This window comes from Rhodothermales bacterium (genome assembly GCA_041391505.1).
GTDB lineage: Bacteria > Bacteroidota > Rhodothermia > Rhodothermales > JAHQVL01 > JAWKNW01.
This window is the reverse complement of record JAWKNW010000032.1, coordinates 1-56,566: the sequence shown is the minus strand read 5'-3', so window position 1 is coordinate 56,566 and position 56,566 is coordinate 1. Positions and strand designations below refer to the sequence as shown.

The window sequence follows — 56,566 nt, the reverse complement described above, 5'->3', positions numbered from 1 at the left end:
TCGACCCCGCGTCGTGGACGAAACATCCGGAGCCGGTTTTTGCCTCCGCGCCCGGGGCGCACGCCGCCGGCCATAACTCGTTCTTCACGTCGCCCGACGGCTCGGAGGACTGGATTCTCTACCACGCCAACCCCGAACCCGGTCAGGGCTGCGGCGGCCGAAGGTCGCCGCGGATGCAGCGGTTTGACTGGGACGCCGACGGCATGCCGCGCCTGGGCGCCGCGCTGACGCCCGGAGACACACTCGCCGGTCCGGCTGGCGAATGACCCGGTCAGTCCGGCACGTGCACCAGCTTGCGCGTGTACTGCCGGCCAGCCGCGCGGAGGTGCAGGACGTACACGCCCCCCGCCAGCCCCGAGGCATCGACGCGCAGCTCGTAGATACGCCCCGGCGCGGCGCGCTCCTCGAAGAGTCGCATCACCGATTGCCCTAGCATGTTGTACAGCGTCAGCGCGACGGGTCCTTCGGCGTCGACCGCAAAACGAACCGTCGTTTCGTTTGCGAACGGGTTGGGGAAGGGCGCTTCGAGCCCGGCCTCGGGGACCGGGGCTTCCTCGCTGACGGTTACACCGGTGGCGGGGTAGAGCCGGTCCGACGGGATGGGAGCTTCCGATCCGCCGGGCGGCGTCCAGAGCAGCCGCGCGACGGCCTCGCCGCCGTGTTCGTAGTACTCCATCTTCAGGTTGTACCGGCGGCCGGCCTCGAGGTCGATCGCCGCATCGAAGCGCGTGGGTTCCTGGTCGAGCCAGTTGTCGATCAGCAGCACATCGTCCACCCAGAGGCGGACGCCGTCGTCCGTGAGCGTGGAAAAGGTGTAGGTGCCGCTGACGTCCGCGGCGACCTGGCCGGTCCAGCGGACGCTGAAGTTGTCCGGACGCATGCCGTCCACCGGCGGCCCGTCGCCCCAGTCGAAGTCGATGGTCGGGTCGATGCGCGTGATGCTGAATCCGGTAAAATCCGGACCGTTGTAGTAGACGCCCTGCACACCGGACAGCGTTCCGCCGACCAGGATAAACCCGGTCTTTTCGGCGATGGCGACGCCCCGTTCGCCCGTCACGCGGAGGCGGACGGTATAGAGCCCTTCGCTGGAGAAGGTGTGGGTTGGATGCTGGACGCCGCTTTCGCCGCCGTCCCCGAAGTCCCACTGCCACGCGGACGCGCCCGGCACGGTCGAGGCCTCCGTGAACCGAACGGTGAGGGGGGCATCGCCCGAGGTGACGTCGGCGCTGAAGTCGGCGTCGCCGGCGTACTGGAGGCGGAGGATGTTCGCGCCGCTCGCGGTCGGGTCGGCGCTGAAGTCCTTGTACAGGTCCGAGAAATAGAGCCCGTCCCGCCCGGCGGTGAGGGCGGCGGCGGAGGCCTTGCCGCTGCCGGTGTACTCGGCGATCGTCTGGGGGCCGCCGAAGAGGGCGCCGGCGGCGTCGAGGTCGAATCGCACGATGCGCTTGCCGTTGTCCTGCGGCCCGGAGGCCCAGGTGGCGCCGGACTCGGTGACGAAGGCATCCCCGAAATAGGCTTCCGGGAAGCCGCTGCCGGCGTAGGTCTCGGGTTCGATGAACGCGATGTTGACGGGGGCGTGGGGCGGCGTCCAGTTGTAGAGCGCGCCGGTGGTCAGGGTCTGGTCGTTCCCGTTCCATCCGTACGACTGGCCGGCTTCGATGCGCGCGAACCGGTCGTTGGCGTCCCCGCCGTTTTCGACCGTGTACAACGCCCCGTCCGACGTGCGCCAGCGGCCCCCGAAGGGGTTGCGGAGGCCGTAGGCGTAGATGTAGTCGGTGGCGGTGATGCCGTCCGAGGCGTCGTAGAACGGGTTGTCCGCCGGCGCGCTGCCGTCGAGATTGACGCGCAGGATCTTGCCGCGGAAGCTGGTGAGATCGAGCGCCGTCTCGGCCCGGAAGCCGTCGCCCATGTTGACGTACAGCTTGCCGTCCGGGCCGATGGTGAGGGTCGAGATGAAATGCGACTGGCCCTGCCGCTCGTCCGGCATGTCGAGTACCGTGGTGATGGTCGACGCGGTGCGGCCTCCGTCGGCGCTGGCGAGGCGGATGACTTTCGGAAACTGGGTGCCGCTGCGCGGATTCGGGTCGTAGAGTACGCCGGCGAGGAGGTCGCCGTTGGCGGGGTCGATGACGATGCCGGCCAGGCCCTGCTCGCCCGAGCCCGGAAAGAGCCCCGACGGCGTGTAGTTGAGCAGATCGGTCGCGAAGTCGCTCACCGTGCCGTCCCGCGAGACGACCTTGATCGAGCCGTACAGTTCGGAGACGTAGAAATACGGCGCATCCGGCGCCGTTCCGGGGTTGGGCACGAACGCCACGTTCACCGGCAGCCGGAAGCCCGTCGCCACCGGCACGATGTTGAAACCGGGCACCATCACGCTCCAGGCGATGGGCGCGCCCCGGGCGAGGTCGGAGAAGTCCGGCGTCTCCTCGCCGGGGTCCGCGAGGTAGGTGCTGCCGCTGGCGGCGACCCAGAACGCGGCAGACTGTCCCGGCGCGAGGCTGATGTCGGGGAGATAAAGCGTGCGGTCGGCGCCGTCGTGTTCGGTGACGGTGAGGCGAGACGCCGGCAGCGTCAGGTTTTCGGAGCCGCTCGTCGCCACGACGCGCACGGCGGCATGCTGGGGCAGCTCGGGGGCGATTTCGACCTCGTTGCCGCTCGCGCCGCCTCGGATCGCCAGCAACAGCGCGCCGCTGGCCTGTTCGAGCCGGAGGGCGGGAGGTGTCGCGCCGGCGGGCAGGGCGATGGGCGCTCCAAAATCATCCGACCAGAAAGGCGGCGGATTCTCCGCGAAGCCGTCGGCCTCGATCGGAAAGATCAGCGCCGGCGAACCGGTCTGGAAAAAGCGCTCGCTGTAGTCGCTCCACAGGCCACTACTATCCCGGAAGCGGACGCGCAGCCGGTAGGCGGTGTCGTAGCGCAACTCCGTCTCGCCGAACAGCGCGCCCTCGAACGACCCGTCGCCAAAATGCGTATGCACGCGTTCCAGGCCGCCGATGCACGAGGTAAACCAGACGCGTTCGTCGGGCGTTTGAGACCAGATCTCCCAGTCGGTGCAGTCGTGCTCGTCGCCGTCCGCATCCACCATGTTCTGCGTTTCCATGTGCACGTCGAACGGGTTGACGACGTGACCGTCGCTGCTCGGTTCGGTGATGACGGGCGGTTCGGGCGGTGTTTGCGCGAGAGCCGGCGCATGAATGAGCAGGATGCCGGCCAGGCTGACGCCGAGGCGAAAGAAAGAACGGGAAGGTCTCATGGCTTCACCGGATGGGTTCCGAGAAGAAGGAGGATCGTGGCGAAGACATGACCTCTTTTCCCGTGTTATTCGCGGCGAGACGGGAAAGGATTTCGTAGTCTTCGGGCTCTTCGTCGCGAACTTGATGCCATGACACCCATCAGGCTCTGAGTCCGAGCGTTTTTTTACTGCGCGTATGATCAGTACTCGTCCCATTCGATCGTTATCCCTGTATTTCGGGCTTTTTTGCGTCCTGGTGTCCGCCTGTGACACCTCGCCGCCGCCGCCGTCGGGCGGTGAGGCGCTGGCGCGCACCTATTGCGGATCCTGCCATGTTTATCCCGAACCCGCCCTGCTGAGCGTGTGGAACTGGGGCAACGTGCTGCCGGACATGGGGAGCCGGCTGGGGGTTTATCCGGTGATCCCGCGCGACACGCTGGTGCGGCTGATCGACTGGGCCGGCGTCGATCCGGCGTCCATCTACCCCGAAGAAGCGCGGCTCACCCGCGCGCAGTGGGATTCGCTCGAAGCCTTTTACCTCGAGCACGCGCCCGACACCCTGCTCACGCCGGCACGCGGCACGCCCGTCGCCGTCGAGATGCCGGCGCCGTTCGTGCTGCGCGCGCCCGATTACCGGTTCGACAAGCCGTTCACGATCCTGACGCGCATCCAGGCCAGCCCGCCGCTGTTTTACGTGGGCAACTACGGCCGGCCGAACAGCACGCTGATGGTCATCAACGGAAAGGGACAGGTGCTGTTCGACTGGAAGATCGACGGCGCGCCGGTCGACGTGCACTGGGACGGGCAGCGCCTCTACGTCCTGCTGGTCGGGCTCGGACCCGAGCCGACGGAAGCCGCGCTGGGGTCGATCTACGTCCTCACCGGGCCGTCCAGGCCGCCGGTCGCCTTCATCGAGGGGCTCAAACGCCCCGTCGACATGGCCGTGGCGGACCTGTCGGGCGACGGGCTCGACGACTTCGTGATCGGCGAGTTCGGCCACCAGGTCGGGTCGCTCGTGTGGTACGAATCGAACCGGGAAGGCGCGATGACGCGGCACGTGCTCAGCGAGATGCCGGGCGCGGCGCACGTCGAGATCGCCGACATGGACGGGGATGGGCGGCAGGATATCGTGGCGCTGATGGCGCAGGGCGACGAAGGGATCGACATCTACCACAACGCCGGCGGCGGCCGGTACGAGGCGAAGCGGGTGCTCCGGTTTCCGCCGGTCTATGGATCCAACAGCTTCCAGCTGGCCGACGTCAACGGCGACGGCCGGACCGATATCCTCTACGTCAACGGCGACAACGCGGACGCGACGCACGTTCCGAAACCCTACCACGGGCTGCGCCTCTTTCTCGCGAACGCGGCCGGCGGCTACGACGAGCGCTGGTTTTTCCCGATGCACGGCGCCATCGCCGCCCGCATCGGCGACTTCGACGCCGACGGCGACCTCGACATCGCCGCCATCTCGGCGTTTCCCGACTATCTGAACGCTCCGGGAGAGAGCTTCATCTACCTCCGCAACCGCGGCGACCTCACGTTCGAGGCAAGCACCTTCCCCGATGCGCAGCGCGGCCGATGGCTCACCATGGACGCCGGCGACTACGATGCCGACGGCGACATCGATCTGATCCTGGGTTCCAACATCGGGTTTGCGCCCGAAGGCGATACGACGGGGTTGTTCGACCGGTGGCAGGAAGAAGCGCCGTCCTTTCTGATGTTGCATAACAGCCTCGATCCGCCCGCTCCCGGGAATAAGTAGCGATGCGGGCGGTCCAACGGATGTGCGGGGCCACTGGCCGGGTGCGTGGTAACCGGCACGGGTTTATACAGGAGGAATACCGATGCGAACACAGCGATCGATACGGCTCGCGCTGGCCGGCGCGGCCCTGCTCGTTGCCGGCTGCAGCGCCTTGTCGCCCGGCGAGACCCAGCCGCTCGCCATCCATCTCCAGGGCGGGTACGAGGCGGACGACGTCGAAGTCTGGGTAGACGACGACGTCGTGTTCCGAAGCCGGATCACCACCAACAACGTGCTCGGGCTCGCGCAGGAAGTCGAGATCGAGCGGAAAGAAGGGCGCCATATCGTCACGGTGCGCGTCAACGGCGAGACGACGGGCACCCGGTCCATCCTCCTCCGAGCGCCATTGTTCGTGGGGATCAGCTACAACGAGGCGGAGGACCGCATCCTGTTTGTCGTGAGCGAAGAAGGGTTCGTGTATTTCTGATGAGGTAGGGTGCGAACCGTTCGGGGTGGCTATCTTTGCGGCGTGTTTCCTATCGCCTGTGCTATGAAATCGTTCGTCTCGGCCGCCGCCTTCGTTCTGCTCGTCATGCTCGAACCCTGTACGCCTCCGGATGCCGCCACGCAGGTCGACGCCCTGTTCGAGGCCTACGCCGGCGCCGACACGCCGGGGCTCTCCGTGCTGGTCATCAAGAACGGCGAGGTGCGGTATCGCAAGGCGTTCGGGATGGCGAATCTGGAAGAGGCTGAGTCGGCCACGCCGGCGACGAACTACCGCCTGGCTTCCGTGACCAAACAGTTCACGGCGATGGCCACGCTGATGCTGGTGGAAGAGGGACGCCTGTCGCTGGATACCCGCCTCACGGAGCTTTTCCCCGACTTCCCGCCGTACGGGCACGCCGTCGCCGTCCGCCATCTCCTGAGCCACACCTCCGGCCTGCTCGATTACGAAGACCTGATCCCGGATTCGGCCACGGTCCAGGTACGCGACCGCGACGTGCTGGCGTCCATGACGCGTCAGGATTCCACCTATTTCGAGCCCGGCTCCCGGTTTCGGTACAGCAACACCGGGTACGCGCTGCTGGCGATGATCGTCGAGACCGTATCCGGGCAGCGATTTGCCGATTTCCTGCACGATCGCCTGTTCGTTCCCCTCGGCATGACGGGCACGGTAGCGTTCGAGGAGGGCGTGTCCACGGTTTCGCACCGGGCGTACGGGTATACGCAGGCCGGCGCCTCCTTCGTGCGCAACGATCAGAGCCTCACGAGCGCCGTCCTGGGCGATGGCGGCATCTATTCGTCGGTGGACGATCTGTACGCCTGGCACCGGGCGCTGGACGGCGGCAAGCTCGTCCGCCCCGGGTTGATGGAGCAGGTGTTCATGCCGGCTGAAAACACGCAGCACGACGGGGCCGGCTACGGCTACGGCTGGTTCGTCGGCCGGTACGACGGCCGCGCGTCGGTGTGGCACACCGGCAGCACGGTCGGCTTTCGCAACGCCGTCGAGCGCTTCCCTCGGGAGCGGCTCACCGTGATCGTCCTGTCCAACCGCGACACCGAGGTGCACGATCTGTTGCGCCGGGTGGCGGACGTGTTCCTGGCGGAGCCGTCCTGAGCGCCGGTGTTAAAAAAACGAGCGAGGGTACGCCATGACATTGTCATACCCCCTCCCGAACTTGCGACCCTTCACCACATCTATCCCGAGCATTCCCCTTAACCCATGAAAAATCCCGTAGAAGCCCTGCTCGAGTGGTACGACCACATTCAACAGGATCATCGCGCCGAGATCGCGTCGCTCATCTTTTCCCGCCTGCCGAACCTCGAGTACGAGGTGAAGGAGGAGGTGGTCGAAAGCGACTTCCGGATCTGGCTGACGGAAGAGACCAAGACGGAGCGGATCATCGGTCAGCTGCTCACCGTGCGCGGCCTGATCGGCTATCTGATGGAGGTGCGCGGCAATCCGCTGTCGTGGAATTATTCGATGGACGCGTTCCTGGGCGTGCTCAACGACGACGACGAAAACGAGCGGTCGAAAGGCTATGCGCGCGACCGGTTGCTGGAGCTGCCGAAGCAGAAAGGCGAGTGGCTCGAGACGGCCGCCACGTGGCGCAAGCTCAACCGGCAGGTGTTGTCCGACAAGGCGTTGCACGACTGGGAGCGGCTGAATATCATGCAGGAATCGATCTGAGGCGACCGGCGCGTGTGGCGCGCGGGCCATCCGGGAACGGAACATGAAATGACCGTTTGCATTCGCTTGAAATGCCGTGTACCTGTCATTTCAACATGAGTAGGATGTTACGTTATTTGACGCTGCTGGCGCTCGTCTTCGCCGCCTGTGGGCCGTCGGGCGATGCCGATACCCGGGCCGCCGATCAGTCCGCCATGGAACTGTTTCTGCTTGCCGGCCAATCGAACATGGCCGGCCGGGGCGATGTCGAGACGCAGGACCGGCTGCCCGATCCCCGGGTGCTGATGTTCACGCAGGAGGGGGAGTGGAAGCCGGCGGTGGATCCGGTCCACTTTGACAAGCCGATCGCCGGCGTGGGCCCGGGGCGTTCCTTCGGCCTGGCCGTCGCGGAGAAAACGCCCGGCGTCGTCGTCGGCCTCATCCCGACCGCCGTCGGTGGATCGCCGATCTCGACCTGGCGTCCCGGCGCGCGGGACGACGCCACGAACACCCACCCCTACGACGACGCGATGCGTCGGCTCGCACAGGCCAGGCAACGGGGCGAACTCAAGGCCGTGCTCTGGCACCAGGGGGAAAGCGACAGCCAGGAAGCCCTCGCGCCCCTGTACAAGGAGCGTCTCGCGGAGCTGATCGCGCGGTTCCGGGACCAGACCGGCAACCCGAACCTTCCGTTCCTGATCGGTCAGATGGGGCGGTTTCCGGAGAAGCCCTGGACCGAGGCCTGGACCGAGGTGGATCGCGCCCAGCGCGAACTGGCCGCCGAAATCCCCGGCGTCGCGTTCGTGCCGTCGGACGGCCTCACGCACAAGGGAGATACGCTGCATTTCGACACCGCCTCGGCGCGTGAGATGGGGCGTCGATACGCCGAGGCCTATTTCAAGCTGATCGAGCGACCCTAGCCCGAAAGACCCCATGATGCAGGACGTCCGCTTCGCTTCGGTCGAGGCGTTTCTCGCCTACCTGCCGGCGGACGAGCGCGCCATCGTCGATCGGCTTCGCGCCGTGGTGCGCGAGACGGTCCAGGAGGCCGAGGAGCGGCTGTCGTACAATGTGCCGTATTACCGCCGGCACAAGGACATCTGCTTCATCTGGCCCGGTTCGGTGGCCTGGGCCGGTAAGACGAAGCAGGGCGTCATCCTCGGCTTCACGCAAGGCATACGGATGAACGATCCGCACGGGTATCTGGATCTGAGCGGCCGCAAACAGGTGGGCATGCACGTCTATCACGACGTCTCCGAAATCGATGCTCCCCTGGTGGCGGACTATCTCGCCGAGGCCGTGCGCGTCGACGAACAAGGGGCCGCTGCGCGGGCGCAGGGCCGAAAAGGGGCCGCGTAATTTGCGCAAATTCGTACGGATGTAACAATGCGTGCTTTTGAGATCGACGCGCGCGGAGTACCTTCGGCGTGTCGGTACGTCACTCAAGCTCAACAAGAGAACCGTATGAAAATCGTGCAGCGTTACAGTGTTCTGCTCCTCGCTTCCCTGTCGCTCGTCGGCTGCTACCATGCCCGCATCGATACCGGGCTGGCGCCGTCCGCGCAGGTGGTCGACATCCCGTTCGCAACCAGCTGGATCTACGGCCTCGTGCCGCCGGCGGCGGTCGACGGCGCCAAGGAATGCCCGAACGGGGTGGCGATCGTCGAAACCGAACTCAGCTTCGTCAACTCGCTGGTCGGCGCCATCACGTTCGGCATTTTCACGCCGATGCACATCAAAGTCACCTGCGCCAGCGGCTCGATGGGCATGCTGGAAAGCGACTCGGATGAAGTGCTGGTCAGCCATGCCGGCAGTGCGTCCGACGTGCGCGAAGCCGTGGGCCAGGCGGCCGAAACGGCGGTGCGCGAGGGCAAGCCGGTGTATCTGCACTTCGAATAATCGGGCTATCCGGCACGGATCGGTCGCCGCGGCGACGGTCCTCGTTTCAGACGGCCAGGCGAGCGATCTCCTGGCCGTCTCTTTTTACCCGGCTCGCACCCTTACATCCTATTGTTGCGGCATTTATGTTAGCTTGAGAAACTGTTGAGAAATAAAAAAGAGTTGTCTTCCTGAGCCCCCGACGCTTGCGACGGGGTTGTCGAAAGCCCGCCCCCGCGAACGCGGGAGGACCTCCCGAATCACTCGCGCATGGCTCCCATGAGCGTCTCACGGTGGTTCGAGAGGTCCTTCATCACGCCCACCGCAAGCGGAGGGCGGTTCAGGATGACACACCGAGAAGGATTTTTGAAAATCCCAACCGTTTCTCATGCTCTCAAGTTCTTATGCCCATCGTGTTGTGCTATGCAGCGAAGGCCGGCGCAGCCCTCATCACATCCCAAGAAACGCACCGCCGACCGACTGCGCAACCGTCCACGCCTTCGTCTGCATCAGCGATGGGTCAGGACACATGACCCGGCGAGGCGTACTCGTGTACGCTCGAAATGACAGGCCACACCACGTTAGCTAGCGCGCGAGCCATACGAATGCGGCGAGTACCAGAAGCAGAACCGCCGGCGCGCACACGAAGGCGGGGATGAAATAGAGGGCCCAGATCGTGTCGATGCGAACGACAGCGGGATTCCCGGGGTCGTAGACGACCGGAAGGGTTCCGTCGCTGCCGACGAGCGATGCGGCCAGCGAGCCGCCAAACGCATCGGCCAGCTGGACTTTCCGAAGGCCGCCTCCGTCAAGGCGAAGTTCGACCGTGAAGCGATCCACGCCTGCGGATGAAGTGGCCGTGTCATGGCTGTCGACGCTCGCATCGGATAGAACAACGACCTTAGCCCGGACATGGCGTGCCCGGCGCACAAAGCGCGCGGTCCGTATCGCCAATGCCGCTCCAAGCACGAAGAGCGACAAGACAGTCATTACGAATATGGATGCGCCGGACATGGGCGGCTGTATGGGCTAAGGGGAAGCTACAGGGCGCGACGAAGGCGCGTCCCAATGACTGGAGAGCGCGGCGTTTAGGCGCGCAATCGACTATCGCAACGATTCCATCTACACGCCTTCCTCCAGCGCTTTTTTGTGGGCATAGGGCGCAGGGCGATCACTTGTGGAAGTCTCCGGTACAACCGGGGCAGTTCAGTCCGCCGGTATCCCCGGTGGTGACGATGATCGAGTCGCAGCCGGCGTGGTAAATCCTCGTGCCGCGGGAATGTCGGTGCCTCTTTGCGGGCGCTGTGCTTTACAGCGGGGCGTATACATTGAGAAGCACAGGCCCTCGGTAATCGCCCGACCGAACGCCTGGTTATGTATTTATTGCTCGATTATTTCTGAGTAGCCCGAAGACCTGTCACCGGACAACCATTGCCACGCTTCTTTGAACCTGATCTTGCCGTCACCCGTGAACTCAGGTGTTGACAGACATGTGCCCATCATGAGTTCACCGCGTTGATTCACGTGGTGATACCGCATGTCGAGCTGGCCCGACGCCAGTACGTTGGCCACAAGATGGCCTTTGACAATGTCGCCACCTTCATACTCAGCCCAGACAACGCGTGCTTTCTGATGGTAGTAAAACACGGTATCAGCACCTACTTCGCCATTTTCTGTATTTGTGACAGACCGAAATATCTTTCCTTCGAGGTTAAATTCCATACTGCTTTGTATGATGCGTAACGTGCACTTCCGCGGCGAGCGCACAAATGGGTGCGGTTGCATGCCTCGACAGACCCCTGGCGGTGACGGTGTCGCAGCCGGCGAGGTAGACGCCGCAGCGGGTAAAGTGAACGTGGCTAGACAACCAGCGCTTTCATCTCGGGGTAGTGGTATACAGCGCTCTCGGAAGGCGTGTCCAGCGCACACGCGACCATGGCCCGGGCGATCTCGGTTGTTCGGATGGGACGAAATCGCGCCGGCGTGAGCGGTGCAAGGAGCGACGCGGCCATGGAGACCAGGCGAGGCGTGTGCTGGGAACCCAGGATGGTAGATGGCCGGAAGATGCTCACAACGGCGGGACCTTGCTTCAACACGGCGGCTTCCGCCTCTCCCTTGACCCGGGCGTAGCGGCTCATGCCGGCAGCGCCCGAGCCGGTCGTACGCGCGTTGATGTCGGCCCCTACCGCGGACATGAAGGCAAGATGGCGGACCTTCCCGGACTCCTTCAGTCCCCGGGCAAAGGCGGCGTTGAGATCGACGTCGATGGCCCGGTGCTGCTCCAGGGTGAGTTTGGCGGTGCCGGCTCCGACGCCCAGGACACTGAATCCGACGGCATCCATCGGAAGCGGATGTAGCGCGTCGACCACGGACTGAACCAGCGTATCCGGCGCCATGTCGGGGACGATCAACTCTTCGACTTCCGTGTCATCTGGAAGCCCAAGGGGCCGGCGGACGACGACGATCACGGGGCTGAACCGACCGGAGCGCTCCACTTCATCCAGCAGCGCGCTACCTACCGAACCCGAAGCTCCCAGGATGATGGCGGCTTCATGAGGCATTTCGAATGTGGGGCTTGATGGCACGGGTATGACCCGCTGAAAACGGGGCCTGGGCATTCATATCGCAAGCGATGGCCGGCTCAGGATGGCGTAAGATACGCTACGGCCAACTCATCCTGGGGCACGCCCATACTCTATCGACCATCGAGCGATTCCACCCCCTTCCTCCAGCGCCGTTTCGTCTGCGCGTCCTACCGCTCGTATGCCCCGGCCCATCCCGCGAACCCCGGAGCGATCTCGTCGAGCGCATCGATGAGTTCAGCGGCGGTCTCGGGGGTCCAGTCGGCGTCAGCCAGCCGCTCTCTGGCCGCACGGACGAAGTCAAGCCCGTGGAGGTCGTAGAGGACGTGGACCCGGTCCTGGAAGATGTTCTGGTACCAGATGTAGTTCTCGAACCCGACGCCGGCGTAGAGGCGGTTGAGGTCGTCGAGCGAGGTGTGCGTCGGCTCGTAGCCTTCCCGTCCGGCCTCCAACACCACGTCCCACACGACGGCCATCTCGGGCTCGTGTACGCGCATGAAGGCGTAGCCGAGGTACGTCGCCATCAGCTCGCTGAACCAGGGCTGCCTGGTGTTCAGTCCGTAGGCGTTCGCCTGCACATGCCCGAGCTCGTGCAGCGCGATGGCGTCGAACATGATCGGCAGGGCCTCGGCGTAACTGAGACCAACCGAGCCAAGCCGCGCTGAGAGACTGGGCGACGCGGTCGACTCGTACGGCGCATACGCATCGCGGACGAGCCCCACGCTGAGGTCTGCAGGTTGAACGACGACGCGGTCGTTCACGAACGGGAGCCCGTAGGGGATGCCGCCGGGGAAAGCGGCGCGCTGGTAATCGGCCGGATCGAGGAGCGCGATATACAGCTGCGCGACATCGACGCCGAGGCTGTCCCGGTAGAAGGTATTCGACGCAGCAGCGAGGTGCCCCATCGCGGCCGCACGCTCGGCGTAGCCGGCGGAGTAGAACACGCGGTAGCCCGAATCAAGGCTGTCGAGGCCGAGGGCGCGGGTGCGGTCGAGGTTGGTGAGCGCGCGGTCCTGCGCCTCGGCACGGGTACCGATCCCGATCACGAGGGCCAGAGCAAGCAGACGAGCGCAAACGCTGGAGAGGCTCATTCGAAGCGTGGTGTGAGCAACGGAGTGCAGTACCAGAAAGGACGTATAACGGCCCGCGGTTCAAGTGCGAAAAGGTGCATGGTCATACGTTCAAACGAGCGACCAACCACACGCGGAGCAACTTGCTCTGGGAATGTCGGAACGCGTTTCGTCACTAGCAACTGCTGATTAGCTTGCATAGCACGGCCTACAGCAATGACACCGACCCACAACATCTGTCAGGCGACTTTATCGACACGCGGCGGGTTGCCAAACTTGCGGGAAAATTCGCGGCTGAACTGCGTGGGGCTCTCATAGCCAACCTTGAACGCGGCGCTGGCAACGGTATGCCCGGTGTCCATCAAGAGTCGGCGCGCTTCGAGAAGCCTGAGTTCTTTCTGATACTGCAGCGGCGTCGTTGCTGTGAGCGCCTTGAAATGCTCGTAAAAGGACGATGGACTCATCCCCGCAATACTGGCCATCCTTTTCACGGTGAGGGGGGTGGCATAGTTCTGCTTGATGTGGGCAATCGCCTTCGCGATGCGGTTGGCATGACTCCCCCGCCGTAGTAGCTGACGAAGCATACCGCCGTGCCGCACCAGAAGCAGCCGGAAATGGATCTCGCGCAGGACAAGCGGGACCATCACCTTCGCCTCAAGCCGCGGCCGATCCACTAAATCGAAGAGTCGCCCCATCGCGTCGATCAGCGCCGTATTGGTATCTCCGACAGCCAGCCCATAGGCATGTACCTCTTCAAGATCAACTTCGCCCACCTCGTCATGCAGACTGCGCACCATACCCATATCGAGTTCCAGCACCAAGGCCACATAGGGCACTTGATCGCTCGCCTCCGTCACGCGTGAGTGGACCGGCAGGTCATGGCTGACGATCAGTGACTCTCCAGCGGCAAAGCTGAGGCAGCGCGCACCGAAATGGGTTTCCTTGCGCCCTTGTAGAATCAGGCAAAGCAGTGGTTGATAGAGAACTGCCTCTACTGATGTGGGTTTGCGACTACGCAGCACCGTGAGTCCAGCGAGTCCAGTGGCACAAGGTTCGTCACCGACATCCTGACTGTCTAGCCAAGCACAAACTCGGGTGGTCAGATCATTTTTCGTCATAGACCGCCCCCTTTACTCCCATATTCGACATGGAACATGATACACACGCGGTTCAACATAAATCCAGAGATTCGGAGGATCAGGCATGAGGTAAAGAGAAACAGGCAGGCACGCGTGGCTTCCAGGGCATAGGTTCATTCGATAGGGGCCTTACGAGATAGGCCGGTTTTCGCAATGAACCAGGAAGAGAATGACTACCACAGTCCACGCATACGCAGTACATGAGGCGGGTGGCAGGCTCGAGCCATTTGAATATGAACTCGGGGCGCTTGCCCCAAACGAGGTTGATCTCAACGTGAAAAGCTGCGGCATCTGCTTCAGTGATGTCAGCATGATCGACAATGCCTGGGGGTTTTCGCCGTATCCGATGGTGCCCGGCCATGAGATTATCGGCGAGGTCCGCGCTGTGGGCGAACAGGTCACCCATCTCGCTGTCGGCGACATTGTGGGCGTTGGGTGGCACGCTGGCTACTGCCTGATGTGCGCGCAGTGCATGAGCGGCGATCATCATATGTGCTCGCATGCGGTGAGCACCTTCATCGGTCGCCATGGCGGCTACGCCGACATGGTGCGTGCGCAGGCTGCCGCCGTGTTCAAACTGCCTGACGGCGTTGATGCGCGTACCGCCGGCCCATTGATGTGCGGTGGCATCACGGTGTTCAGCCCGTTCCTGCAGTTTGGCATCTCGCCAACCGCGAACGTCGGCGTCATCGGCATCGGCGGTCTCGGTCACCTGGCACTCAAGTTCGCACAAGCCTGGGGTTGCCACATTACCGCATTCACATCCACTGAAGCCAAGCAGCAGCAAGCCCTGGAGATGGGCGCGCACGAGGTCCTCAACTCACGCGACACCGAGGCCCTCGCAAGGGCGACCGACCGCTTTGACCTGTTGCTTTCTACCGTTAACGCGCCCCTCGACTGGAACGCTTTCATCGGGACCCTGAAGCGACGCGGCCGATTGCACGTCCTGGGCGCGGTCATGGAGCCGTTGAGCATTCCGACGAGCTCTTTGATGATGGCACAGCGCTCGGTGTCCAGTTCGCCGGCCGGCAGTCCGTCGGATATCACGAAGATGCTGGACTTCGTTGGCCGTCACGGCATCGCCCCTATGACCGAGCACTTCTCTTTCGACCAGATCAATGACGCGATTGAGCACCTCCGGGGTGGCAAAGCCCGCTACCGGGTCGTGCTCGAACACTAAGAGAGCGCTGTATATCGAAATGACATACTAACAAGTTTGCGGCTCACCCGCGAAGGGCAACGACCGCTGGCGGTGGCTCGGAGCGCGGGATTCGCCGATGGTCGAACAGCGCGAGGACGCTCGCGCCCTTCCTGTGCGCACAGCCGCGGGTTAGGCGGCCTCAGGGAGGGCCAGGAGGAGGCTTCATCGCTCGGTGCGCTGGTAGAGGCCGCCGAAGAGGCCGTTGTACTAGACCGAGTAGGCGATGGCCTGCCCCTCGGCGACGTGGAAGACGAAGCGGTCCATTGGCCAGTCGGCCCGCCCGAAGACGTGTCTGCCCTGGTGCAGGAGAGGTCGCACCGAGGTGGTGTCGTCAGCCCAGATGCGGGCGAGGCGGTCGCCGTCCCGGACGACGTGGTAGCGCCAGCCGCCCCGGTCGCCGACGTAGGTGCCGAGGTACGGGGCCGCCGCCTCGGGGCCGAGCGGGTGATCCGCCAGCTTGGGCTCGCCCAGCCCGAGCACGAGGCGTGCCACCTCGGCCTCGATCACGAGGGCGTCGCCTTCGCTGGATCGCGTGTTCATCAGGACGGCGACGCTCAGGTCCGCCTCGGGGTAGTAGACGAGCGCTGCGACGTTGGACGACGGGTTGCCCCCGAGATGGCCTAACAGTGGGTGCCCGTCGAGCGACCCGCGCATGATCCCGAGGCCAGCGTCCACCGCAACGCCATTCGTCAGAACCGTCGGGCCGAGCATGGCGTCGAGCGCCGCCTCGGAGAGCAGGCCGCTCGTGGTCAATGCCGCTGGGAGACGAGCAAGGTCGGCGGTCGTCATGCACAGGCCCGCGTCGCCGCGCACGCCCGTCTCGGCGTCCTCCACGCTTACCACGAAGCCGCCGTCCTCGCCCACGTCGTAGCCGACCGAACGAGCGGTACCTGCCTCGTCGCAGAGAACGACGCTGACCAGGCCGAGCGGCCGGGCGATCTTCTCGATCACGACCTCGCCCCACGGCTGTCCTGTCACGCGCTCCACAATCAGCCCGGCGAGGTAGAAGGCCGTGTTCGTGTAGCGCCAGTCCGCCCCCGGCGCGAAGTCGAGCGGGCGGTCGCGGACGAAGTCCAGGACGAACGCCGGATGGAACGGCGTGCCCTCCTCCTCCTAGCGCGTGTAGTCGTAGAAGTAGTCGGTCAGCCCCGAGGTGTGGTTGAGGAGCTGTCGGAGCGTGATGGAGCGGCCTTGCTCCGGGTTCGGGAAGGCGGGCAGGAGCGTGGCAAGGTCGTCGTCGAGGTCGAGGCGGCCCTCATCCACGAGTCGGAGCACCGCCGCTGCGGCGATGATCTTGCCCACCGAGGCGGCGTTGAAGATCGTCTCCACCGTCACCGGGATGGCCGCCTCGGTGTCGGCGAGACCATAGCCTCGCGCGTGCAGCACCTCGCCGTCCTGCACGACGCTCACTGACAGCCCGGCAATGGAATTGTCCGCTAACGCAGCCTGGACGGTGGAATCGATGCGGGCCGAGAGGTCTTGAGACTGCGCTTCGGCAGCAGATCCAATCAGCAGACTAGACAGGAGGATGAGAGAACGTGACACCACAGAAGTACCGGTACGAGCGGATCATAGAGAGGTAAGAGATACGCGGGCAGTGAGCGCCTCCGCCTCAGCGCGATTTACGGGCAGGATGGTGGTGATGATTCCAATTGTCGAGACCCAGTAGCGGAGGTCCTCCGCTAGCCCTGGGGCTGCGCGATAGCGATCGAGAAGCGCGCGGGCCTCAGGAGTGGAGATCGGCGCGTCGCAGTCGACCAGAATCTGTTCGATGCCCCGCCTCTCCTCGCACGACGCCACGATGTAGCGCTGGACCTGGATCGGCGTGAGCCCGCGAACGCGCTCGCGGTAGGTCGGCAGATCCTGGAAAAGCCAGCCGCCCTGCGTGATCTGGCTTTCGTTGTAATAGGCTCCGAGGTCGGCGCGAAGGGTGGGGTCGCGGATGAGCCGGAGGTCGCCGGCCTCACGCATCTCATCGAAGGTGCGTCGGGTCGAGGTGAAGGGGAGAACCTGTGAGGCATGGTAGTACGAGACCACGGTCGCCCAGGGTGAGTCGTTTCGGAGCGTGCCCGTCTCGATGTGAGCGACGGCGACCTCGGCGTAGTCCGCGACGAGCGCGTAGTACGCTAACCGGGTGTCGATGGCATCAGTGTCGGCGCGGAGGTCCTCACGGATCCGTTCGAGGTAACCCCGCCCCCTGGCCTGGTCGCTCCGGGCTTGTCCCCACGCCGTCACCTGAAAGCCAATTACCACGCCGAGCACCACGATCACGAGTTCCAGACCGACGGAGAACCAGTTCTGCTCTCGGACGGCCTTCGCCAGTCTCCCAAGGATCAGACTCGACCGCTCAGCGGATGTCTCGTCCTGATGCTCTGGAAGTTGTTCGTCGGTCTCGACCATTTACCAAGTTGTTTGAGACGCAGAACGGTTGCACTAAGCCGCAGCCCGCTGCAGCGGCGTTTCTAGAAGCTACGGAAACGCCAGCGAGGGAGCAACGCTGAAACCCTGAAGCGGGTTGTCGGCTTGAGTGACTTGTGATGTGGCCCAGGCAACTTTGTTAGTCCCGACCAGGATCACCGAACAAGCTTTCTGGCAACTCAGCAAGCGAGATAGCTTGAAGTTGGATGACCAGGTATGTCCCGTCGTAGTCACCCTCAATCCGGTACGGGAGGTGCTTCCCGCCGGGCATCTCGCGGTAATCATCGTAGCGCACGACGACGATCACGGGGCTGAACCGAGCGGAGCGCTCCACTTCATCCAGCAGCGCGCTACCTACCGAACCCGAGGCTCCGAGGATGATGGCGGCTTGATGAGGCATTTCGAAGGGGGGCTGAATGGAGCTGCCGGCGATTCAAAAGGGCAGGATGTTCGATGGGTCGGGTTCTGACTGGATGGAGATTCTATTTGGCCTATACGACTTTGATGCGCCGGCGAGGCACCTTATGGCCGTTTCAACAACTGGTCATAGTCCGCGTGTGACCCGATCCAATACCAGAGCATCCCCCGCTCGTCTCGTTTGCCTACGGCGCGATAACCCTTCGTGACCCGGACCGAATAGATCGTCAGACTCGGATGCACTTGCTTGAAGCGCAGGCTACTGTGCCATGGATCCCGTTTAAACTGCAGATAGGCCTCCTTTGCCTGTCGCCGTACTTCCTCCGGCAACGCTTCAAGTTGCTTCCGGAATCGCGTGGTGGTCCTACTTCTCACAAAGCTTCGGGGTCGAATTCTTCCGTTAACCCGTTGCGTTCTTCCTCCTCGGCCTCCTCGGCAAGGCGTTCGAGAACATCAGGTGATCGCGCGAACGCCGCATCCCAACGAGCTTCATCTTCAATTTCTTCCAGGATGAGCGCCGCGATGGCGTCTTGCTGCTTTTCTGGAAGTTGCCTGGCCCGAGCTACGGCCTTTGAAAGCATGTCGGTCATATCTCACCGCGTGGCTTCGTTTGATGTCATGCCAGTTGGACTTTCTGATCGTGCGATCGTTTCAGGCGACAGCCCTTCGAGAAAGGCCTGGACCACGGAATCGAGCGACACGCGCGTGCCGGCAACCCAAGATCCGCCGTCGCAGTGTTCGACATAGTGCCTATCCATCGCGTTTCCCGATCCAGTGGTATTCGAAATGGCTGTCATGGCTGTGTATGATCCTGCTCCGAGTCCAGTTCCGGCTAGGGAGGAGCGCGGTCGAACTCAGGCCGGGCCTCTCTATTTCCCGGAGACAAAACGGATACGTCGCTCCTCTTTCACGCGCCCCGTTCGATGTCAAGATTCGACGGGCTATCCACAAGGATGGAATAGCCATAACGGGGCAACATCTCCTCAAAGGCGCGACGTGTCATGCCAAGCACGTTTCTGGCCTGCTTCTGCGAAAGCTTGCCCGTGTAGTAGAGCGAGGCGGCGAGGGCTTCCTTCAAAAAGTGCTCATCCACGCCGGCTTCGTCTGGAATATCGATGGATACTGTCATGGCGTCTGAAAGGTGCGTATGGGGTCGCTGTGGTACAACGCCCGGTGCTCTTTCCGGTTTACCTGGCCTCCATCACACTACGAAATCAAGGAGGCCGATTACCGCTGTACATCCAATACGCGCGAGGAGCCGTCCTCATAGCCGAGGCCAGGCGTTGGCGAGCCGATGTGCGCCGGCAACCCATGGGCAGTGACAGTGTCGCTGCCGGCGAGGTCATCGCCGTGGCGGGTGAAGTGAATGTCGCTATACAACCAGCGCTTTCATCTCAGGGTGGTGGTATACCGCGCTCTCGGAAGGCGTGTTCAGCGCGCACGCAACCATAGCCTGGGCGATCTCGGTTGTTCGGATGGGCCGAAACCGCGCCGGCGTGAGCGGAGCAAGGAGTGACGCAGCCATGGAGACCAGGCGAGGCGTGTGCTGGGAGCCCAGGATGGTAGACGGCCGAAAGATGCTCACCACATCGGGTCCTCGCCTCTGCACGGCCGCTTCCGCCTCTGCTTTGACCCGGGCGTAGCGGCTCATGCCGGCAGCGCCCGAGCCGGTCATACGCGCGTTGATGTCGGCCCCTACCGCGGACATGAAGGCAAGGTGACGGACCTTGCCGGACTCCTTCAGTCCCCGGGTAAAGGCGGCGTTGAGGTCGACGTCGATGGCCCGATGCTGCTCCAGCGAGAGCTTTGCGGTGCCGGCTCCGACGCCCAGAACGCTGAACCCAACCGCTTCCACCGGAAGCCGGTTTAACGCGTCGACCACGGACACGATGATCGTGTCCGGACCCATGTCGGGGACGATCAGCTCTTCGACCTTCGTGTTACCGGGAAGCCCAAGGGGTCGGCGGACGACGACGATCACGGGGCTGAACCGAGCGGAGCGCTCCACTTCATCCAGCAGCGCGCTACCTACCGAACCCGATGCTCCCAGGATGATGGCGGCTTGATGAGGCATTTCGATTGTGTGGCCTAACGACCCCAGCATTACGCATGAAGCGGAGTTGGCAACGCCCTCGCCCTTGGTCGCCCGTACATGCCGTTGTTACCCACACACGGAGATTAATATCCTTTCTTCGAAGAGTATCTATCAGCCATCAGCTTCTTATTATTGTTAACATAATTCAATATCTCATTTGACATCATTTCGAAATAGTAACCTATGTACACACCCTTTTTCCTTTTGTCATAAATATAAAACTCAAGCCCATTCCAGTATTTCATAATCATTGGATACCAAAGCTCATGTGTCAATTTCTTATTGACTAACCTAAACTTATAGGCGACACCAAGCTCTGTAAATAGGTTTGTAAATAACCGCAAATCAGACATTAATTTATCATCTTTATAAAGTTTCTCTAATTTTTTCACATCATTCTTGGACGAACTTAGCCACTGATCAACATTAGCTCTTACTTTTCCCATCTCGGGCGAATTCATGCGCTCAATATAGGTCAATGTTCTTACCAGCTTAAAATGGCGAACTGTATAGATTAATGATAACCCAGCGAAAACAAAACCTGATACCCACGAGAGCAAGCTTATATAAGAACCAATATCCATTTTATTTCAACCATTCTAAAAGTGTCACTACCTTGCATACCTCTCAACTCACAGCTAAACAGTGTCTGAAAAAATAGTCATTTCAATATTCTGTTTCTGACACAGCAGCGCTTGTGTAGGCAACGCCCATTTAAGCGATGCTGAGCTCGGAGCAGATGATCGAGCAAGCCATGCACGAGTAGGCGCGGATTGCTGAGCCCCCGAGTGCGCTAGCGAGCGGCTTGACCACCTTGTTAGCGCTGCCCTTTGGCATGGTTCTCGAATATGACATTTAGGTGTGCTCCAAAATCTGAAAACTCACCGATCTTGAAAGAGCTGCAGCCTTCTGTGTTTAGGTAAAGTGCTTGAATCTCCCCACCAATGTAAAGCCTAGACTCAGCTGGTACTTGGCTTTGGATTTGCCGCTGTTCTTCCATCAATCCCGGGATGGCTTGAACCAACTCGTAGCTTCCCTCAGGCGGCGTGCACTCTGGCTTGAACCCCATACCATATTGAAGCTGCTCGGACTGAAATTCGTTTACTGATCGGTACGTGAACGAAACCACTTTGCTTGTGACTTCCGATATTCCGAACTGATAGACAGTGGTAGTTAGGGATTCGAGCATCTCGTACTCAGTCCGATACTCTCTCCAAAGCCTGCGAAGTGCATCAGGCGTATGAAAATCAAGATTCTCGATGCCCCTTAGAACCATTCTCGTACTCACTATTAATGCCCATTGGTTTGCAAAACCACCGGCGCCAGTACCCGCAATGATGGTTCTCAAATGCGGTATGTGGACGGCTTTGGAAACGAACATGAATGGCTCTCCCGACGGGGTAACAGCCAGCGTATCAGTAGCAACAAGAATCTGATTTTCATCGGTTGAAAAGATTAGTGACGACATTTTCGACCTTTCTTGCGCTAACGACCTGGCCATAACCGGCCATGGCATTGTGGTTCGTTATTCAAAGTTACAGAGAAGCTGCCGCCTGGGCAACGCGCCGAACCATTCAGTACTGGGTCCGTGTTGATGGCCTTGTTATGATGCCGAACGTTTAGGAAAGAGAGCGAACAGCGCAAGCCCGACTCCTACTAAGAGTCCGATTCCGAGTGGATACCACATGCGGTGCCAAGCTTGAAAGAATAAATGCCGTGGCAGGTCAGAAACGCTGTCCATCGCCCCTAGGATCGACTCTCCTGCAACATATGAGCCTACGATTCCAAACACAAACGAAGCCAGGGCACCTATGAAGCAGATGAGAACTCGATCTGCGCTCGGGCGACGGCTTATGATAACTGCCAAGAAGCCGACGACGACCGGAGAGATGAGGCCACCATACCATACAAGGTTATCGAAGAGTACCATCCTTTCGATCTCATCCATTATGTCAGGCAATAGGCAACATAACGCCCGGCTCACCAGCGCCCAAACCGGAGAGCTTTTTGTGGTAAAGTGAGCGCAGCGAAACCCACAAAAAGAGCATAGGTTTGGGCGTCTGCGCGTAGCCGTTTGTTAGGCATTTTTTAAGTACTCATTCTGAACTTTATTTGTAAGTTCAATTCTTTGTATCTCACTTGGGGTGAATATGAGCTGCACAAATGCCTCTTGAGCGGCATGCAAGTACCCCGTGTCTTCTATTTTCCCTTCCGACTTCAATTTACCTTCTAAATCATGGATAAGTCGGACTAATTCTTTACCTCTTGAGGTCAGCGGCGCCATGAATGATGGCTGCATTTCTCGGTCGTACCAATCAATCATGCAATCCGAGAAATCAACATCGGCTATACGCTGGTGCACGATGAACTTTATATAATCAAATAGAAATTTATGCTCAGAATCACCCACGCCGACTCCAAAGGGTGAATTTTGATTATGCAATTCAACTTCTGCTACAGTCATCGCTACATCCACACCAAAATATAAAGAGCGGCATATATTAGTTAAGCCTGAACAGAATAGGTTTAGATAGGACACAGGAAATGATGAATTGCTGCTTTTAGTCTTAATCAAATAGTCCATCACTTCTTCGACTGACATGAACTCTTGATCTAACACTGCAAAACCTTCAAATAGATTTTGAGCGTTGGTAGTTTGTAGGACATTTGACTTGGGTATACTAATTCCCTTTGCATCTGATTGCTTGGCAACCCTTAAGACCTGGCGGGCATCTTGCCAGTAACTTAAATTGGTATCCGGATTGTGAATAATTATAAGCACCGGCAACGGGAATCTTTCCCAGTAAAATCGGTGTTTCTCCTCAGGATGGAACACCCAATCTCCTTTGCTTTCTTTAAAAAATGATGGGCCAGACTTTATTTGAATAGCAATCATCCTCCCCGTTGCGAATCCTTCAGGACTAACATATTCGATCTGACCATCAATGCCAACATCAGCCATTGGAGTTTCACGCCAAATCTGGCCAATTTTCGCCATAACTTCAGCTACAGCGTTTACTCCTAACCTTTCTTGAGAATTAGTCTGATTATATTTGGGAAAGCTCATATTTTCCTTGATTGCCTAACGCACAAGTTAACCGGCGCCGGAGCCCGTAAGAGCGGAGGGCACCAACACTGGCCATGAAAATGGCGAAGCCATGGCCAGTGTTGGCGTCCGCGTTGAACGCCCAGTTAGGCGCTTACTTGCCACGCAAAAGTAGTGTGAGCATGGAGTACATGCGATGAAACAGGTAGTCAATGTGATGCTCATTGTTCAGTGGTTGTTGGGTTACCTCTGAGTGGCGAATATGAAATGTATTCCCGATTTCGGTAAGCTCACGAGCCTCTTTTTCCAGGGAAGCGCGAAAACCGGGTTCTGATGATGCTCGGTCTAGAAGCTTTGCGACGGATAGCCGTTTGTTGTTGGGGTCCTCCAGGGACTTGATTCTTTCCCAGCAGTCCCAAAGCCTTTCCAGTGCAATTTTTCGTTCATCGAGCCGTGGGCTAAAGAATCGCGCGCGTGCTTCCTCAAGCATTCTGTCTAGCTGCGTATCTCCGGTTGCAAACTGCCCACTTGCAAGTGATTCGCGAAGAACTGGTGGTGCTAGTCGCTGTATTTGACCTTCAGAAGTCAGTTCGTAAGCAATTCCATTTCTGGAGAATATTCGATTCACAGCGGAGCGGAAGTCGAACTGACCTGTAGGCACATCAAAGGTTAAATGATGATGGCCAAAATAGGAGTGAAATGAGCCTTGGATGGGCTTTGCAATATTTCGATGACAAAACTCTAGCAAGTCGAGGACAACGGCGGTTGGAGGCGCATGGGGCTCGCGGCTTGTTGAGTAAAAGCCCTGATCAACTTCCTTTGTATCACTAAGCGGCCACTCAACTTCCGGGATCTCAGCTCGAAGCACACGCACCATCGTGGCTTCATCCGATCCAACTGAGCCATGGCCATCGGGACAGTTGTCAGGGAAGGCGTTTCCAAAAGATCCTGATGCCACTGCCGATTGAATGACAGCAACAATCCCACCCCATACCTGCGGGCTAATGATTTCGTTAACCCGAGCCTTCGGGCCGTTTTCTCGATCGCTGAAGTACTCCATTTTTTCTTTCTGAGGGCGCCTAACGCCCAAAGCAGCAGCGCGCGTTAGCGCGTCCAGCCCGAAGGGCGATGCTGCCTTTGCTTGTTATGCATTTGACCTAGCCTACCTTGTCGTAAGAGATACTTCTTCCGAAGGGTGGATAAATTGAAGTGGAATCTCTCACAACGTATTTAGCGACTACGTTACCGGACTCATCTACTTCGTCGTACCAGTATGTATCCGTATCTTGGCCTTTTCGTTGTTGCCACTTGGTATCCGTTTGAACAAGATCGTGATTATCGGGAATACCTATTTTATCTTTATATTCTTGACTCATAAAACACTCCTTATTTTTTGACCTCTTCGATCTTGCGGGTAGTAAATGTTGCCGATGTCATTTCTGTTCTGACAGTTTTTCCGCAGTATGGACAAATAACTGGCTCAAGCTCTTTGCCACCGGGAACGCCTCCTCCAATGTTACTGACATAAAAGTCCTTCTCACAATCGGGGTTGTTACATCGCTCCATGTTGATCTCCTTGTGATGCATAACAGTTTGCGGCTCAGCCGCGCGGGGCTGATGCCGTGAGGGTGGAGCGAGGCAAGGTAGACGCCGAAGCCCGGACGAACTGAGAGCCCTGGAGCCCCACGTCTGCCTGCAGACGTGGGTTATGCATCATTTGAGGATGCCTCATCCTCTTCCTCTTGCTCAATTTGCTTCTGGGTAGCTACAAACATCTCGTTGGTGGCTTTGGCCAGGTCCATCAACTCCTGCGACACGGCGAGAAAGTCTATATCGCCTACGTAAGTAAGAATCGAAACGGTCGACAGTGCTAGCGAGTTAGCAGTCGCTTGTCCCGGGTCTGCTAGGCCGTAGTTGCTAGGACCAGCAAGCAGCACGGACTCGGAGTCAATGAGGCCTATTTGAGCGCTGAGCGACTTCGGATTGGCATGGACACTGTGCCCCGCCATGCGATAGAAGGGCCGCAGGTGATCGAGTCCAGCTTGCTTCTCAATCCAACTGAAGGATGCGTTCTGCTTTGAGTCATCTCCGAAGAGGGCGCGCTGTGCCCATCCGTAGTCGCTATCGGCAAAGGGTTTGCCAAACTGATCTTTTAGCCGGCGATACTGACTCTCCATGCTCTCCATCTCTTCCTCGGTGAAAGGCTCGTAGCCAAGCTTGTCGCAGTGTTTTTGGTACTCTCGTGCCGCATCACGAGACTGTACGATGTTGTGCAGAAAGTAGCGTTGAGCCACGTCCTCTCCGTTCTCTTTGATGAAGGAGAGAACAGCTACCGTCTCATGCAACGAGCGCCACCGGGCCATCGCGCCCGAAGAGTGTCCAGACCTGAGCAGCGCGATGACTTCTGACCCGATCAGACAAGACTGAGCGTGGAGCTTGAACAGAGCCCTGCCAAGGTGCCCTTGGTCTCGGTCACTCTCCACGTATCGCAACTTGGCCTCTTGGCCGAGGTCCACGCACCACCACTGAATGAAATCCAGGCGTTCGAGAACGTCATGCCATCTCGCCTGCAAGCGGAGTTCGAAGCCGACACGGTCCGCCCGATGTTGCCTCACTACTGAGGAAGCATTCTGAGCGATCCAGTCTCTCCACTCACGGCGGTTCTCCTCAACAGTCTGCGCCAAAAGAGCCTCGATGTCTTTCTCGGACGGGCTATCCACGTTCAATCTGCCGAGGGGTGATGATGCATAACCACTGATTATCAGGACTCTTTGCCCTGATATGCACCACAAACCTGCCTATCATGGCAAAAAATCATAAACAACCGAGTTGGTCAATCCATTAACAAAGACGCCCATCAAGATAACGCTCGACGTCAGGTAACACAATATTACATCATCGCGCTTGACAGGGTATGCGGGAGGCTCGACACACGTCTGTGAGAAAAAAGCCCTACCCTGATGCCTCGCCTTATCGCGAAAACGCGGCGTTACCTTCGCGTACATCACTACGCGCTTCAGACGGAGCGTGCGTTACTGGACTGGATCAGACGCTGCGGACGCTTTCACGCGATGGAAAAGCCGGAGCACCTTTACCCGGCCGAGCCGAAAAACGCGGCTTAATTACCACAATGGCGGCGGCTGGCAGTATGGACGAACGGGCAAGTGCCCATACATCCATATTCCAGCACTGCGCTTTGGGTCGGGAGGTCTCCCCGCATCCGCGGGGGCGGGGCTTCGGCACGCCCATCGCGAGCGATGGCCGGCTCAGGATAACGGAAAAAATACGCCTTCGCCAACGCCTCCCGGCGCTGTGTAAGGCCGCCCATCACCCATCGACCATCGATTATCAACTATCGCCCATCAACGATCCTCCATCACAACGACTCCACCCCGACGCCTTCCTCCAGCGTATTCGGCGGATGCACGATAACCTGATCCCCCTCGGATAGACCTGATAGCACTTCAGCCGTCAGGCCGGCCTGGTGGCCGATTTCGACCTTCCGCTTGACCGCCGTGCCGCCCTCGTTCACAAACACCGCCCAACCGCCGGCCTCGCGGAACAGCGCACTCGTCGGGGCGAGGAGGACGTCGTCGCTCTCCCAGATCACGAACCGGGCAAGGACCCAGAAGCCGGAGCCGAGGCCGCCAAGCTTGCTCTTCGGCGACGTGATGTCCGCCACCACCGCCACGCGTTTTTCCTCGACGCCGAGCGACGAGACGGTCGTCACGCCCTGCGGCTCGACGCGCGTGACGATGGCCTCCAGCATCCCCTCGCCGCCCCAGCGGTCGAGCTGCACCTTCGTGCCGGGCCGGATGCGGACGGCGTCCTGCGAGAGGACCTCGACGCGGACCTCCAGGCTGTCGACATCCCCGATCTCCATCAGCGCCTCGCCGGGCATCACCTGGCCCTCGCTTTCGCGGTACACGGCCAGGACCTTGCCGGCCGTCGGGGCGCGGAGGGTTTGCCGCACGCCGGCGCCGCTCCCTTCGGTATAGGCCACGACGGCCCGGGCGCTCGCCAGGTCCGCCCGCGCGGCTTCGACGGCCGCCGTCGCGGCATCGCGCTGCGCCGCGGCTTGCATCGCGGCCGAGCGCGCCTGCTCGCGCATCTGCGCCGTGGCCGAGCCGGCCTCGAACAGCCGCTCCGTACGCCCCCGCTCCTCCTCGGCGTTTTCGGCGGCCGCCGTTGTGGCGCGCACCTGTTCCTCGGCCTGGCTGAGCATGGCCTCGGCGGCTTTCACGCGCTGCTGCGCCTCGGCGAGCGTGCGCGGGTCGAGGATCGTCGGGCGGGGCGGTTCGAGGCGGACGAGCTCCTGGCCCTTCGCCACCCAGTCGCCGGCCTCCAGCGCGATCCGGCGCGCGAACGCCATCACGGGCGACGTCACGACGTACCGGTGCTTCACCTGCGTCTCGCCTTCGTCCTCCACCATCACCTGCAGCGGGCCGCGGGCGATGGTTTCGGTTTCCACGAGGACCGGCTTCGGCATAAACCCGTAGGCGACGGCCAGCACCACGAGGATGCCGACGCCGATGAGCATCAAGCGTTTACGAGTCAGACCCGTCATCTATTCTCTCGTTTTGAGGACCCCCACGAGGTCCAGTTTGTTGAGCTTGCGGCGCACGATGACCGCCGAGATGGCCGTCGACGCGAGCACGACGGTGGCCGACAGCGCGAAGGTCTTGTTGTCGAGCACCATCGGAATCTGGTAGAGATCGGTTTGGAGCCCCTGCACGATGCCGGCGGTGATCACCGTTCCGATCAGGAATCCGAGCGGGATGGCCATCAGGGTGAGCACACCGAGCTCGCCGAGCAGGATGTAGGCGATCTCGCCGCGCGTGAACCCGAGGACGCGCAGGCTGGCCAGCTCGCGGTCGCGTTCGGACAGCGCGATGCGGGCGCTGTTGTAGACGACGCCGAACGCGATGACGCCGGCGAAAAAGCTGAGGATGAACGTGAACGTCAGCATGCTCTCGGCCGACGTCTCCATGAACGACGCGACGGCGCGCTCCTGCGCCACGATGCCGATCACCCGGGGCCGGCGCTGCAACAGCTTCGTCAGCACGTCTTCCTGGTCGCGGTCGGTGGTGAGCAGCACGCCGGACAGGGCCTGCCCGCCGCCGGCGAGGCGGTTTACGGCGTCGAGATCCATATAGGCCGCCACGCCCAGGTACTGCCGCGTCAGCCCCACCACCGGCACCTCCCGGATGAGCCGGCGCCCCTCCTGCACCTCCACCACCACCACGTCGCCCGGCGACACATGCAGGATTTCGGCGAGCCGCTCGGTGAGCACCATGCCCTGTTCGGGGATGGCGACGGGATGCAGCTCGGTGTCGATGATCCGCCGGAGATAGGCATCCTGCGGGATGCCCTGAACGGCGGTGTCGTACGTCCAGTGCCGGTGCCGCAGCTTGACGGGTGCCGCCCGGAACGGCTCGGCGGCGATGACCCCGGGCAGGGATTCGAGTTCGTAGAGCGACTTCGTAGAGGTCGGCTCGGCGAAGGTGATCGTGAGATCGTCGCGCTGGGCGATGCCGTACTGGACGCGGATGATGTAGTCGAACGCGCCGCTCATGAACAGCCCCATGATGAGGATGGCGCACGAGCTGGCGATGCCGAGCACGGTGAGGAACGCCTTCATCGGCTGCCGGCCGAGGTTGCGCAGGATCATGCGCGTGGGCTGATCGAGGTAGGGTTGCAGGCCGATGCGCTCGACGAGCGTCGGTTTGTAGGATGCCGGCGGCGCGGGCCGCATCGCCTCGGCCGGCGGAAGCTGCACCGCCCGCCGCACCGCGCGAAAGACGCCCAGGAACGTGGCCCCCATCGTCAGCGCCACCGCCGAGATGACCACCGACGGCGTCAGGTAATAGTCGAGGTACGGGAAGCGGTAGAACTCGAGGTACAGGTTGCCCATCCCGCGCCCGAGGCGGAGCCCCGCCAGCGTCCCGACGATCGCCCCGGCGACAGCCACGACGAAGACCAGCTTGAGGTAGTGCCAGCCGACGTCCCCGTTGCTGTAGCCGAACGCCTTGAGCACCGCGATCTGCTCCCGTTGCGTGCCGATGAGGCGGGTGACGACGATGTTGAGCAGAAACGCGGCCACCGCGAGGAAGATGACGGGCAGCATCGTCGCCATCGTGCGGAGCTGCCGGAATTCCTCGGTGATGTAGAAGTGCGACGGCTGCTCCATGCGGCCGACTGCCCCGACGCCGCCATAGGTCTCCAGGATCTCGTCGAGCCGGTCGAGGACCCGCTTCTCGTCGGCGCCCGGCGCGAGGGTGAAGGCGACGTCGTTGAACGCACCGCCCATGTCGTACGCGGCGGAGAGCGCCTCGTGGCCCATCCAGAGGACGCCGAACCGCTGAGGGTCCGGGAAGAGCGAGCCGGGCTGTACCTGCATCAGGTATTCGGGCGACAGCGCGATGCCGACGATCCGGAGCGCCTTCCGCCGGCCGTTGATGACGGCGGTGATCCGGTCGCCCGGCCGCAGCCCGTGCGCCTCGGCGAAGACCTCATTGGCGAGCACCTCGTCCTCGCGTCCCAGCTCCACGAGCCGGCCCTCGCGGATGTAGAGCCGGTTGAGCGCCGGCTGACGCCCCTCGGGGATGGACACGAGCAGGCCCGACACCGGCTCGTCGAACCCGTCGATCTCGAGGTTGACGCCGGCGGTCACGCGCGTCATCACCTGCCCCACGCCCTCGACGCCGCGCAGCGTTTCGTACAGCGTCTCCGGCGCGCGGCGCACCGACGCGAAGAGGTCGGCGAAGCGGTATTCGGAGTAGTAGCTGGTCAGCGTGCGCTGGAGCGTCTGCATGGTGGCCGTCATGGTGACGAACGTCGTCACCCCGCTCACGATCACCACGGCGATCGCCAGCGCCTGTCCGCGCATGCCCCAGAGGTCGCGCAACATTTTTCGGTCGATCGCGCGCATGCTACCAGGTCAGCTCGCTGGGAGCCTTCTTGTGTTCGTTGTGATGGATCTCCGTGATCAGCCCGTCGCTCAGGTGGATCACCCGCTCGGCCATTTCGGACTGGGCGACGTTGTGCGTGATGATGACCGTCGTCGTCCCGATCTCGCGGTTGACGCGGTCGAGCGCGTCGAGCACCATCACGCCGGTCTTGGAGTCGAGCGCCCCCGTCGGCTCGTCGCACAGCAGCACCGCCGGCTGTTTGGCGATCGCCCGCGCGATGGCCACCCGCTGCTGCTGCCCACCGGATAGCTGCGCCGGGAAGTGATCCATCCGATCCCCCAGCCCGACGAGTTCGAGCGCGTCTTCGGGCTTCATGGGGTCGGTCGAGATTTCGGTGACGATGGCGACGTTCTCGCGGGCCGTGAGGCTCGGGATCAGGTTGTAGAACTGGAAGACGAAGCCGACATGGTGCCGGCGGTAATCCGTCAACTGCTTCTCGGTCGCCCGGGTGAGGTCCTGGCCCTTGTAGAGCACCGTCCCCTCCGTGGCAGTGTCGAGCCCGCCGAGGATGTTGAGCAGCGTCGATTTGCCGCTCCCGGACGCGCCGAGCAGCACGACGAGTTCGCCGCTGTAGAAGTCGAGGTCCACCCCGCGAAGCGCCTGGACCTGCACTTCGCCCATATCGTAGACCTTCGTGAGGCCGCGGGTACTGAATACGACGTTGGCTTCCATGGCGTCAGCGGACCTCCCCGAGCGTGTATGCCAGCGCCGCGCGGGCGATCATCTGGCCGGCCATCGCCTGGGCCGCGCGCGACTGTGCCAGCCGCAGCGCCTCCTCCACCTCCAGCATCGTGCTCGTGAGCGCAACGCCTTCCTGGTGTTGCTGCTGGACGACCCGGTAGGCCTCCTCCGCCTCGCGCACATTTTGTTGGATGACCTCAAACGACGCCTCGGCGCGCTGGACATCCAGGTACCGGCTGGTGATGGCCACCGCCACCTCATCCCGTGCGTATGCCAGCCGAGCCTCGGCGCCCTGGAGGCGGGCGCGGGCCTCCTGCGTGCCGGCCTCGCGCTGCCCGCCGTTCCACAGGTTCCAGCGGACGGCCACGCCGGCCTCCCAGTTGCCGCGGAAGGCATCCTGGTCCAGGAAGAAATACTGGTTCGGGCGGGAGTAGGCGTAACGGCCGGTCGCCACGATCTCGGGCAGCCAGCCCCCCTGCGAGGCTTTCACCTGCGCGCCGAGCGCGGCCACCTGTTCGGATAACGCGTCGATCTGGGGATGCCGTGCGCCGGCCTGCGTGAGGAACGTATCGAGCGGGGTGGTCATCGGCAGCGGTATTTCCGGCCCCCAGAGCGTCACGTCGGCATCCAGCGGCGCCCCGATCAGCCGGTTCAGTTCGAGGCGGGCGACACGCACCGCGTTATCCCGCTGGATCTGTTCGAGCTGGACTTCGGAGCGGCGGGTCTGGGCAGTCAAGACGTCGCTTTCGAGCGCCGAGCCGGCATCGCGGCGGTTTTGCACATCGGATACATACGCTTCGACCCGGGCCAGCGAAGCCGCCACCGCCTGTTGGAGGCCCAGCGCTTCATAAAGCTGCCAGTAGGCTTGTTTGATCTGGAAGGCGACATCCGCCTCCTGCCATTCGGCGTCGAGCGCGGCCGCCTCGGCCTGATGCGACGCGGCGCGGATCTGGTTGTGGATCCGCAGCCCGGTAAAGAGCGGCTGCTCGATGCCGACTTCCGAGTAGTACCGATCCAGCACCACCGGAGCCAGGGTCACCTCGATGTCGGTCCCGGGCTGGGTGAAGGTGATGGCGGGGATGTTGTTGCTGAGGCGGGTATAGCTCCCCTGGGCGGTGACGGAGGGCCGGCGGGCGGCGCGGGCCTGGCGGAAGAGGGCATCCGCCTCGTCGGCGCCGGCCTCGGCGGCGCGGATCATCGCGTTGCGCTGGAGCCCGAGCTGCACGGCCTCCTCGGCGGTGAGGGAGCGGAGGTCCTGGCCGGCGGCGGGATGAATCAGAAGGAAGAGCAGCGCAATCACCCCGGTCCATGCGCCAATCGAAAATCGCTGGGCGGGCCGGGTCAATGCAGGAGGTGCCTGGTACCGGAACCGTTCACAAACCATTGAGAAGTTCTCTTCACTCCCAAGCAAGGTGTTGTTCTGCGCCATGTTGTCGCGATTCTCAGGGTTTGTCTTCCTCGCGAAAGCGGGGATCCATGCAAATCTGACTGAATGGCCTGGATTGCTTCGCAAGTCTGGGTGGCAAACCACCCTTCGTTTCCCAATCGAGTTGGGAGCCTGCCCCCGACGAGATCGGAGGATGACAATACGGATGTGTTTACAATACCCCACCAGTTTCGCAATCATGCGTAATCGTGTATCGTGAACGAGATGCGGGCTACACAACCCATATGGGTCCAGCGTACGATCCGATCTTGCGGATGGCCTTGCGGTATACGGAGTGCCCCTTGCGGAAGACGGAGTATTTGCTCGCTGGATCAGCTATCCTGATATCCAGGATCCAGGATTCCCCAAAAAACCAGCCTCCAGTGACCGATGACCCATGACCCACCCGAAGGGTGTCATGACCGTGCCCGAAGGGTGTCATGACCGCGCCCGAAAGGCGCAAATGACCATTCACCAATGACCGATGCCCCCAAGATACGCATCCGCTTAGAAACACATGGCCGCATCGCTGGAATCCCTGGACGCATCCCTCCGTATCACTCCGACGTCCGCCGTAACCAACCGAGATGTTCATGGCACGAGAGACCCGCAAGCTTTCAGAGGTGATCCCCTGCGATCCCGGCCTCATCGAGGGAGAGATCGAAGTGGACGGTAGACTGTTTGTCCACACGACGCGGACGACTTCCGCCGGCGACGTGACGCAGTCGGACTATACGATCGAGTCCGACTTCGGCGAGGCGGCCTACACGTCGCTCACCCGCTCCTCGTATTCGGTCGACTGGGGCTCCTATGCCTTCCGCGACGGGCTCGCGTACCGCGCCCGTATCGACAGGCCGGTGATCCAACTGCATTACCAGCTCGACGGCGGCGCGCACGTCGACCCCGGCCCGATCGGCAAGCCGTTCGACGTCCAGGCCGGCGACTGCAACCTCGTTTACATGCCGCCCTTCTCCGGTTCGATGGGGCTTTCGCAGGACGCGCGGGGAGAGGTGTTCGGAATCATGTTCGGCGCCGACTATTTCGCGGAGCTCGCCGTCCGCTACCCCGATCTTCTCGGTGCCTGTCACGACCGGATGGTCCGCAACGAGCCCTTTTGGCTCACCGACCGCCCGCTGCGCATGACGCTCCGGATGACGCAGGTGATCAAACAGATCAAAACGCTGTCGCAGGAGCGGGCAACCGGCTCCCTGTTTCTCGAAGCGATGATCCTCGAACTCCTCGCGCTCCAGTTCGACCAGCGCGCCACGCCGGCGGATACGGCGCCGACGCTTTCGCCGGCCGACACCGATCGGATGCACGCCGCGCGCACCCTCCTGCTGAGCCGGCTCGCCGATCCGCCCAGCCTCGCCGAACTTTCCCGGGCCGTGGGCACCAACGAATTCAAACTGAAACAGGGTTTCAGGACGCTCTTCGGCACCAGCCCGTATGCCTTCCTGCTCGATCGCCGCATGGAGCTGGCCCGGACCTACCTGATGGACACCGACCTGACCATCGCCGAGATCGCCTTCACGGTCGGGTATTCGGATCCGGCGCATCTCACCCATGCCTTCCGCAAGCACTCCGGAATGCGCCCGAGCGATCTGCGCAAGACGCTATCGTGACGCCAGCGCGGCGGCGATCTGGTCGAGATGACCCCGGTTGTGGGCCGCCACCTTGTCGAATTCCTGCTTCAGCGTGCGCACGCCGGCCTCGCTGTGCACGAACTCCCTGCCGCCGTTCGCCGCGTAGTGGAGGCGGGCATAGTGGATGACGCCGGCCCGGGTCGCGGCATACAGATCGCGCGACAGCGCCAGCGGCCGGCTCGCGTAGTCGAGCCCCGTGGCCCACGCATCCTGGTCGAATGCCCAGATGACCTGCCGCGGCTCGCTGATGACCCGCCGGATGCGGTCGAACAGCACGGTTTCGGCATCGGAGAGGTGATGAAGGAGCTGCCGGATGGTCCATTTGCCGGGGGCGTAGGACAGGTCGAGCCGGCTGTCCTCGAGATCGAAATAGCCGAGCGTCTCGGCGCGGGTCTGTTCGAGGAGGTCGAGGATGGGCATGCGTGTGGGGATGCGGGATGCGGGATGCGGGATGCGGGATGCGGGATGCGGGAAAATAGGCATGCCGGCCCTGTTGCGGCGCGGCTTCACCGAAAGGTCACGCACCGGCCGGGGTGCCCATGCCACTACAAAAAATGTCATATCGACCGGATTCGCCGCATCTGCGGCGATGGAGCGGAGAGACCTCCTGACGAAACTCACCTTAAAATGGCAATGTCATTCGACCATCCCACGCACGTGGCGATAAACGGAGAGACCTCCTGACGGATTACTCACCTGAAAATGGCAATGTCATCTCGACCGAATTCGCCACGCACGTGGCGATAAAGCGGAGGGACCTCCTGACGAATGACTCACCTTAAAATGGCAATGTCATCTCGACCGAATTCGCCACGCACGTGGCGATAAAGCGGAGAGACCTCCTGACGGATTGCTCACCTGAAAATGGCAATGTCATCTCGACCGGATTCGCCGCATCTGCGGCGATGGAGCGGAGAGACCTCCTGACGGATGACTCACCTGAAAATGGCAATGTCATCTCGACCGAATTCGCCACGCACGTGGCGATAAAGCGGAGAGACCTCCTGACGGATTGCTCACGGTCAGGAGGTCCCCCCGCTTTCGCGGGGGTCCGGTCGGGATGACACTGCTTTAAAGCAGGTTTTGAGCGCTCAGAACGCCGCGACGCCGACGGCGCTCGCCGGCAGGCCGCTCATCGTGGCGCCGGAGATCGGCGTGAGGGCGCCGGTCTGGGCGTCGATGGCGAAGCCGGTCAGGGTGTCGGTGCCTTTGCTGTGGACGTACATGAAGGCGTTGCCCGCGATGGCCAGGTCGACCGGCCGGCTGCCGGCGCCGGTATGCCCCGTCTCGCCACTGGCATCCAGCAGCGACAGGGACCCGTCCTGCGCGACGGCGTAGCCGGTCACGGTGCTGCTACCGGTGTTGGTGACGTAGGCGAACTTGCCGTTCGCGGTGGTTTCGGCCCAGCAGGCGGCGGTTTCGGTCGTCGGGATGACGGCGCTGATCGCTTCCAGCGCGCCGTTGGCGTGGATGCGGTACGAGGAGGCCGCGCTGGCATCGGTGCCGCCGCCGAAGGCTTCGGATACGATGAGCACGTCGTCGGGTGTGAAGGCGAATCCGAACGGCGTCTGGCCGCTGGAGGTCTGGGTGTTCGGCTGGCCGGCGACGCCGCTGCCGTCTACCACGTACGTCGTGATCGTGTTCGTGGGTTTATCGGTGACAACCAGAAAGCGGCCGTCGGGGCTGAACCCGATCTGGGGCAGATCGGTCTGGCCGGCGCCCAGCGGGCGCGTCACGAGATGCTCGAGCGTGCCGCCCACCATCCGGAAGCCGGCGATGTTGCCCGGCTCGGCGCCGCCCACGTTCAGGACATACACCAGGTCGCCCCGCGTCGTCACGCTCACCGGCCGTTCGCCGCCCGAGGGCACCGTGCCGCGCAGGTCGAGGTTGCGGCCGTTGCGACGGAAGATCGCGACGTCGTTGCTGCCGGCGTTGACGGCGTACAGGTACATCGCGTCGTCGCTGAGGATGAGCGGGTTCGAGGTGCCGTTGAGTCCGTCGCCCGAGCCGAGGCCGTTCGTCGGGAAGGAGCGCCCGGCGACGAGCCGGCCGTCGGCGGCGCGTCCGTAGGCGATGACGGCGTTGCCGGCCGCGTCGTTGGTCATGGTATAGACGACGCCGGCGGCTCGGCGCGCATCGGTCTGCCGGCTCGCTTCGGCTTCGAGGGTGCCGGTTTCGGGGCCGTTGGCGTCGATCGTGTCGCAGCCGGTCTGGATCAGGAGGAACAGGCCCAGGAGGAGGGCCATGCGATTGGTCGTAATCATTGTTTTCTCGGAGTGCGTGAAAGGTTTGCATCATGCCGTTTCAGCATGTGGCAACCAGGATAGCCACGCTCCGAGGCGCGTGAATCACGCGCCGATTACGATCGCTCACAAGAGCATAACATGCGATAACATAAGTATCACGGGGTCACTCGCCGGCTTCGCCAAACCATACCACGGCGTAGTCCCCATCCATCCCCGCCCCGATCCCGCGCCACGTAAGATCGGCCCAGCAGCACATCGTAGGTCGGGTTTCGCCGGGCAAACCCCTCCACACCCAATGCCACGTCGTCCCGGCGTAACCCGACACCTCGCACCCGATGCCACGTCATCCCGGTGTAACCCGTCACCGCCAAATCCGATACCGCGTCCTGGAGTCACCTCCAATCAAAACCCTTTGGGTCTTGTAGACCCGAAGGGTTTGGTCGCACGATTTACCGCACCGCCGGCTTGAGCAGCAGGTCCTGGAAGTCGTAGCTGAAGTCCGTCGCCGGCGAGACGGCCTGCATCTTCGCCTGGTCGATCGAGCCGTCCGGATTGAGCGCGAAGGTGATGAACGCGTCGGCGCGCAGTTCGCGGTCGTACCAGCGGACGATGAACGTGTCGTACTGCCAGTGCTCCATCGACCCGACGAGCGACGGGGTGCGGCCGAAGCGCAGCTCCAGCGATCCATCCGCCTTTTGCTCGACGAGGATATCGCCATACCACGCGTCAGTGTAGGTCCCCACGTAGGCGCGTTGCGGGAGGGACGGGCCGGCGTCCGCGTTGCGCTCGGCGGCGATGGAGGCCTCAGCGTCGGCGATGCGCGCGAGGCTCTGCCGTTCATACTTCGCGAGCGCGCCGAGCCAGTCGGTACCGTCGGCACCGAGATAGTGGTCCAGCACGTGATACGTCATCGCCGAAAACGCGCGTCCCGATTCCTGGTTGGTGAAGACCGCCACGCCGAGCTTGAGGTCGGGGATCATGGTCACTTTGGAGACATACCCCGGCAGACCGCCCGTGTGCGTCACCACCTTGTGGCCCCGGTAGTCGTGAATATCGAACCCGAGCGCGTAGCCGGAGAACTGGCGCTGAAGCGGTCTGAGGTCGGCCGGTGCGGTGCCGATCGGCGTCGGCGTCACGGGGGTCCACAACTCGCGGGTCGTCGAGCGGGCGAACAACCGTCCATCAGCGACGCGGCCCGAGTCCAGCTGCGTGATCATCCACTTCGCGATGTCGCGCGCGCTGGCATTGATGCCGCCGGCAGGATTCGTGTTGTCGCTGAGGAACGGCGCGATCGGTCGGACTACGCCGTCGACGCGGGCGTGGGTCGAGGCCACGTTGCCGCCGGTCTCGCCGGCATCGGAGTGGCGCGTGTTGCTGTCGCCCATGCCGACGCGGTCGAGGATGCGCGACTGGACGAAGTCCTCCCACGACATCCCGCTGAGCGTTTCGATGACCTCGCCGGCGACGAGGTACAGCACGTTGTCGTACGCGTAGGCGCTGCGGAAGCTGGTGACGAGCGGCAGGTAGCGCAGCCGCTCGGCCACGTCGCGCCGGTTATAGGTGGAGGCCGGCCACCACATGAGGTCGCCGGCGCCGAGGCCCAGGCCGCTGCGGTGCACGAGCAGGTCGCGGATGGTCAGCTCGCGGGTGACGTACGGATCGCTCATCTGGAACCAGGGCAGGTAGTCGATCACCCGGTCGTCCCAGGCCAGCTTGCCTTCCTCGACGAGCAGCCCGAGCGCCGTGGCGGTGAAGGCCTTGGTGTTGGAGGCGATGCCGAAGAGCGTCCGCTCGTCCACCTTCGCCGGCTTGCGGAGTTCACGGACGCCATAGCCCTTTGTGAGGACCACCTGCCCATCCTTGACGATGGCGAGCGCGATGCCAGGCACCTCGAAGGCGGCGAGCACGTCGGTGGTATACCGGTCGATGTCCGGCGGCGCGGCCGTCTGGCCGGCGGCGGAGAGGGTGGGCAGGACGAGGAGCAGAACGAGGAGGAGTCGATACATGGCGGCGATGGATGGTGGACGGTGCCGAAAGATACGCACCCCCGGGGTCCGGAGCAGCAGGCGATGCCATCCATCGAAGCGAGACCCCAATAAGGCGCTCCATAACGCGACAGGGCTCTCCATCACGCATCCTGGCCCCCATGCTTTAGCGTGGGGGCCGAAAACACAAGCTCATCTGCTTGCAACTACCCGCGGGCCATGACGCATGGCCTCGACTCGTTCGACCTCTTGATACGCCTCATCGTCGTGGCCCCCACGCTGAAGCATGGGGGCTGGGGGGATTGATGCGCCGGCGACTCGTGCGTCCATGTGCCGCACACAACCCACCAATGCCCCATCACGCGACATGGCCCCCATGCTTCAGCGTGGGGGCCGAAAACACAAGCTCATCCGCTGCAACTGCCCGCGAACCACTACGCATGGCCTCTAATCGTTCGACCTCTTGATACGCCTCATCGTGGTGGCCCCCACGCTGAAGCATGGGGGCTGGGGGGCATGGGGACTGGGGCATTGACGCGTCGGCTCCTGCATCGCGTGCAAAAAAGGCAGATTCCCGTCGTACCTTCTTCTCTAACCTCTCCTTGCTCGTGATCGCCATGCATCGCCACGCCGCCCTTCTGCTGCTCACCGCACTCCTCACGCCGGCCCTCGCCGCGGCGCAACCCGCGGCGGACACCACCTATTTCCCCCTCTCCGTAGGCAACCGGTGGACCTACTTCACGCTGCAGGAACGCTTCATGGCCCCGCCGGATACGGTGTGGAACACGGCGTCGACCGTCTCCGGCACGACCACCGTCAACGATACGCTGTACTTCGAGATCGTCGCCCCCGAACTGCGCGCCGGTCTGGTGCGGTCCGACAGCCTGGGGCGGATCTGGGGACGCATCGCCAACCGCGACGTACTGCTGTTCGACTTCACCCTGCCGGATGGGACCGTCACCGCGTTCATCCATCCGGAAGACCCGGAGCATCCCTACGACGTCCGCATCGACCGCGACGTGAGCCTGAACATCGCGGCCGGCCGGTTCACCGATGGCATCCGCATCACCTTCGACATCCCGGAGGCCGTCGACGATGCGTACAGCTATGTGTTCGCGCCGGGCATCGGCATCGTCTTCACCGTCGGCGGCATGGGGGAATTTGCGGAGTTGTATGAGGCCACGTTCGACGGACGCGTCGTTACCGGCGCCGAAAGGCACGCCTCCGCGACCCAGTCGGTATACGCCTATCCCAACCCCTTCCGCGCGTCAACGACCCTCGTCGCGCCGGCGCCTTCCGCCTTCGCCGAGGTGTTCGACGCCCTCGGCCGGCGTGTGGCTGTGTTCGCTCCCGACTCCTGCAGCGATGCGTTGTGCCAGTACCGGTGGGACGGCGCCGGCGTCAGTCAGGGTGCCTTTTTCATCCGGTTCGACGGGCTCCCGCGCGCACTCCAGGTCGTGCGCATCACCCCGTGATCCAGCTTTAGCGCCGGCCGTTCCGGACCGATACCCTTCATGCTAGGGGTCCGCATGGCGCGCGCCTCCTCATCGGCTCGCAAGCCTGCCGTACGGCCTATCTCGGCGGCTCTGGGAGCGTCGTTCTGACCTGACCATGAAGCATCACGTCACGCTCGGCCTCCTGGCCGCGCTCATTTTCATTGCCGGATGTGGCACTTCCGAGAAACAAGACGTTCGCCGCGTCGGCATCGTCAACGGCATCCCGATCCTGTCGATCCTCGAAGCCAGTTTCAAGGCGCGGATGACCGAACACGGGTATGTGGAAGGGCAAACCATCGACTATATAGCGCGCGGTGCCTTTGACGGACGCGAACAGGAAATCCAGGTCGTCTCCGACCTCATGCGGGAAGACCTCGACCTGCTGGTATCGATGCCGACCGAAGTATCCCTCATCGCCCGGGAAAAAACCCGAGAGATGGGGATCCCGCTCGTCTTCTCCAACGCCTTCGTCGAGGGGACGGGGCTGATCGAGAGCATCCGCGCGCCGGGGAAGGGCATTACCGGCGTGCGGTTCCCCGGGCCCGACCTCGTGCTGCTGCGGCTCGAAACCCTCCTGAAAATACGTCCGGACGTGCGGCGAGTGATCGTTCCGTATCTGGATGGATACCCGATCGTGGCGGCGCAGCTGGACGCCCTGCGTCCGGCGGCGTCCCGCGCCGGCGTGGCGCTGATCGAGATGCCCGTGCCGGACGGCCCGGCCGTACAGCCGGCGCTCGACGCCCTGCTGGCTTCAGCGTCGCCGGATGTAGACGCCATCTTACTTATCACGGACCCCATCTCGGTAGACCCGGATGCCATCGCGGCACTCGAGGCCTTCGCGACAACCTGCCGCATCCCGTTTGCCGGCATCTTTCCGGATGCCACCCCGCACACCCTGTTTTCCCTCATGATCGACCTCGACCAGATGGGGCGGCTGACGGCGGACCTCGCCCATCGGATCCTACAGGGCGAGCCGGCAGGCAGCTTACCGGTTCTTTCGGCCGACGCCGTGCTCGGCGTCAACCTTCAGGCTGCCGCCCTGCTCGGCATCACGGTGCCCGAAAGTGTCCTCAGCCATGCCGATACGATCATCCACTAATGGCGCTCGGATCGGGCCTGCCGTATCGTCGAGCGAGCCCGCAACAAATCCGGTCAAACGCCTTCATCCCATAAACCCCATGACGTCGGCCATGATGGGGATTCCCATCCCATTAAATATGCTCGGCCGGGCCGATGTCCTCGTCCACTGAGCCAGACGACGCGATGCGACGACGAATTCCGTTCCACCCTCTGTTTCTGTTGAGTGCCGCCGTACTGGCACTCTCGGGCGCCATCGGATGCAACAGGCAGGACGGCGTCCACCGCGTGGGGATCATCATCGGGCTGCCGTTTTTCGAAGACGCTATGGTCGGTTTTGAGGAGCGGATGGGCGAGTTGGGGTACGCCGGCGGCTCCGCCATCGAATACATCTACAAGACGCCCTACAGGGACGGAGAGGAAGACCAGCAGGCCGTTCAGGATCTGGTCGACGCGGAGGTCGACCTCATCGTCGCGGTGCCCACCGAGGTATCGATCGTGGCGAAACGGATGGCCAACGAGCACGGCATACCGGTCGTGTTCACCAACGCCGTCGTCGAGGGCACCGATCTGATCGAGTCAATCCGTGCCCCGGGCGCGCTGATAACGGGCGTCCGGTATCCTGGACCCGACCTGGCCTTGCTTCGCTTCGAGCGCATGCAGGCCATCGTCCCTGCAGCCCGTCGCGTCCTCGTCCCCTATGCGGAATCGTACCCCATCGCGGGGCCCCAGCTGGAGGTATTGCGCCCCGCGGCCGCAAAGGCCGGAATCACGCTGATCGAGATGCCGCTGCAGGATGTGGACGATCTGGCCGGCCGCCTGGAGGCGCTCATCGCCGATCCGGACGTTCGTGTCGACGCCATCCTGGCGCTCGCCGACCCGATCGTCGCCGATCCGTCCGGGACCACGCTGCTGGACCGGTTCGCCAGGGAGCGTCACATCCCCCTCTGCGGCATCCTGGCCTCGGGAGGCACGAACGGCATCTTCGACGTCATGATCCAAAATGCCGACGCCGGTCGGCGGGTGGCAGACATCGTCGACAAGATCCTTCAGGGCGAGCCCCCCCTGAACATCCCGGTCGTTTCGGCCGAGACCTTCTTCTACATCGACCTCGGGGCCGTCGACGCCCTCGGCCTCACCGTGCCGGAAGGCGTCCTCGCCCAGGCAGACAGGATCACCCGCTAGGTATTGCCGGCGCATCCGTGGGCGTGCCGGGTCTCGCGCGATCTGTCACCCCCTTATTTAAGCGCAGTGCCGGCCGATACCCTCTGCGGTGCAGGCCGTCGTTTTTCCGTCATGCAGGGCGGGCATGCGAACGCGACCTATCTGTGCAGCACTCCCGGCCTTTAACGGCCTTCTAAAGAACCGCTACGTCATTTATGGCCTCCAGCGAGCATCTCCATTCCCTTCGCCGACTCGCCCCGACGACCGGGTCGTCGGCTACCGGATTCGCTTCTCCTTCGATGCTCGGGGAGACCACCGAGGGCTTCGGCTTCCCCGATCGCCTGCCTGCCGTCGCAGCACCCGTTGCCCGATGACCATGCCGAGCCGTCAGAAAAAATCGCGTCGCCTGAGCACGATCCTGGTGATTTCGTTCCTGGTGCTCACGGTGTCCATGCAGGTGACCACCACGGTGATCGAGGTGATCGTCAGCCTCACCCCCCTGCGGGCAATGCTCACCGACCGGCAAACGCGCATCGCCGAGTCGGCTTCGTCGAGCGTCCGGGACTTCATCGACCACTGGATGTGGCTGCTCGAATCGACCGAGCACCTCACGCGACTGGCGGAAAGCCCCGTCGAGGAGCGCAAGCTGTACCTCGACCGCCTGCTCGGGATGGACAGATCGCTTCGCCATCTGCTCCTCCTCGACGCGGAGGGCAACGAGATGGCTTATGCGTCGCGCTTCTCCGAACACTCCCGGCTCGTCATCGAACCGGAAATGTTCACCGAACTGCTGGCCCGCACGCAAGCCGGCATGCGCTACATCAGCACCGTGATCTTCGACGAAACGACCAGCGAGCCCACGGTCCTGCTCGCCGTCCCCGTTCACAACATCTACAACGAGAGCGCCGGCACCATCGTCGCCATGGCCAACCTCAAGTTCATGTGGGACCTCGTCGCCGACATCAAGGTGGGCACGAACGGGCAGGCGTATGTGGTGGACGATACCGGCAACGTCATCGCGGCGCGCGACATCAGCCGGGTGCTTCGCGGCGACAATGTGGCGGATCTGCCGGCCGTCGCGCGCTTTCTTCAAGACGCCGCCGGCACCCCCGAAAACGCGCTCGTCCGCGTCGAGTGGGGCATCGACGGCACGCGGGTCGTCACCATGGCCGTCGGGCTCGGCGTGCCGGACTGGGCCGTGATCACCGAACAACCCTTCGGCGAAGCCTACAGCGCCGTGTGGGATAAGCTGATCCTTTCCGGCGCCACCACCCTGGGCATCTGCCTGGTCGCCTTTGTGCTGATCGCCTTGCTGTCGCGACGCATCACGAGGCCGCTGACGGATCTGAGCCACGCCACGCGCCGGATCAGCGAAGGCGCCCTCGAGGAAGCCCGGGTCGATTCCAACGTCGTCGTCGAGATCGGCGAACTGGCGCAAAATTTCAACCGGATGGTGAATGACCTCACGCACACCACGGTCTCTCGCAACGCCCTCGCGGAGGAGGTCGGCATCCGCAAGGAGACCGAGAAGGCGCTGATCCATGCCAAACTGGAGGCCGAGCTGGCGTCGAAGGCGAAGAGCGAGTTTCTCGCCAACATGAGCCACGAAATCCGGACGCCGATGAACGGCGTGATCGGGATGACGAGCATCCTGATGGATACGGACCTGACGATCGAGCAACGCCAGTTCGCCGACACGATCCGCGCCAGCGCCGACGCGTTGCTCACGGTGATCAACGATATCCTGGACTACTCGAAGGTCGAGGCCGGCAAGCTCGAGCTGGAGACCATCCCGTTCGATCTCCGCGACACGATCGAGGCGGCGACCGACATGCTGGCGATGAACGCGAGCAAAAAGGCGCTCCGGCTGGCCTGCGTCGTCGATCGACACCTGCCCGCCGGGGTGATGGGCGATCCGGGCCGGCTCCGGCAAATCCTCGTCAACCTCGCGAACAACGCCATCAAATTCACGCAGGAAGGCGAGGTCACGCTCCGCGCCCGGGTCGAACGGCAGGACGCGTCCCGGACGACGGTGCATTTCAGCGTGACCGACACGGGCATCGGGATTCCCGCGGACCGGATGGATCGGCTGTTCAAATCATTTTCCCAGGTCGACTCGTCCACGACACGCAAATACGGCGGCACGGGCCTGGGTCTGGCCATCTCCCGGCAGCTCGTCGAGATGATGGGCGGGCGCATCGGGGTGGATAGCGAGGAGGGCAAGGGCTCGACCTTCTGGTTCACGATCACCTTCGACCACGATCCGGCATGGACGTCCGTGCCCCATTCCGAATTCGAGGGTCGGCGGATCCTCGTCGTCGAGGCCGGCGCCACGGTGCGCGCCGCGCTCCGCGAGCAGCTCACGCTGCTGGGCGCCGAACCGGTGACCGTGCCGGACCTGGCCGCGGCGTCGGATCTGCTCGCGCCGGCCCTGCCGGGGTTTGACTACGCCCTGATCGACATGGATGCGCTGACCGCCGGAAACGACGCCGTCGAGGCGGTCCGAACGGCGCCGGCACTCGAAAACGCCGCCCTCGTCGTGCTCTCGACCGTGCAGCAGCATGCGGCGTCGAGCGCCTATCTGGAACAGGGCTTTGAGGGCCACCTCACGAAACCCGTCAAGATGACACGGCTCGTCGAGACCCTGCTGGAAGACCTCCAGATCGCCGGCGCTGCCGAGAGCGCGGCGGCGGAGCCCCAGCAAATCGAAGAGGCGCTGCACGCCCGCATCCTGCTCGCCGAGGACAACCCGACGAACCAGCAGGTCGCCCTCCACATCATCCGCAAGCGCGGGTATCAGGTGGATGCCGTCTTCAACGGGCGGGAAGCGCTGCGCGCCGTGGAGTCCGGCCACTACGATCTGGTGCTGATGGACGTACAGATGCCCGACATGGATGGTTTCGCCGCAACGGCCGCCATCCGCCGGCTCGAAGGTCCGATGCGTTCGATACCGATCGTGGCCATGACGGCGCACGCCATGGCCGGCGACAGGGAAAAATGCATCGAGGCCGGCATGGACGACTACACGTCGAAACCGATCATCCCAAAGGAGCTGTTCGCCAGGATAGCCCGGTGGACGGCCGGCGTCGCGCCGCGCGACGAGCCGACGGCGCCGCCCCCGACGCCGGCAGCGGCGGCCGGCGACGCCCCGATCCAGTTCGACGACGTGCTCGATCGCTTCGCCGGCGACCGCGACTTCCTGGAAGAACTGCTGGGCGAGTTTCAGACGCAGGCGATCGACATCATCCAGGCGATCCGCCTCGCGGTCGAGGCCGGCGACGCCGATGCCCTCCGGTACCAGGCCCATACCCTCAAGGGCGCCGCCGCCAACCTGGGCTGCACGGGGCTCAGCGCGACCGCGCTCGAGCTGGAGCACATGGGCAAGGCGGGCGATTTCGCCGGCGCCCCCGAAGCCCTGCATCGCCTCGAAGACGAACGCGAACGCCTCGCCGCCTACCTCATCGAACACCCTGTCGCTATGGCGTAAGGGGTTCGAGGTTCGAAGTTCAAGGTTCAAGGGGTTTCATTTCCTTAAGCCTTGAACCTCAAACCTCGAACCCTCAAAGATTCAGGCAGACCACCTTCGTTTCGGTCATTTCCTCCAGCGCGAAGCGCAGGCCTTCGCGCCCGACGCCGCTCTGTTTCGTTCCGCCGAAGGGCATCACGTCCAGCCGGTAGTCCGTCGAATCGTTGACGATCACGCCACCGGCCTCCAGCCCCTCCACCGCGGCAAAGGCGTCCCGCAGGTTCTCCGTAAACACGGCGGCGTGCAACCCGAACACTGTTCGATTGGCTTGTTCGATCGCGTCGTCGAGGGTATCGAAGGGGTAGAGCGCCACGACGGGGCCGTAGATCTCGTCGCAGTCGAGGCGGCATCCGGCGGGCACGTCGGCCAGCACCGTGGGCGTTATCATCGCGCCGTCGCGTCGGCCGCCGGCCAGCGTTCGAGCGCCACCGGCCTGCGCTTCCGCGATCCATTCGGCCACGCGAGCGGCCTGGCGCTCGGTAATGAGCGGGCAGACGTCGGTCCCCTCGTCCAGCGACGCGCCCACACGAAGGCGGCTCGCCCGCGCCGCCAGCCGGCCCGAAAAGTCGTCGAACACTGTTCGATGCACCAGCACCCGCTGCACGCCGAGGCAGTTCTGGCCGGCCTGCGCAAACGCGCCATCGGCGACGGCCGCGGCGGCCTTCTCGAGGTCGGCATCGGCCAGGACGAGCACGGGCGAGTTGGCCCCCAGTTCGAGGGCGAGCTTCTTGACGCCGGCCGAACGGGCGATCCGCTCACCCGTCTTCGCGCCGCCGGTGAAGGTGATCATCCGTACCCGGGGGTCGGTGACGAGAGCCTGGCCGGCGTCCTCGCCGTCGCCCGTCACCACATTGAGCCGGCCGGCCGGAAGCCCCGCATCCATCAGGTCCCGGGCCAGCCGGAGCACGGCGAGGGGGGCGCGGGAATCAGGCTTGAGCACGACTGCGTTGCCGCCGGCGATCGCCGGTCCGATCTTGTGTGTCATCACGGCGAGCGGGTCGTTGAACGGCATGATCGCGGCGATGACGCCGACCGGGACCCGGTAGTAGTAGCCGACGCGGCGCTCCGATCCCGGCCGGATATCGAACGGGAGGGTCTCGCCGTGGAGCCGGCGTCCTTCCTCGGCGGCGAGGCGCAGGATGCCGGCGGCGCGCACCGGCTCGCGGCGGGCCTCGCGGATCGTCTTGCTGCCCTCGCGGGCGATGTCGAGGGCGTAATCGGCCTGGTGCTCGACCAGCAGATCGGCGGCGCGCATCAGGACGTCGTAGCGGGCGTGCATCGGAAACGGAACCTTCAGTGCCACCGACGCGGCGGCGACGGCCGCATCGCTATCCGCCGGCGTCCCCCGGGAAATTCTGCCCACTTCCTCGCCGGCGAACGAGTTGACCACAGCGATCGTCTCTTCGCGCTGGTGCCAGATCCCGCCGATGAGCAAACCCATCGGCTCCGTCCGGGATTGAGACATACGATCTTCGATTTTCGATGTACGATTCATCCGATCCGCTCTAGCGGACGCGCCAGCCATATTCCGGGCCGCTGTGGAAGAAGTCCATCGGCGTCATCACGCCGTCGCGCTTGAAGACCTGGCCGTCCTTCATAACGAAACGGACGTCACGCAGGGCGTCGATATCGGCGAGCGGGTTGGCCGCGACGGCGATGATGTCGCCCTTGTTGCCCACCTTGATGGGCCCCCGGTTCGTGAGTTCGCACACCTCGTAGCCGGTGATCGTCATCGCCTTCAGGATGTCCTTCGCGGGGATTTCGGCGGCTTTCCAGGTCTTGAGGAAGTTGATGGTGACTTCGCCGCGGGTCATGCCCGGCACGTAGTAGTCGGCGTCGGTCGAGAACGTGATTTTGACGCCGTTCTCGTAGGCATTGCGCAGCCGGGCGACGGTGCCGGCGAAGGCGCGCTCGCTGCCCCGGTACCAGGTAAAGGGCGTCTCGGTGCCGGCGCGGAAGATGCCTTTCTGGGCCATCATCTTGTGCAGATCGTCGGTGAGCGCGTTATCGTGTTCGAGCGACCAGAAGCCGGCCTCGATGGCGCGCCGCGCGCCCTCGTAGGTCTGGACGTGCCCGGCGACCTTCATCCCCGCGTTCGCCGCCTCGCTCACGAACAGCTTGAGCTGGTCGACCGTGTACGGGTAGCGCTGGCAGTCGACGCAGACCTTGATGACCTTGGCGCCGTAGTGGATGTTGCGGCGGACGGCCTTGACGATTTCGTCGTTGGTGTCGGCGTTGAGGTATTCGGGGTAGACGGTGTCTTCCCGTTCGGGGATTTCGTGGAACTGGCCGCCGAAGGCGCCGATGATGATGCCCGAGTTGATGATGGTCGGTCCCGGCACCCATCCCTGTTCGATGGCCTGGCGGTAGGCCGTATCCGCATAGTCGCCGGCGTTGCCGAGGTCGCGCATGACGGTGAAGCCGGCGGCGAGCTTCTGCATCCCGTTCGAGACCGACTGAATGGCCCGGATCGGACTGCTGTCCATCATCACGGTGAAATAATAGTTGTCGCTTTCCGGCTCTTTCTTGTAGGTAATGCCGAGATGGTCGTGGGAATCGACGAGGCCGGGCAGCACGTACTGGTCGGACAGATCGATCACTTCCGCGCCGTCCGGAATGGTCACGTTCGGGCCGATGGCGAGGATCTCGCTGTTGCCGGTCTTGTGATCGTGGCGGACAACGATGATCTGGTTGTCGAGCACCGTCGCCGTGGCGGGATCGACCAGGTGGCCGGCGCGGATGGCGGTGATTTTGGGTTCGAGTTTCTGGCGGAGATCGGCCGGCATCTCGGCCGGCCAGTCCTGGGCCAGCGCGGAAAGCGGCGCAAAAAGGAGGAGGAGTAAGAGGTAGCGCATCGGGGTGTCTTCGATGGTGGATGGAAACCTCCCCGAACGTACGCAAAATCTAGATTCCGCGACACGCCCCTCGCATCACGACAGATCGAGCGCGATGCGGTAGATTCCATCCGACGCATTCGGCGTATCCCGCGTCCCTTTGGCTGCATACGGCTCCACTGCAGCGCACCTCCGGCTGATACCCCGACCTAGAATAGCGCAGGAAAGCCTGGTGGAGCTGAAGACAATTTTTTTTGAAGGCACCGATGAGCCGGCGGGTGCGTACCTTATCCGTATGAAAACACGGGACGTCCGACAGCCCTGACCATGTTGAAACGCTGACGATCCGCAGCCTGTCTCCGGCGCACGTCCTATCATCCGATTCCGCTTCCATGTGGCATCAGCAACACATCGCCATCTTCCTCGCAGCCTGTATCAGTTTGGCTGCATTAATCGGTTGCGACCAGCAGTCGCCCGAGCCCATGGTGATTGCCCTTAATGCCATCCCGGACACCACCGTCTTTGCCGGCGAATCGGTCGAGTACAATCTGTTCGTCTACTTCCGCTCCAGCACCGGGGACCGTGTCACGTATGCTGTCGACTATGATCATGCGCTCCTCGACGGCGAGCTGGACGGCACTGTCTTGCGGCTCCTCGGGCTGGCCGCGGGAGTCACGGAGGTAACCGTGACCGCCTCCGATTCGCACGGCGGGCGCACCGAGGAACGTGTCCGCATCGACATCCAGGATCCCTGCCCGAGAGGCGCGGGACCGGGCGAGCGCGATTATTTCCCGATCGAAACCGGGGCCGCCTGGACGTATTCCTATCTCTATGACGAAATCCTCTTTGAAACCAGCAGCCTAATCGAGGGCACCCTCACACTTGCTGTCCAATCGGCGGGTGAATGCGTTCGAGGAAGCCGGTCATATAGCCTCCTCGAAACGCTCGATGGCATGCAAGGCGGGTCCCCCATCCATGCGGAGCGCGTCCTCACGGCAATCGTATCAGACAGTGTGCTGCTCCCGGAATACAGCGGCAATCGCCTCCCCCGTCTCCTCCCACGCTCGGCACCCGATACACTGGTCGTGGTAGCCCGCGACGGATGTGTGCATTGTCCGTATTCCGGTTCGAACGACCTGATTCAGCAGATGCATCTGGTGGCCGGCCGCGGCCTGGCGTACAGAAAATGGTTTAGAAGCGTGGGCGTTCAGGCAAAAGCGCGGGAGGAATTGATGTTGTTGCCCTAGTCCGGGTTTCACCATATGATCGTGTGCTCGCAGCTCACTGGCGGGATATGCGCCGCAGCCAATCCTCCACCGTCACCCCGTAGTCCGCCAGCAACCGCGCCTCGACCGTGACGCGGATGGCTTCCGGAAACACCTCCGCGCCATGCAGCGCCCCGAACAGCGCGCCGGCGACTTCCATGTACGAATCGGTGTCGTGCCCGAATTCCATGATGAGCTGCAGGGTGGCCAGCGCATCGTAGCGTGCCAGTTCGGCGCAGGCAAACACCACCGTCATCGGCACCCAGGCCTCCCACCACTGCTCCGCCTGCAATTCGGCATCCAGGATGGCGAACAGCCGGGCCGGCCTGCCGTCGGCGCGGCGCACGGCATCGTGGGCGAAATCCAGCCAGCGGTCGAGCCGGCGCTGCACCCACGGCGCGTCGCCATAGCCGAACGGATCCGTCTCCCGCATGGCGGCTTCGATGCTCGCCCAGGTGGCATCCGGGGCGAGGGCCTCCGCGAGGCCGGCGACGAGGGCGGCGTTCAGGTCGAGCCCGTATCCGGTATCCATGAAATCGATTGCCCACACGGCGCGGTAGGCGGCCTCTGGATCGCCGGGATGGAAGGCGGCCAGGGGCAGAAACGGCATCTGCCCGGCCATGGTCGGGATGCCGCCCCATTGCCGGTCCGGCGGACGCGCCAGGGCCGGGTCGCGTTCACCCAGCTCCCAGCGGGCGGCGTAGGCGAACTCGTCGAGCCACTGCCGGGGAAGATCGCCATAACGACCGGTGGTGTCGGCGCGCCAGGCCAGGAGGGTGCGCGCAAAGGCGAGGCGGTCCGGCCGGCCGGTTTCCGCGAGGCTCCGGAAAAATAGGATCTTGAAGCGCGAGTCGTCGGTGACGGTGCCGGGCGGGGCGTCGGGCAGCCAGTGCGCGTACGGCTCGGGCTCGGGCCGGCGGGTATAGGGTTTGAGCCGGAACCGCGCCCGCAGCGCGGCGATACCTTCGTCGGTCAGCGGCCCATCGCCGGCTGTCCACCCACTGCGTTCCGGCGTCTGGAACTCATCCGGCCCGCCGGCGGCGTCGCCGATGAGCGCGCCGATGAGGAGCCCCTCGATACGCGGCGCCGTGGCGGACTGCGCCAGGACCGTCGCGGGCAGCAGAATCAGAAGACAGAGATACCGTATCATTGCTTTTCCCCACCGGGATGATCAAGTTAGTGCGTCTACGCCAAACCCCCTCGGCGGGTCTCCCCCGCGTCGCGAGGGACGGTGCGGGACGATTCCGTGCAACCGTGTTCGATTATGCCTGAAGCGATCCATTTCAGCCTGGATACCCCCGACACCCTCACCGCTTTCCTCGACCGCTCCGGCTGGCTGGAGCCGGGTGAGCAGGCGAAGCGCGTTTCGCGCGCCGGCGAGGGCAACATGAACTTCGTGGCCCGGGTCAAGACCGGCCAGCGCTCGGTGATCGTCAAGCAATCCCGCCCGTGGGTGGAGAAGTACCCGGACATCTCGGCGCCGGAGGACCGCATCCTCAGCGAGGTGGCCTTTTACCGCGCGATCGAGCACGAGCCGAGGCTGGCCAAGGGCATGCCCCGCCTCCTGGCCTTCGACGTCGCGAACCGGACCGCGCTGCTCGAGGACCTGGGCGACGTGCGTGACTATACGAGCATGTACGACGGCGATCGCCCGCCGTGCGACGAACTGCGGCCGCTGCTCCGGTGGCTGACGACCCTCCACAGCGCCGCGTTCCAGGAAACCCTCCGGCCCGATCTGGCGAATCGATCCATGCGCGCGCTGAATCATACGCATCAGTTCGCCCTGCCGCTGGCGTCGGACAATGGCCTCGACCTCGACGCCGTCACGCCCGGGCTGCAGGCCGAGGCCGATCGCATCAAGCAGAACACGGCGTACGTCGAGGCCATCCGCGCGCTGGGAGACCGGTACCTCGCCGACGGCGAACGGCTGCTCCATGGCGACTTCTACCCCGGCAGCTGGGTGCGCACGCCGGCCGGTCCGCGTGTCATCGACCCCGAATTCGCGTTTTTCGGGCCAGCGGCATACGACATCGGCATCTGCCTCGCGCACCTGGTCATGGCCGGCTATTCCGAATCCGAACGCACCGTCATCCTGATGGGCTATACGCCCCCGCCCCGCTTCGACCGCCTGCTCGCCGTCCGCTTCGCCGGGATGGAAATCATGCGCCGCCTCATCGGCGTCGCCCAGCTGCCGATGACCCGAACGCTCGACCAGAAGGCCGACCTGCTCGTCCTCTCGGAACAGCTGGTGCTCGAACCCGAGCGCGCCAGGCTGTATTGACCCCCACACCCATGCTCGATACCCTCTGGAATCACGTTTTCTGGGCCGACGACCTGGTGCTCAAGGCCCTCCTCGAGGCCGGCGGTCCGGCCGAAGCCGTCCGGGAGTTCGCCCACATCCTGGGCGCGGAAGAAACCTGGCTCGCGCGACTGGAAGGACGGGCGCCGCGCGCCGCCGTCTGGCCGGACGCCACGCTCGACATGCTCCCCGATCTTGCGCGGGAGGTACACGCCGGCCTGAACGCTTACCTGGCCGGTATCGACGACACCCGGCTGGATGCGCCGCTGGCCTACACGAACAGCAAGGGGCAGACGTTCTCGAACCCGGTGCGCGAGATCCTGCTACATGCCGCGCTCCACGGACAGTATCACCGCGGCAAGATCAATCTGCTGCTCCGGCAGGCCGGCTTCGAGCCGGCGCCGGTCGACCTCATCGGTTTTCTGCGCGGCGTGCCGGCGGCCAGCACCCGGCGGCCGTAACCGCTATCGGGGATTCCGTTCTACCAGCTTGTCGCGGAAGAACCGCCCCTGCCGCGTCGGCTCGAAATCCCAGTTTTCGATGAGCTGAGGGGACCAGGATGGATCGAAAACCCAGGCCGTCCAGGAAATCCCCTTGCGGTCAAAATAGCCGATCAGCGCCTCCCCGTACGTCTCGTCGCCGATGACGGGCACATGCGCCCCGCGGCCGTCCTCGCTCATGAAGCCCAGTTCGGTGGCCACGATCGGATAGGTGTCGGCCACATGGCCCCAGTCGGCCTCCCACTGGTCAACCCAGGGCGCCGGCCGCTTCTGCGGGTACGGATGCGACACGTACGCGACACCCGGAAACGCGATCGGCTGTTCGACGACCGATCCGAGTTCGTACGCCCAGTTGAAGCCGGCGACGAGCGGGATAACCGTCCGGTCGTGGGCATAGATGATCCCGATGAGTTCCTCCATCAGCGCCTTCTGGTCGGCCCACGTCATCGTCCCGAGCTTGCCGCCCTGAACGGTCGGCTCGTTGAACAGTTCGTAGAACGCCACCACCGGGTTGCCGGCATACCGCGCCGCGATAGTTTTCCAGAACCGGAAGGTCTCGGTCCGGGTCGTGTTATACATCGGATGCTGAAACAGCTCGGTGCGCAGGTTGCCGATGCTGTGCCAGTCGATGATCACATACATACCCCGCTCGCCGGCCCACGCGACGCCCTGATCGAGCAATTCCAGATAGGCGCGCTCGCCCCGTTCCCGCCACGCGCTCGGATGCACGGGAAAGCGGACGACGTTGGCACGCCAGGACTGAGCCGCATCGAAGTAGGCCTCGTTCCAGTGGCCACTCTTTTCGAGCCGGTCGGGATCGGAAAAAGAAACGCCGCGAAAGACCACCGTCTCGCCCTGCTCGTCGACGAAGCGGTTGCCGTCGACCCGGACAAACGGCAGCTGCGCGGCCGCCGGCGCGATCCCGCTCAGGAGAAGGACGAGGATGAGGACAGTTTGCCGGTGCACGGTCGTAGGGGGAAGATCAAACAGCAAAAGGCGCTTCAACCGCGGCCGACGAACGGCATGCCGGTGGCCATGACGGTGAGCGTCAGTACGTTGGCGTCGAGCGGCAGGCCGGCCATGTAGCGCACGGCATCCACCACATGCTTCACAGGCATGGTGGGTTCGATGGCGATGGAGCCGTCGGCTTGCGGGACGCCGGCCTTCATCTTGCCGGCCATCGCCGTGTCGGCATTGCCGATGTCGATCTGCCCGCACGCGATCCCGTATTTACGGCCGTCGAGCGCCGTCGATTTCGTGAGGCCGGTGATGGCGTGCTTCGATGCCGTGTAGGCGGCGGAATTCGGCCGGGGCGTATGGGCCGAGATCGAGCCGTTGTTGATGATGCGGCCGCCGCCGGGTGTCTGCGCCTTCATCATCCGGAACGCCTCCTGCGTGCAGAGGAAAGCGCCCGTCAGGTTGATGTCGAGCACGCGGCGCCAGTCGGCCACGTCCAGCTCCTCGAGCAGGACGCCGGGCGCGTTGACGCCGGCATTGTTGAACAGCAGATCGAGCCGGTGGAAGACCTCCCCGATTCGGGCGAACAGGTGGGAGACGGAAACGGGATCCGACACGTCGCAGGGCACGACGAGCGTTCGATCGGAAGCGTCGATCCGCTCTGCGGTCTCTTCCAGCGCTTCCTTGCGCCGACCGGCAAGCACCACGGCGAAGCCGTCTTCCGCGAGTCCGATCGCCGTATGCCGGCCGATGCCGGCGCTGGCGCCGGTTACCAGGGCTACCTTCATGTGTCGTCTTCGGTCAGTTTGGCGGCCAGCTTGTCCGGCGCGACCAGAAGATAGGCATTGCGGATGTGGAGACCGAGTTCGGTGTCGTCCACTTCGTCCAGATAGATCCCGACCCAGCCTTTCACGCCGACGTACGGCGGGTTAAAAAACGCTTCGGGGCGCGACGCGATGAGCATCTCTTTGGCGCCCGGCGGCGCGGGAAGCCATACGGCATGCCGGCCGGCGCCATGGTGGTTCTCCGCGGCGGCGAACATCGCGAACTGCTTTTTCTTCACCCGGAAGGTCGGCTCGCTCCAGGCGATCTTCTCCCAGGCCTCGGGCAGCGCCATGCACAGGGCGCGGAGCCGATCGACAGGTTCTTCCATGGGTTTTGCCCGTATTCCAGCTCAAGGTTTGCGTTACGAGGTGCGGTTCGAGCCGAGCCGGGCGCTTTCCAGGTAGGCCTGCACGCGGCGCGTCAGCGCCTCGCCGGCTTCGCGGTGGCGCCGGCGGACGGTGAGTTCGACTTCGACATCGCTTTTGCCCGGCAAGGCGTCGAACAATTCGCGGCCTTTCGGACGAACGGTGAGCACATCCTTCAACACGCCGGGGTTGTACTGCACGCGGAGCAACGCCTTCAACTCGATCTTGATGACATGGTGCTCCTCGGTCGTGCCCACGGCGGTGCGTTCCATCACCTCCAGCACGAGAAACTCGTCCTCGAGGTAGGCCAGGCCGTTCACATGAATGAGGCCCATGCCTTTGTCGGGCAGCGTAAACGGCACGACATCGTCGCCGACGTTTTGCTCGTAGAGGCGGTATTTGAGATACGCCGCCAGGCGATCCGCCTCCGCGCGATCTCCGCGCCGGACCTTAAACACCACCTCTCGCGTGTGCTCGCCGGGCAGTAAATCCAGGATTTCGAGCCTGCGGGGCTTAAACACCAGCCGGGCGCCGATCGCGGTTTTTACGTACTCCACGTCGCGCAAGTCATCCAGCGGCATGGGCACCCGCAGCACTTCGGACAGCTCGCCCAGCAGGCTTTTGGTCCGGTAGACAAAATCGACCGTTTCTTCGGTGGCCTCCAGCAGTCCGTTTATTTCAGCGATGCCCTTCAGCACGTCGGATGCCGACACATCGACCGAAACAGGGACTGCATCTCCGGGAAGCGTCATTTAATTGGCCAGGCTGACCTCGAATGCATTGGAGAAATACGGTTCCGACATGGGCTCAAAGAGCGTTTGGGTCCGTTTGCGTCGGGCAGTCAAAACCACATAGTTTATGCGGAATGTGCCCGTTTTCGTGTCGCGGTTGGTATATCGTCCTTCCCTGACAAACCCGCTTTCGAAGACGACGTCATCGATAAAGCGATCACCGGGTGCCACGTAAATGGGCGCCATGGCTGTCGTCCCGCCCGGCAACGCGCAGGCAACGTTGTCCAGCAGGACGGGTACGTCCGTCTGAGGGACGCGTTCGAAGGAGCGCGCCGGCGCAGACCCATTGCCGCACATCCGCTGCAGATAGACGGGCTCGGCGCCGGCGTTGGCCACTTCGATACGTATCGCGAGCCGGTGCCCATACGCCGTTCGCTCCAGCGTATACGCCTCGCTGTCGGTCGTGATCGCCACCGCCGGGGCGGCGTCTTCGCTCGATACGGCGTCGCATCCCGCGCTCGTCAGCGCCAGGGCGAGCATAACGATCGGTGTGATTTTCATGACGATTACCGCTCACGCCTCCATGATGCGCTCGATGCGCCGGTCGGGCACGAGCCACATCACGGCGACGAGCACATAGATGCTGCAGGATACCCACTCGTTCCAGAAGGCGAGCGGGATGGCCGCCACATAGGCCACCATGGAAATCAACCCCTTCACATCCTTGCCGATTGCAGCGGCCAGGCTGGAATCTGCGCCGTGTCGCGCAATGAGGGCATGGGTCAGAAGATAATACGCGACGCCGGCCAATAACAGGATCACGCCGTATAGCGCCACGGGCATCGGGGCGAAATGATTCTCCCCCATCCATCCCGTCACAAACGGCACCAGCGACAGCCAGAACAACAGATGCATGTTCGCCCACAGCACCGGACCGTTGATATGCCGCGCTGCCTGCAGGAGATGGTGGTGATTGTTCCAGTAGATGCCCAGGTGGACAAAGCTGAGCACGTAGCTCAAAAATACGGGCAGGAGCGGCTTAAGGGTGGCGAAGTCTTCGCCATGCGGCACCTTCATCTCCAACACCATGATGGTGATGATGATGGCCAGCACGCCATCGCTGAACGCCTCCAAACGACCTTTGGTCATCGCAAATATCGAATTATTTGGGGTTGAAAGGCAGGATAACGGGGTGTCTCAGTCGAATCGATAGTCCAGCGAAAGCTTTCCGTGCGCGAACGTGGCGTCGCCTCTGAGGTTGGCCAGTTCGCCGGTTCCGGACCCCGGGATGACGAGGCCGAACTGCATCACGGCCTCCTCTCCCTGTCGGACGCCGCCATGCTGCAGCACGAACGTGCCCGACCGCCCCTCCAGTTCGCCGGAGACGCGCTCGTTGGCCAGGTAGCCTTCCTGACCGCAGAGCAGGAGTTCCGCCACGCCCTCGCCGGTCAGCGGGCCCTTGTAGGTCTTCTTGACGGTTACGCGGAAGAGTGCGGGCCCGGCTTCGGGAGCGTCGTAGGGAGTCGGGTCCCAGGTCGTGATGTCGAAGGGGATGTCGATTTTCATCGGGTTGTTTTTTTGAAGGA

51 protein-coding genes and 1 pseudogene are annotated in these 56,566 nt (G+C 63.0%); 17 read left to right on the top strand and 35 right to left on the bottom strand.

The features are described from left to right. The coding region (locus tag R2834_21745) for a family 43 glycosylhydrolase (GenBank protein MEZ4702971.1) at nt 1-266 on the top strand (266 nt) is incomplete at its 5' end. Nucleotides 267-271: 5 nt separating this feature from the next. Here R2834_21745 and R2834_21740 read toward each other — a convergent pair. Beyond that, nucleotides 272-3,253, bottom strand: coding sequence for a PQQ-dependent sugar dehydrogenase (locus R2834_21740; GenBank protein MEZ4702970.1), 2,982 nt, complete (start codon nt 3,251-3,253; stop codon nt 272-274). Nucleotides 3,254-3,428: 175 nt separating this feature from the next. On the opposite strand from R2834_21740, the gene R2834_21735 reads away from it, so the two are divergent. The 7 genes from R2834_21735 (at nt 3,429) to R2834_21705 (ending at nt 9,042) form a co-directional block, all read left to right on the top strand. Continuing rightward, the gene (locus tag R2834_21735; protein ID MEZ4702969.1) at nt 3,429-4,994 is read left to right on the top strand and encodes a VCBS repeat-containing protein; all 1,566 of its coding nucleotides are present in this window, start codon (nt 3,429-3,431) and stop codon (nt 4,992-4,994) included. Nucleotides 4,995-5,076: 82 nt separating this feature from the next. Further along, the gene (locus R2834_21730) at nt 5,077-5,460 is read left to right on the top strand and encodes a hypothetical protein (protein MEZ4702968.1); all 384 of its coding nucleotides are present in this window, start codon (nt 5,077-5,079) and stop codon (nt 5,458-5,460) included. Nucleotides 5,461-5,523: 63 nt separating this feature from the next. Beyond that, complete coding sequence (locus tag R2834_21725; protein ID MEZ4702967.1) at nt 5,524-6,591, top strand: serine hydrolase domain-containing protein; 1,068 nt, start codon at nt 5,524-5,526, stop codon at nt 6,589-6,591. 105 nt (nt 6,592-6,696) lie between these two features. Beyond that, nucleotides 6,697-7,164, top strand: a complete 468-nt coding sequence (locus R2834_21720) for a hypothetical protein (GenBank protein MEZ4702966.1) — start codon at nt 6,697-6,699, stop codon at nt 7,162-7,164. Between the two features lie 104 nt (nt 7,165-7,268). Next, complete coding sequence (locus tag R2834_21715) at nt 7,269-8,063, top strand: sialate O-acetylesterase (protein MEZ4702965.1); 795 nt, start codon at nt 7,269-7,271, stop codon at nt 8,061-8,063. Between the two features lie 13 nt (nt 8,064-8,076). Further along, entirely contained in the window at nt 8,077-8,502 is a 426-nt protein-coding gene (locus R2834_21710; protein MEZ4702964.1) for a DUF1801 domain-containing protein, read from the top strand. A gap of 105 nt (nt 8,503-8,607) precedes the next feature. After that, nucleotides 8,608-9,042 carry a Bor family protein gene (locus R2834_21705; protein ID MEZ4702963.1) on the top strand — a complete coding sequence of 145 codons (435 nt, stop codon included), beginning with the start codon at nt 8,608-8,610 and terminating at the stop codon, nt 9,040-9,042. 564 nt (nt 9,043-9,606) lie between these two features. Here R2834_21705 and R2834_21700 read toward each other — a convergent pair. From R2834_21700 to R2834_21680, 5 genes are all read right to left on the bottom strand, one after another. Continuing rightward, nucleotides 9,607-10,035, bottom strand: a complete 429-nt coding sequence (locus R2834_21700) for a DUF3592 domain-containing protein (protein ID MEZ4702962.1) — start codon at nt 10,033-10,035, stop codon at nt 9,607-9,609. 366 nt (nt 10,036-10,401) lie between these two features. After that, on the bottom strand, nt 10,402-10,743 hold the full coding sequence (locus tag R2834_21695) for a hypothetical protein (protein MEZ4702961.1): 342 nt from the start codon (nt 10,741-10,743) through the stop codon (nt 10,402-10,404). Between the two features lie 137 nt (nt 10,744-10,880). Beyond that, on the bottom strand, nt 10,881-11,582 hold the full coding sequence (locus R2834_21690) for an NAD(P)H-binding protein (protein ID MEZ4702960.1): 702 nt from the start codon (nt 11,580-11,582) through the stop codon (nt 10,881-10,883). A gap of 191 nt (nt 11,583-11,773) precedes the next feature. Beyond that, entirely contained in the window at nt 11,774-12,649 is an 876-nt protein-coding gene (locus tag R2834_21685; protein ID MEZ4702959.1) for a hypothetical protein, read from the bottom strand. Between the two features lie 263 nt (nt 12,650-12,912). Further along, complete coding sequence (locus R2834_21680) at nt 12,913-13,791, bottom strand: AraC family transcriptional regulator (protein ID MEZ4702958.1); 879 nt, start codon at nt 13,789-13,791, stop codon at nt 12,913-12,915. A gap of 190 nt (nt 13,792-13,981) precedes the next feature. Here R2834_21680 and R2834_21675 point away from each other — a divergent pair, with 190 nt between their 5' ends. Beyond that, a complete protein-coding gene (locus tag R2834_21675; GenBank protein ID MEZ4702957.1) occupies nt 13,982-14,992 on the top strand; it encodes an NAD(P)-dependent alcohol dehydrogenase in 1,011 nt (336 codons plus the stop codon). Nucleotides 14,993-15,220: 228 nt separating this feature from the next. Here the strand turns inward: R2834_21675 and R2834_21670 are convergent. The 16 genes and pseudogenes from R2834_21670 to R2834_21595 all read right to left on the bottom strand — a co-directional run bounded on the left by R2834_21670 (nt 15,221) and on the right by R2834_21595 (nt 31,986). Continuing rightward, a pseudogene (locus tag R2834_21670) lies at nt 15,221-16,558 on the bottom strand (serine hydrolase domain-containing protein). 24 nt (nt 16,559-16,582) lie between these two features. Further along, nucleotides 16,583-17,413, bottom strand: a complete 831-nt coding sequence (locus tag R2834_21665; protein ID MEZ4702956.1) for a hypothetical protein — start codon at nt 17,411-17,413, stop codon at nt 16,583-16,585. Nucleotides 17,414-17,570: 157 nt separating this feature from the next. Next, entirely contained in the window at nt 17,571-17,831 is a 261-nt protein-coding gene (locus tag R2834_21660; GenBank protein ID MEZ4702955.1) for a hypothetical protein, read from the bottom strand. A gap of 388 nt (nt 17,832-18,219) precedes the next feature. Further along, entirely contained in the window at nt 18,220-18,438 is a 219-nt protein-coding gene (locus R2834_21655; protein ID MEZ4702954.1) for a hypothetical protein, read from the bottom strand. Nucleotides 18,439-18,755: 317 nt separating this feature from the next. Further along, nucleotides 18,756-18,977, bottom strand: a complete 222-nt coding sequence (locus R2834_21650; protein ID MEZ4702953.1) for a UPF0175 family protein — start codon at nt 18,975-18,977, stop codon at nt 18,756-18,758. Between the two features lie 243 nt (nt 18,978-19,220). Further along, entirely contained in the window at nt 19,221-19,922 is a 702-nt protein-coding gene (locus tag R2834_21645; protein MEZ4702952.1) for an NAD(P)H-binding protein, read from the bottom strand. Between the two features lie 104 nt (nt 19,923-20,026). Then, nucleotides 20,027-20,527, bottom strand: a complete 501-nt coding sequence (locus R2834_21640) for a hypothetical protein (protein MEZ4702951.1) — start codon at nt 20,525-20,527, stop codon at nt 20,027-20,029. Nucleotides 20,528-20,760: 233 nt separating this feature from the next. Continuing rightward, nucleotides 20,761-21,411: a hypothetical protein gene (locus R2834_21635; GenBank protein MEZ4702950.1), complete on the bottom strand. Its 651-nt coding sequence runs from the start codon at nt 21,409-21,411 to the stop codon at nt 20,761-20,763. Nucleotides 21,412-22,020: 609 nt separating this feature from the next. Next, nucleotides 22,021-23,010, bottom strand: a complete 990-nt coding sequence (locus R2834_21630; protein MEZ4702949.1) for a DUF4365 domain-containing protein — start codon at nt 23,008-23,010, stop codon at nt 22,021-22,023. 133 nt (nt 23,011-23,143) lie between these two features. Beyond that, complete coding sequence (locus R2834_21625) at nt 23,144-24,049, bottom strand: hypothetical protein (GenBank protein ID MEZ4702948.1); 906 nt, start codon at nt 24,047-24,049, stop codon at nt 23,144-23,146. Nucleotides 24,050-24,375: 326 nt separating this feature from the next. Further along, entirely contained in the window at nt 24,376-24,576 is a 201-nt protein-coding gene (locus tag R2834_21620; GenBank protein MEZ4702947.1) for a hypothetical protein, read from the bottom strand. A 119-nt stretch (nt 24,577-24,695) separates the two neighbouring features. Continuing rightward, nucleotides 24,696-25,709 carry a DUF5677 domain-containing protein gene (locus tag R2834_21615; GenBank protein MEZ4702946.1) on the bottom strand — a complete coding sequence of 338 codons (1,014 nt, stop codon included), beginning with the start codon at nt 25,707-25,709 and terminating at the stop codon, nt 24,696-24,698. Nucleotides 25,710-26,365: 656 nt separating this feature from the next. Further along, on the bottom strand, nt 26,366-27,556 hold the full coding sequence (locus tag R2834_21610) for an HlyD family efflux transporter periplasmic adaptor subunit (protein ID MEZ4702945.1): 1,191 nt from the start codon (nt 27,554-27,556) through the stop codon (nt 26,366-26,368). Then, nucleotides 27,557-29,920 (bottom strand): FtsX-like permease family protein, encoded by a 2,364-nt coding sequence (locus tag R2834_21605; GenBank protein MEZ4702944.1) that lies wholly within the window; start codon nt 29,918-29,920, stop codon nt 27,557-27,559. A 1-nt stretch (nt 29,921) separates the two neighbouring features. Then, on the bottom strand, nt 29,922-30,632 hold the full coding sequence (locus tag R2834_21600; protein ID MEZ4702943.1) for an ABC transporter ATP-binding protein: 711 nt from the start codon (nt 30,630-30,632) through the stop codon (nt 29,922-29,924). 4 nt (nt 30,633-30,636) lie between these two features. Beyond that, nucleotides 30,637-31,986 carry a TolC family protein gene (locus R2834_21595; protein MEZ4702942.1) on the bottom strand — a complete coding sequence of 450 codons (1,350 nt, stop codon included), beginning with the start codon at nt 31,984-31,986 and terminating at the stop codon, nt 30,637-30,639. A gap of 674 nt (nt 31,987-32,660) precedes the next feature. On the opposite strand from R2834_21595, the gene R2834_21590 reads away from it, so the two are divergent. Continuing rightward, nucleotides 32,661-33,689 carry an AraC family transcriptional regulator gene (locus tag R2834_21590; GenBank protein ID MEZ4702941.1) on the top strand — a complete coding sequence of 343 codons (1,029 nt, stop codon included), beginning with the start codon at nt 32,661-32,663 and terminating at the stop codon, nt 33,687-33,689. Here R2834_21590 and R2834_21585 read toward each other — a convergent pair. The 3 genes from R2834_21585 to R2834_21575 form a co-directional block, all read right to left on the bottom strand. Then, nucleotides 33,681-34,130 carry a DinB family protein gene (locus R2834_21585; protein ID MEZ4702940.1) on the bottom strand — a complete coding sequence of 150 codons (450 nt, stop codon included), beginning with the start codon at nt 34,128-34,130 and terminating at the stop codon, nt 33,681-33,683. The two genes, R2834_21590 and R2834_21585, sit on opposite strands and share 9 nt — an antisense overlap. 671 nt (nt 34,131-34,801) lie before the next feature. Beyond that, nucleotides 34,802-35,956, bottom strand: coding sequence for a beta-propeller fold lactonase family protein (locus R2834_21580; protein ID MEZ4702939.1), 1,155 nt, complete (start codon nt 35,954-35,956; stop codon nt 34,802-34,804). Nucleotides 35,957-36,405: 449 nt separating this feature from the next. Beyond that, the gene (locus tag R2834_21575; GenBank protein MEZ4702938.1) at nt 36,406-37,962 is read right to left on the bottom strand and encodes a serine hydrolase; all 1,557 of its coding nucleotides are present in this window, start codon (nt 37,960-37,962) and stop codon (nt 36,406-36,408) included. 596 nt (nt 37,963-38,558) lie between these two features. Between R2834_21575 and R2834_21570 the strand changes: the two genes are divergently transcribed. The 4 genes from R2834_21570 (at nt 38,559) to R2834_21555 (ending at nt 45,165) form a co-directional block, all read left to right on the top strand. Continuing rightward, on the top strand, nt 38,559-39,416 hold the full coding sequence (locus tag R2834_21570; GenBank protein MEZ4702937.1) for a hypothetical protein: 858 nt from the start codon (nt 38,559-38,561) through the stop codon (nt 39,414-39,416). Between the two features lie 136 nt (nt 39,417-39,552). Continuing rightward, complete coding sequence (locus tag R2834_21565) at nt 39,553-40,536, top strand: ABC transporter substrate binding protein (protein MEZ4702936.1); 984 nt, start codon at nt 39,553-39,555, stop codon at nt 40,534-40,536. Between the two features lie 164 nt (nt 40,537-40,700). After that, entirely contained in the window at nt 40,701-41,699 is a 999-nt protein-coding gene (locus R2834_21560; GenBank protein ID MEZ4702935.1) for an ABC transporter substrate-binding protein, read from the top strand. 355 nt (nt 41,700-42,054) lie between these two features. Beyond that, nucleotides 42,055-45,165, top strand: a complete 3,111-nt coding sequence (locus tag R2834_21555; GenBank protein MEZ4702934.1) for a response regulator — start codon at nt 42,055-42,057, stop codon at nt 45,163-45,165. A gap of 73 nt (nt 45,166-45,238) precedes the next feature. Here the strand turns inward: R2834_21555 and R2834_21550 are convergent, their stop codons facing one another. Together R2834_21550 and R2834_21545 are read right to left on the bottom strand one after the other, a co-directional pair. Continuing rightward, on the bottom strand, nt 45,239-46,669 hold the full coding sequence (locus tag R2834_21550) for an aldehyde dehydrogenase family protein (protein MEZ4702933.1): 1,431 nt from the start codon (nt 46,667-46,669) through the stop codon (nt 45,239-45,241). A 40-nt stretch (nt 46,670-46,709) separates the two neighbouring features. Beyond that, the gene (locus tag R2834_21545; GenBank protein ID MEZ4702932.1) at nt 46,710-48,059 is read right to left on the bottom strand and encodes an amidohydrolase family protein; all 1,350 of its coding nucleotides are present in this window, start codon (nt 48,057-48,059) and stop codon (nt 46,710-46,712) included. A 371-nt stretch (nt 48,060-48,430) separates the two neighbouring features. On the opposite strand from R2834_21545, the gene R2834_21540 reads away from it, so the two are divergent. Further along, on the top strand, nt 48,431-49,285 hold the full coding sequence (locus tag R2834_21540) for a hypothetical protein (protein ID MEZ4702931.1): 855 nt from the start codon (nt 48,431-48,433) through the stop codon (nt 49,283-49,285). Nucleotides 49,286-49,319: 34 nt separating this feature from the next. On the opposite strand, the gene R2834_21535 is transcribed toward R2834_21540, so the two are convergent. Next, complete coding sequence (locus R2834_21535; protein MEZ4702930.1) at nt 49,320-50,453, bottom strand: ADP-ribosylglycohydrolase family protein; 1,134 nt, start codon at nt 50,451-50,453, stop codon at nt 49,320-49,322. 114 nt (nt 50,454-50,567) lie between these two features. Here R2834_21535 and R2834_21530 point away from each other — a divergent pair, with 114 nt between their 5' ends. Beyond that, nucleotides 50,568-51,584, top strand: coding sequence for a phosphotransferase (locus tag R2834_21530; GenBank protein MEZ4702929.1), 1,017 nt, complete (start codon nt 50,568-50,570; stop codon nt 51,582-51,584). Nucleotides 51,585-51,595: 11 nt separating this feature from the next. Continuing rightward, nucleotides 51,596-52,063 (top strand): DinB family protein, encoded by a 468-nt coding sequence (locus R2834_21525; protein ID MEZ4702928.1) that lies wholly within the window; start codon nt 51,596-51,598, stop codon nt 52,061-52,063. Between the two features lie 3 nt (nt 52,064-52,066). On the opposite strand, the gene R2834_21520 is transcribed toward R2834_21525, so the two are convergent. From R2834_21520 to R2834_21490, 7 genes are all read right to left on the bottom strand, one after another. After that, nucleotides 52,067-53,068, bottom strand: a complete 1,002-nt coding sequence (locus R2834_21520; GenBank protein MEZ4702927.1) for a cellulase family glycosylhydrolase — start codon at nt 53,066-53,068, stop codon at nt 52,067-52,069. Between the two features lie 35 nt (nt 53,069-53,103). Further along, nucleotides 53,104-53,847: an SDR family oxidoreductase gene (locus R2834_21515; protein ID MEZ4702926.1), complete on the bottom strand. Its 744-nt coding sequence runs from the start codon at nt 53,845-53,847 to the stop codon at nt 53,104-53,106. Beyond that, nucleotides 53,844-54,212: an MmcQ/YjbR family DNA-binding protein gene (locus R2834_21510; GenBank protein MEZ4702925.1), complete on the bottom strand. Its 369-nt coding sequence runs from the start codon at nt 54,210-54,212 to the stop codon at nt 53,844-53,846. Before R2834_21510 ends, R2834_21515 begins: the two co-directional genes overlap by 4 nt. A gap of 33 nt (nt 54,213-54,245) precedes the next feature. Continuing rightward, nucleotides 54,246-54,962: a hypothetical protein gene (locus R2834_21505; GenBank protein MEZ4702924.1), complete on the bottom strand. Its 717-nt coding sequence runs from the start codon at nt 54,960-54,962 to the stop codon at nt 54,246-54,248. A gap of 39 nt (nt 54,963-55,001) precedes the next feature. Then, nucleotides 55,002-55,541, bottom strand: coding sequence for a hypothetical protein (locus tag R2834_21500; GenBank protein MEZ4702923.1), 540 nt, complete (start codon nt 55,539-55,541; stop codon nt 55,002-55,004). A gap of 12 nt (nt 55,542-55,553) precedes the next feature. After that, nucleotides 55,554-56,129, bottom strand: a complete 576-nt coding sequence (locus R2834_21495) for a TMEM175 family protein (protein ID MEZ4702922.1) — start codon at nt 56,127-56,129, stop codon at nt 55,554-55,556. Between the two features lie 48 nt (nt 56,130-56,177). Beyond that, on the bottom strand, nt 56,178-56,566 hold a 389-nt coding region (locus R2834_21490; GenBank protein MEZ4702921.1), incomplete at its 5' end, for a DUF3224 domain-containing protein.

Excerpts from the sequence above, each read along its gene's own strand:
- R2834_21740 (MEZ4702970.1), bottom strand. The coding sequence starts at position 3,253 with ATGAGACCTTCCCGTTCTTTCTTTCGCCTCGGCGTCAGCCTGGCCGGC.
- R2834_21735 (MEZ4702969.1), top strand. The coding sequence starts at position 3,429 with ATGATCAGTACTCGTCCCATTCGATCGTTATCCCTGTATTTCGGGCTT.
- R2834_21730 (MEZ4702968.1), top strand. The coding sequence starts at position 5,077 with ATGCGAACACAGCGATCGATACGGCTCGCGCTGGCCGGCGCGGCCCTG.
- R2834_21725 (MEZ4702967.1), top strand. The coding sequence starts at position 5,524 with ATGAAATCGTTCGTCTCGGCCGCCGCCTTCGTTCTGCTCGTCATGCTC.
- R2834_21720 (MEZ4702966.1), top strand. The coding sequence starts at position 6,697 with ATGAAAAATCCCGTAGAAGCCCTGCTCGAGTGGTACGACCACATTCAA.
- R2834_21715 (MEZ4702965.1), top strand. The coding sequence starts at position 7,269 with ATGTTACGTTATTTGACGCTGCTGGCGCTCGTCTTCGCCGCCTGTGGG.
- R2834_21710 (MEZ4702964.1), top strand. The coding sequence starts at position 8,077 with ATGATGCAGGACGTCCGCTTCGCTTCGGTCGAGGCGTTTCTCGCCTAC.
- R2834_21705 (MEZ4702963.1), top strand. The coding sequence starts at position 8,608 with ATGAAAATCGTGCAGCGTTACAGTGTTCTGCTCCTCGCTTCCCTGTCG.
- R2834_21700 (MEZ4702962.1), bottom strand. The coding sequence starts at position 10,035 with ATGTCCGGCGCATCCATATTCGTAATGACTGTCTTGTCGCTCTTCGTG.
- R2834_21695 (MEZ4702961.1), bottom strand. The coding sequence starts at position 10,743 with ATGGAATTTAACCTCGAAGGAAAGATATTTCGGTCTGTCACAAATACA.
- R2834_21690 (MEZ4702960.1), bottom strand. The coding sequence starts at position 11,582 with ATGCCTCATGAAGCCGCCATCATCCTGGGAGCTTCGGGTTCGGTAGGT.
- R2834_21680 (MEZ4702958.1), bottom strand. The coding sequence starts at position 13,791 with ATGACGAAAAATGATCTGACCACCCGAGTTTGTGCTTGGCTAGACAGT.
- R2834_21675 (MEZ4702957.1), top strand. The coding sequence starts at position 13,982 with ATGACTACCACAGTCCACGCATACGCAGTACATGAGGCGGGTGGCAGG.
- R2834_21665 (MEZ4702956.1), bottom strand. The coding sequence starts at position 17,413 with ATGGTCGAGACCGACGAACAACTTCCAGAGCATCAGGACGAGACATCC.
- R2834_21660 (MEZ4702955.1), bottom strand. The coding sequence starts at position 17,831 with ATGCCTCATCAAGCCGCCATCATCCTCGGAGCCTCGGGTTCGGTAGGT.
- R2834_21655 (MEZ4702954.1), bottom strand. The coding sequence starts at position 18,438 with ATGACCGACATGCTTTCAAAGGCCGTAGCTCGGGCCAGGCAACTTCCA.
- R2834_21650 (MEZ4702953.1), bottom strand. The coding sequence starts at position 18,977 with ATGACAGTATCCATCGATATTCCAGACGAAGCCGGCGTGGATGAGCAC.
- R2834_21645 (MEZ4702952.1), bottom strand. The coding sequence starts at position 19,922 with ATGCCTCATCAAGCCGCCATCATCCTGGGAGCATCGGGTTCGGTAGGT.
- R2834_21640 (MEZ4702951.1), bottom strand. The coding sequence starts at position 20,527 with ATGGATATTGGTTCTTATATAAGCTTGCTCTCGTGGGTATCAGGTTTT.
- R2834_21635 (MEZ4702950.1), bottom strand. The coding sequence starts at position 21,411 with ATGTCGTCACTAATCTTTTCAACCGATGAAAATCAGATTCTTGTTGCT.
- R2834_21630 (MEZ4702949.1), bottom strand. The coding sequence starts at position 23,010 with ATGAGCTTTCCCAAATATAATCAGACTAATTCTCAAGAAAGGTTAGGA.
- R2834_21625 (MEZ4702948.1), bottom strand. The coding sequence starts at position 24,049 with ATGGAGTACTTCAGCGATCGAGAAAACGGCCCGAAGGCTCGGGTTAAC.
- R2834_21620 (MEZ4702947.1), bottom strand. The coding sequence starts at position 24,576 with ATGCATCACAAGGAGATCAACATGGAGCGATGTAACAACCCCGATTGT.
- R2834_21610 (MEZ4702945.1), bottom strand. The coding sequence starts at position 27,556 with ATGACGGGTCTGACTCGTAAACGCTTGATGCTCATCGGCGTCGGCATC.
- R2834_21605 (MEZ4702944.1), bottom strand. The coding sequence starts at position 29,920 with ATGCGCGCGATCGACCGAAAAATGTTGCGCGACCTCTGGGGCATGCGC.
- R2834_21600 (MEZ4702943.1), bottom strand. The coding sequence starts at position 30,632 with ATGGAAGCCAACGTCGTATTCAGTACCCGCGGCCTCACGAAGGTCTAC.
- R2834_21590 (MEZ4702941.1), top strand. The coding sequence starts at position 32,661 with ATGGCACGAGAGACCCGCAAGCTTTCAGAGGTGATCCCCTGCGATCCC.
- R2834_21585 (MEZ4702940.1), bottom strand. The coding sequence starts at position 34,130 with ATGCCCATCCTCGACCTCCTCGAACAGACCCGCGCCGAGACGCTCGGC.
- R2834_21580 (MEZ4702939.1), bottom strand. The coding sequence starts at position 35,956 with ATGGCCCTCCTCCTGGGCCTGTTCCTCCTGATCCAGACCGGCTGCGAC.
- R2834_21575 (MEZ4702938.1), bottom strand. The coding sequence starts at position 37,962 with ATGTATCGACTCCTCCTCGTTCTGCTCCTCGTCCTGCCCACCCTCTCC.
- R2834_21570 (MEZ4702937.1), top strand. The coding sequence starts at position 38,559 with ATGCATCGCCACGCCGCCCTTCTGCTGCTCACCGCACTCCTCACGCCG.
- R2834_21565 (MEZ4702936.1), top strand. The coding sequence starts at position 39,553 with ATGAAGCATCACGTCACGCTCGGCCTCCTGGCCGCGCTCATTTTCATT.
- R2834_21560 (MEZ4702935.1), top strand. The coding sequence starts at position 40,701 with ATGCGACGACGAATTCCGTTCCACCCTCTGTTTCTGTTGAGTGCCGCC.
- R2834_21555 (MEZ4702934.1), top strand. The coding sequence starts at position 42,055 with ATGCCGAGCCGTCAGAAAAAATCGCGTCGCCTGAGCACGATCCTGGTG.
- R2834_21550 (MEZ4702933.1), bottom strand. The coding sequence starts at position 46,669 with ATGTCTCAATCCCGGACGGAGCCGATGGGTTTGCTCATCGGCGGGATC.
- R2834_21545 (MEZ4702932.1), bottom strand. The coding sequence starts at position 48,059 with ATGCGCTACCTCTTACTCCTCCTCCTTTTTGCGCCGCTTTCCGCGCTG.
- R2834_21540 (MEZ4702931.1), top strand. The coding sequence starts at position 48,431 with ATGTGGCATCAGCAACACATCGCCATCTTCCTCGCAGCCTGTATCAGT.
- R2834_21535 (MEZ4702930.1), bottom strand. The coding sequence starts at position 50,453 with ATGATACGGTATCTCTGTCTTCTGATTCTGCTGCCCGCGACGGTCCTG.
- R2834_21530 (MEZ4702929.1), top strand. The coding sequence starts at position 50,568 with ATGCCTGAAGCGATCCATTTCAGCCTGGATACCCCCGACACCCTCACC.
- R2834_21525 (MEZ4702928.1), top strand. The coding sequence starts at position 51,596 with ATGCTCGATACCCTCTGGAATCACGTTTTCTGGGCCGACGACCTGGTG.
- R2834_21515 (MEZ4702926.1), bottom strand. The coding sequence starts at position 53,847 with ATGAAGGTAGCCCTGGTAACCGGCGCCAGCGCCGGCATCGGCCGGCAT.
- R2834_21510 (MEZ4702925.1), bottom strand. The coding sequence starts at position 54,212 with ATGGAAGAACCTGTCGATCGGCTCCGCGCCCTGTGCATGGCGCTGCCC.
- R2834_21500 (MEZ4702923.1), bottom strand. The coding sequence starts at position 55,541 with ATGAAAATCACACCGATCGTTATGCTCGCCCTGGCGCTGACGAGCGCG.
- R2834_21495 (MEZ4702922.1), bottom strand. The coding sequence starts at position 56,129 with ATGACCAAAGGTCGTTTGGAGGCGTTCAGCGATGGCGTGCTGGCCATC.